Source organism: Kribbella sp. NPDC056345 (assembly GCF_042262745.1).
GTDB lineage: Bacteria > Actinomycetota > Actinomycetes > Propionibacteriales > Kribbellaceae > Kribbella.
Window position 1 is genome coordinate 1 of record NZ_JBHJQQ010000001.1, and the last position, 54,225, is coordinate 54,225.

59 protein-coding genes (1 of these 59 only partly in view) are annotated in these 54,225 nt (G+C 68.2%); 21 read left to right on the forward strand and 38 right to left on the reverse strand.

Annotation, left to right across the window (positions count from 1 at the left end):
• Positions 1–121: 121 nt before the first annotated feature.
• Entirely contained in the window at positions 122–1,900 is a 1,779-nt protein-coding gene (locus tag ACFCV3_RS00005; protein WP_376024577.1) for a glycerophosphodiester phosphodiesterase family protein, read from the forward strand.
• An 18-nt stretch (positions 1,901–1,918) separates the two neighbouring features.
• Here ACFCV3_RS00005 and ACFCV3_RS00010 read toward each other — a convergent pair whose 3' ends face one another.
• Positions 1,919–2,380: a hypothetical protein gene (locus ACFCV3_RS00010; protein ID WP_376024579.1), complete on the reverse strand. Its 462-nt coding sequence runs from the start codon at positions 2,378–2,380 to the stop codon at positions 1,919–1,921.
• Positions 2,381–2,488: 108 nt separating this feature from the next.
• Complete coding sequence (locus tag ACFCV3_RS00015) at positions 2,489–3,544, reverse strand: glutamate--cysteine ligase (protein WP_376024581.1); 1,056 nt, start codon at positions 3,542–3,544, stop codon at positions 2,489–2,491.
• Between the two features lie 43 nt (positions 3,545–3,587).
• On the opposite strand from ACFCV3_RS00015, the gene ACFCV3_RS00020 reads away from it, so the two are divergent.
• Together ACFCV3_RS00020 and ACFCV3_RS00025 are read left to right on the forward strand one after the other, a co-directional pair.
• Entirely contained in the window at positions 3,588–4,325 is a 738-nt protein-coding gene (locus tag ACFCV3_RS00020) for a HipA family kinase (protein WP_376024583.1), read from the forward strand.
• Entirely contained in the window at positions 4,322–4,705 is a 384-nt protein-coding gene (locus tag ACFCV3_RS00025; protein WP_376024584.1) for a DUF3037 domain-containing protein, read from the forward strand. The genes ACFCV3_RS00020 and ACFCV3_RS00025 overlap by 4 nt, the downstream gene beginning before the upstream one ends.
• Here the strand turns inward: ACFCV3_RS00025 and pgm are convergent.
• On the reverse strand, positions 4,702–6,324 hold the full coding sequence (gene pgm / locus ACFCV3_RS00030; protein WP_376024586.1) for a phosphoglucomutase (alpha-D-glucose-1,6-bisphosphate-dependent): 1,623 nt from the start codon (positions 6,322–6,324) through the stop codon (positions 4,702–4,704). The genes ACFCV3_RS00025 and pgm overlap by 4 nt on opposite strands.
• Positions 6,325–6,405: 81 nt before the next feature.
• Here pgm and ACFCV3_RS00035 point away from each other — a divergent pair, with 81 nt between their 5' ends.
• Complete coding sequence (locus tag ACFCV3_RS00035; RefSeq protein ID WP_376024588.1) at positions 6,406–7,074, forward strand: maleylpyruvate isomerase N-terminal domain-containing protein; 669 nt, start codon at positions 6,406–6,408, stop codon at positions 7,072–7,074.
• On the opposite strand, the gene ACFCV3_RS00040 is transcribed toward ACFCV3_RS00035, so the two are convergent.
• Genes ACFCV3_RS00040 through ACFCV3_RS00055 form a run of 4 tightly spaced genes read right to left on the reverse strand, consistent with a single transcriptional unit; the run spans position 7,071 to position 9,876 of the window.
• A complete protein-coding gene (locus ACFCV3_RS00040) occupies positions 7,071–7,430 on the reverse strand; it encodes an MmcQ/YjbR family DNA-binding protein (RefSeq protein WP_376024590.1) in 360 nt (119 codons plus the stop codon). The genes ACFCV3_RS00035 and ACFCV3_RS00040 overlap by 4 nt on opposite strands.
• Before the next feature lie 4 nt (positions 7,431–7,434).
• On the reverse strand, positions 7,435–8,091 hold the full coding sequence (locus ACFCV3_RS00045; protein WP_376024592.1) for a response regulator: 657 nt from the start codon (positions 8,089–8,091) through the stop codon (positions 7,435–7,437).
• Complete coding sequence (locus tag ACFCV3_RS00050) at positions 8,066–9,310, reverse strand: sensor histidine kinase (RefSeq protein ID WP_376024593.1); 1,245 nt, start codon at positions 9,308–9,310, stop codon at positions 8,066–8,068. Before ACFCV3_RS00050 ends, ACFCV3_RS00045 begins: the two co-directional genes overlap by 26 nt.
• A 14-nt stretch (positions 9,311–9,324) precedes the next feature.
• Entirely contained in the window at positions 9,325–9,876 is a 552-nt protein-coding gene (locus ACFCV3_RS00055) for a hypothetical protein (protein WP_376024595.1), read from the reverse strand.
• Positions 9,877–10,060: 184 nt separating this feature from the next.
• Here ACFCV3_RS00055 and ACFCV3_RS00060 point away from each other — a divergent pair, with 184 nt between their 5' ends.
• Positions 10,061–10,615, forward strand: coding sequence for a hypothetical protein (locus ACFCV3_RS00060; RefSeq protein ID WP_376024597.1), 555 nt, complete (start codon positions 10,061–10,063; stop codon positions 10,613–10,615).
• 100 nt (positions 10,616–10,715) lie between these two features.
• On the opposite strand, the gene ACFCV3_RS00065 is transcribed toward ACFCV3_RS00060, so the two are convergent.
• A complete protein-coding gene (locus ACFCV3_RS00065) occupies positions 10,716–11,210 on the reverse strand; it encodes a hypothetical protein (protein WP_376024598.1) in 495 nt (164 codons plus the stop codon).
• 185 nt (positions 11,211–11,395) lie between these two features.
• Here ACFCV3_RS00065 and ACFCV3_RS00070 point away from each other — a divergent pair, with 185 nt between their 5' ends.
• From ACFCV3_RS00070 to ACFCV3_RS00080, 3 genes are all read left to right on the forward strand, one after another.
• Positions 11,396–11,788: an SRPBCC domain-containing protein gene (locus ACFCV3_RS00070; protein WP_376024600.1), complete on the forward strand. Its 393-nt coding sequence runs from the start codon at positions 11,396–11,398 to the stop codon at positions 11,786–11,788.
• A gap of 86 nt (positions 11,789–11,874) precedes the next feature.
• Positions 11,875–12,363, forward strand: coding sequence for an FBP domain-containing protein (locus tag ACFCV3_RS00075; RefSeq protein ID WP_376024602.1), 489 nt, complete (start codon positions 11,875–11,877; stop codon positions 12,361–12,363).
• 24 nt (positions 12,364–12,387) lie between these two features.
• Entirely contained in the window at positions 12,388–12,633 is a 246-nt protein-coding gene (locus tag ACFCV3_RS00080; RefSeq protein WP_376024604.1) for a hypothetical protein, read from the forward strand.
• Between the two features lie 157 nt (positions 12,634–12,790).
• Here ACFCV3_RS00080 and pyrE read toward each other — a convergent pair whose 3' ends face one another.
• The 3 genes from pyrE to ACFCV3_RS00095 are packed head-to-tail and all read right to left on the reverse strand — an operon-like array spanning position 12,791 to position 15,163.
• Positions 12,791–13,324 (reverse strand): orotate phosphoribosyltransferase, encoded by a 534-nt coding sequence (gene pyrE, locus ACFCV3_RS00085; RefSeq protein ID WP_376024606.1) that lies wholly within the window; start codon positions 13,322–13,324, stop codon positions 12,791–12,793.
• Positions 13,325–13,333: 9 nt separating this feature from the next.
• Positions 13,334–14,569, reverse strand: coding sequence for an exonuclease domain-containing protein (locus tag ACFCV3_RS00090; RefSeq protein ID WP_376024608.1), 1,236 nt, complete (start codon positions 14,567–14,569; stop codon positions 13,334–13,336).
• Positions 14,570–14,614: 45 nt separating this feature from the next.
• The gene (locus tag ACFCV3_RS00095; RefSeq protein ID WP_376024610.1) at positions 14,615–15,163 is read right to left on the reverse strand and encodes a hypothetical protein; all 549 of its coding nucleotides are present in this window, start codon (positions 15,161–15,163) and stop codon (positions 14,615–14,617) included.
• Positions 15,164–15,283: 120 nt separating this feature from the next.
• Here ACFCV3_RS00095 and ACFCV3_RS00100 point away from each other — a divergent pair, with 120 nt between their 5' ends.
• Positions 15,284–15,439, forward strand: coding sequence for a hypothetical protein (locus tag ACFCV3_RS00100; protein WP_165952334.1), 156 nt, complete (start codon positions 15,284–15,286; stop codon positions 15,437–15,439).
• A 147-nt stretch (positions 15,440–15,586) separates the two neighbouring features.
• Here ACFCV3_RS00100 and ACFCV3_RS00105 read toward each other — a convergent pair whose 3' ends face one another.
• Complete coding sequence (locus ACFCV3_RS00105) at positions 15,587–15,790, reverse strand: hypothetical protein (protein ID WP_376024612.1); 204 nt, start codon at positions 15,788–15,790, stop codon at positions 15,587–15,589.
• Between the two features lie 61 nt (positions 15,791–15,851).
• Between ACFCV3_RS00105 and ACFCV3_RS00110 the strand changes: the two genes are divergently transcribed.
• Both ACFCV3_RS00110 and ACFCV3_RS00115 read left to right on the forward strand, forming a co-directional pair.
• Positions 15,852–17,060, forward strand: a complete 1,209-nt coding sequence (locus tag ACFCV3_RS00110) for a sensor histidine kinase (RefSeq protein ID WP_376024614.1) — start codon at positions 15,852–15,854, stop codon at positions 17,058–17,060.
• The gene (locus ACFCV3_RS00115; protein WP_376024616.1) at positions 17,057–17,695 is read left to right on the forward strand and encodes a response regulator; all 639 of its coding nucleotides are present in this window, start codon (positions 17,057–17,059) and stop codon (positions 17,693–17,695) included. Before ACFCV3_RS00110 ends, ACFCV3_RS00115 begins: the two co-directional genes overlap by 4 nt.
• Here the strand turns inward: ACFCV3_RS00115 and ACFCV3_RS00120 are convergent.
• Entirely contained in the window at positions 17,676–18,515 is an 840-nt protein-coding gene (locus ACFCV3_RS00120) for an isoprenyl transferase (protein ID WP_376024618.1), read from the reverse strand. The genes ACFCV3_RS00115 and ACFCV3_RS00120 overlap by 20 nt on opposite strands.
• 81 nt (positions 18,516–18,596) lie before the next feature.
• Between ACFCV3_RS00120 and ACFCV3_RS00125 the strand changes: the two genes are divergently transcribed.
• Entirely contained in the window at positions 18,597–19,154 is a 558-nt protein-coding gene (locus ACFCV3_RS00125; protein ID WP_376024620.1) for a hypothetical protein, read from the forward strand.
• A 52-nt stretch (positions 19,155–19,206) separates the two neighbouring features.
• On the opposite strand, the gene ACFCV3_RS00130 is transcribed toward ACFCV3_RS00125, so the two are convergent.
• A complete protein-coding gene (locus ACFCV3_RS00130) occupies positions 19,207–20,382 on the reverse strand; it encodes a hypothetical protein (protein ID WP_376024622.1) in 1,176 nt (391 codons plus the stop codon).
• Positions 20,383–20,450: 68 nt separating this feature from the next.
• On the opposite strand from ACFCV3_RS00130, the gene ACFCV3_RS00135 reads away from it, so the two are divergent.
• Both ACFCV3_RS00135 and ACFCV3_RS00140 read left to right on the forward strand, forming a co-directional pair.
• A complete protein-coding gene (locus tag ACFCV3_RS00135) occupies positions 20,451–21,050 on the forward strand; it encodes a hypothetical protein (RefSeq protein ID WP_376024624.1) in 600 nt (199 codons plus the stop codon).
• Between the two features lie 65 nt (positions 21,051–21,115).
• The gene (locus ACFCV3_RS00140) at positions 21,116–21,700 is read left to right on the forward strand and encodes a hypothetical protein (protein ID WP_376024625.1); all 585 of its coding nucleotides are present in this window, start codon (positions 21,116–21,118) and stop codon (positions 21,698–21,700) included.
• A gap of 355 nt (positions 21,701–22,055) precedes the next feature.
• Here the strand turns inward: ACFCV3_RS00140 and recO are convergent, their stop codons facing one another.
• The 3 genes from recO to ACFCV3_RS00155 are packed head-to-tail and all read right to left on the reverse strand — an operon-like array spanning position 22,056 to position 24,619.
• Positions 22,056–22,793, reverse strand: coding sequence for a DNA repair protein RecO (gene recO, locus ACFCV3_RS00145; RefSeq protein ID WP_376024627.1), 738 nt, complete (start codon positions 22,791–22,793; stop codon positions 22,056–22,058).
• Positions 22,794–22,805: 12 nt separating this feature from the next.
• Entirely contained in the window at positions 22,806–23,633 is an 828-nt protein-coding gene (locus tag ACFCV3_RS00150; RefSeq protein ID WP_376024629.1) for an NAD(P)H-binding protein, read from the reverse strand.
• The gene (locus ACFCV3_RS00155; RefSeq protein ID WP_376024630.1) at positions 23,630–24,619 is read right to left on the reverse strand and encodes an aldo/keto reductase; all 990 of its coding nucleotides are present in this window, start codon (positions 24,617–24,619) and stop codon (positions 23,630–23,632) included. The genes ACFCV3_RS00150 and ACFCV3_RS00155 overlap by 4 nt, the downstream gene beginning before the upstream one ends.
• 144 nt (positions 24,620–24,763) lie before the next feature.
• Between ACFCV3_RS00155 and ACFCV3_RS00160 the strand changes: the two genes are divergently transcribed.
• Genes ACFCV3_RS00160 through ACFCV3_RS00170 form a run of 3 tightly spaced genes read left to right on the forward strand, consistent with a single transcriptional unit; the run spans position 24,764 to position 29,339 of the window.
• A complete protein-coding gene (locus ACFCV3_RS00160; RefSeq protein WP_376024632.1) occupies positions 24,764–27,862 on the forward strand; it encodes an FtsX-like permease family protein in 3,099 nt (1,032 codons plus the stop codon).
• Positions 27,859–28,695, forward strand: a complete 837-nt coding sequence (locus ACFCV3_RS00165) for an ABC transporter ATP-binding protein (protein WP_376024633.1) — start codon at positions 27,859–27,861, stop codon at positions 28,693–28,695. The genes ACFCV3_RS00160 and ACFCV3_RS00165 overlap by 4 nt, the downstream gene beginning before the upstream one ends.
• Positions 28,692–29,339 carry an ABC transporter ATP-binding protein gene (locus ACFCV3_RS00170; protein WP_376024635.1) on the forward strand — a complete coding sequence of 216 codons (648 nt, stop codon included), beginning with the start codon at positions 28,692–28,694 and terminating at the stop codon, positions 29,337–29,339. Before ACFCV3_RS00165 ends, ACFCV3_RS00170 begins: the two co-directional genes overlap by 4 nt.
• Before the next feature lie 198 nt (positions 29,340–29,537).
• Here the strand turns inward: ACFCV3_RS00170 and ACFCV3_RS00175 are convergent, their stop codons facing one another.
• From ACFCV3_RS00175 to ACFCV3_RS00220, 10 genes are all read right to left on the reverse strand, one after another.
• Positions 29,538–29,807: an SAV_915 family protein gene (locus ACFCV3_RS00175; RefSeq protein WP_376024636.1), complete on the reverse strand. Its 270-nt coding sequence runs from the start codon at positions 29,805–29,807 to the stop codon at positions 29,538–29,540.
• 54 nt (positions 29,808–29,861) lie between these two features.
• Positions 29,862–31,319: a GNAT family N-acetyltransferase gene (locus ACFCV3_RS00180; protein WP_376024637.1), complete on the reverse strand. Its 1,458-nt coding sequence runs from the start codon at positions 31,317–31,319 to the stop codon at positions 29,862–29,864.
• A gap of 40 nt (positions 31,320–31,359) precedes the next feature.
• On the reverse strand, positions 31,360–33,198 hold the full coding sequence (locus tag ACFCV3_RS00185; RefSeq protein WP_376024638.1) for an ABC transporter substrate-binding protein: 1,839 nt from the start codon (positions 33,196–33,198) through the stop codon (positions 31,360–31,362).
• 31 nt (positions 33,199–33,229) lie between these two features.
• The gene (locus tag ACFCV3_RS00190; protein WP_376024640.1) at positions 33,230–33,436 is read right to left on the reverse strand and encodes a hypothetical protein; all 207 of its coding nucleotides are present in this window, start codon (positions 33,434–33,436) and stop codon (positions 33,230–33,232) included.
• The gene (locus ACFCV3_RS00195; RefSeq protein WP_376024642.1) at positions 33,436–34,476 is read right to left on the reverse strand and encodes an ABC transporter ATP-binding protein; all 1,041 of its coding nucleotides are present in this window, start codon (positions 34,474–34,476) and stop codon (positions 33,436–33,438) included. The genes ACFCV3_RS00190 and ACFCV3_RS00195 overlap by 1 nt, the downstream gene beginning before the upstream one ends.
• Positions 34,473–35,534, reverse strand: a complete 1,062-nt coding sequence (locus ACFCV3_RS00200; RefSeq protein WP_376024643.1) for an ABC transporter ATP-binding protein — start codon at positions 35,532–35,534, stop codon at positions 34,473–34,475. Before ACFCV3_RS00200 ends, ACFCV3_RS00195 begins: the two co-directional genes overlap by 4 nt.
• A gap of 5 nt (positions 35,535–35,539) precedes the next feature.
• Entirely contained in the window at positions 35,540–36,445 is a 906-nt protein-coding gene (locus tag ACFCV3_RS00205; RefSeq protein WP_376024645.1) for an ABC transporter permease, read from the reverse strand.
• Positions 36,446–36,449: 4 nt separating this feature from the next.
• On the reverse strand, positions 36,450–37,550 hold the full coding sequence (locus tag ACFCV3_RS00210) for an ABC transporter permease (protein WP_376024647.1): 1,101 nt from the start codon (positions 37,548–37,550) through the stop codon (positions 36,450–36,452).
• A 276-nt stretch (positions 37,551–37,826) separates the two neighbouring features.
• Positions 37,827–39,500, reverse strand: a complete 1,674-nt coding sequence (leuA, locus tag ACFCV3_RS00215) for a 2-isopropylmalate synthase (protein ID WP_376024649.1) — start codon at positions 39,498–39,500, stop codon at positions 37,827–37,829.
• A 247-nt stretch (positions 39,501–39,747) separates the two neighbouring features.
• Positions 39,748–40,998 (reverse strand): hypothetical protein, encoded by a 1,251-nt coding sequence (locus tag ACFCV3_RS00220; RefSeq protein ID WP_376024651.1) that lies wholly within the window; start codon positions 40,996–40,998, stop codon positions 39,748–39,750.
• Positions 40,999–41,094: 96 nt separating this feature from the next.
• Here ACFCV3_RS00220 and ACFCV3_RS00225 point away from each other — a divergent pair, with 96 nt between their 5' ends.
• Together ACFCV3_RS00225 and ACFCV3_RS00230 are read left to right on the forward strand one after the other, a co-directional pair.
• Positions 41,095–41,511 (forward strand): PPOX class F420-dependent oxidoreductase, encoded by a 417-nt coding sequence (locus ACFCV3_RS00225; RefSeq protein WP_376024652.1) that lies wholly within the window; start codon positions 41,095–41,097, stop codon positions 41,509–41,511.
• 52 nt (positions 41,512–41,563) lie between these two features.
• On the forward strand, positions 41,564–42,553 hold the full coding sequence (locus ACFCV3_RS00230) for a GNAT family N-acetyltransferase (RefSeq protein WP_376024654.1): 990 nt from the start codon (positions 41,564–41,566) through the stop codon (positions 42,551–42,553).
• Here the strand turns inward: ACFCV3_RS00230 and ACFCV3_RS00235 are convergent.
• The 7 genes from ACFCV3_RS00235 to ACFCV3_RS00265 all read right to left on the reverse strand — a co-directional run bounded on the left by ACFCV3_RS00235 (position 42,550) and on the right by ACFCV3_RS00265 (position 48,358).
• Positions 42,550–43,218, reverse strand: a complete 669-nt coding sequence (locus tag ACFCV3_RS00235; RefSeq protein ID WP_376024656.1) for a GNAT family N-acetyltransferase — start codon at positions 43,216–43,218, stop codon at positions 42,550–42,552. The genes ACFCV3_RS00230 and ACFCV3_RS00235 overlap by 4 nt on opposite strands.
• The gene (gene era / locus ACFCV3_RS00240) at positions 43,218–44,207 is read right to left on the reverse strand and encodes a GTPase Era (protein ID WP_376024658.1); all 990 of its coding nucleotides are present in this window, start codon (positions 44,205–44,207) and stop codon (positions 43,218–43,220) included. The genes ACFCV3_RS00235 and era overlap by 1 nt, the downstream gene beginning before the upstream one ends.
• Positions 44,191–44,523: a cytidine deaminase gene (locus ACFCV3_RS00245; protein ID WP_132169738.1), complete on the reverse strand. Its 333-nt coding sequence runs from the start codon at positions 44,521–44,523 to the stop codon at positions 44,191–44,193. Before ACFCV3_RS00245 ends, era begins: the two co-directional genes overlap by 17 nt.
• Positions 44,524–44,534: 11 nt before the next feature.
• Complete coding sequence (locus ACFCV3_RS00250; RefSeq protein WP_376024660.1) at positions 44,535–45,839, reverse strand: hemolysin family protein; 1,305 nt, start codon at positions 45,837–45,839, stop codon at positions 44,535–44,537.
• 7 nt (positions 45,840–45,846) lie between these two features.
• A complete protein-coding gene (gene ybeY, locus ACFCV3_RS00255) occupies positions 45,847–46,326 on the reverse strand; it encodes an rRNA maturation RNase YbeY (protein ID WP_132406537.1) in 480 nt (159 codons plus the stop codon).
• On the reverse strand, positions 46,323–47,255 hold the full coding sequence (locus ACFCV3_RS00260; RefSeq protein WP_376026420.1) for a PhoH family protein: 933 nt from the start codon (positions 47,253–47,255) through the stop codon (positions 46,323–46,325). The genes ybeY and ACFCV3_RS00260 overlap by 4 nt, the downstream gene beginning before the upstream one ends.
• Before the next feature lie 152 nt (positions 47,256–47,407).
• On the reverse strand, positions 47,408–48,358 hold the full coding sequence (locus ACFCV3_RS00265) for a hypothetical protein (protein WP_376024662.1): 951 nt from the start codon (positions 48,356–48,358) through the stop codon (positions 47,408–47,410).
• A 108-nt stretch (positions 48,359–48,466) separates the two neighbouring features.
• On the opposite strand from ACFCV3_RS00265, the gene ACFCV3_RS00270 reads away from it, so the two are divergent.
• Both ACFCV3_RS00270 and ACFCV3_RS00275 read left to right on the forward strand, forming a co-directional pair.
• Positions 48,467–48,976, forward strand: a complete 510-nt coding sequence (locus ACFCV3_RS00270) for a SigE family RNA polymerase sigma factor (RefSeq protein ID WP_376024664.1) — start codon at positions 48,467–48,469, stop codon at positions 48,974–48,976.
• A complete protein-coding gene (locus tag ACFCV3_RS00275; RefSeq protein WP_376024666.1) occupies positions 48,973–50,115 on the forward strand; it encodes a Gmad2 immunoglobulin-like domain-containing protein in 1,143 nt (380 codons plus the stop codon). Before ACFCV3_RS00270 ends, ACFCV3_RS00275 begins: the two co-directional genes overlap by 4 nt.
• Before the next feature lie 169 nt (positions 50,116–50,284).
• Here ACFCV3_RS00275 and ACFCV3_RS00280 read toward each other — a convergent pair whose 3' ends face one another.
• The 4 genes in view from ACFCV3_RS00280 to ACFCV3_RS00295 are tightly spaced (at most 49 nt apart) and all read right to left on the reverse strand, a layout consistent with a single transcriptional unit that may run on beyond the window.
• Positions 50,285–51,001, reverse strand: a complete 717-nt coding sequence (locus tag ACFCV3_RS00280) for a 16S rRNA (uracil(1498)-N(3))-methyltransferase (RefSeq protein ID WP_376024668.1) — start codon at positions 50,999–51,001, stop codon at positions 50,285–50,287.
• 3 nt (positions 51,002–51,004) lie between these two features.
• Positions 51,005–52,147 carry a molecular chaperone DnaJ gene (dnaJ, locus tag ACFCV3_RS00285; protein ID WP_376024669.1) on the reverse strand — a complete coding sequence of 381 codons (1,143 nt, stop codon included), beginning with the start codon at positions 52,145–52,147 and terminating at the stop codon, positions 51,005–51,007.
• Positions 52,148–52,175: 28 nt separating this feature from the next.
• Positions 52,176–53,198, reverse strand: a complete 1,023-nt coding sequence (hrcA, locus tag ACFCV3_RS00290; protein ID WP_376024670.1) for a heat-inducible transcriptional repressor HrcA — start codon at positions 53,196–53,198, stop codon at positions 52,176–52,178.
• 49 nt (positions 53,199–53,247) lie between these two features.
• Positions 53,248–54,225 carry the 3' portion of a Gfo/Idh/MocA family protein gene (locus tag ACFCV3_RS00295; protein ID WP_376024672.1) on the reverse strand. 108 nt of this gene lie beyond the right edge of the window, so 978 of the gene's 1,086 nt are visible here — the last part of the coding sequence; the start codon falls outside the window, past its right edge; its stop codon occupies positions 53,248–53,250.

Sequence of the window (54,225 nt, forward strand, 5' to 3'; positions counted from 1 at the left end):
CGGTCCGGGAGATCACCTCGATTCCGTGAATGCTTGACGGTTACCTCCTGGCCTTTTGTCGGTTACCTTCCCCAGAGACTCTCGGGGCACCCGCCCACCATCCCCCGGAAGGAACCCCCTCATGTACCGCCTTCCCCGCGTGCTGCTGCCGCTTGCCCTGCTCGGCGGCCTGCTGCTGCCGGCCGCGCCGGCCGCGGCCCAGCGCGGCAACTTCGACATCCAGGGACATCGCGGCGGCCTCGGCCTGACCGTCGAGAGCACGATCGCGTCGTTCGCCCACGGTCTCGAGGTCGGCGTCAGCACCCTCGAGCTCGATGTCCAGATCACCCAGGACGGGCACGCCGTGATCACCCACGACCGCAAGGTCGGCGGGAACAAGTGCCGCGACACCGCGCCGTACACGCCGAACGACCCGGAGTACCCGTATGTCGGCAAGTACGTCAACACGCTCAGCCTGAACCAGGTCAAGCAGCTCGACTGCGGTTCGCTGACGCAGCCGGAACACCCGGCCCAGCAGCCCGACCCCGGCGCCCGGATGCCCGAGCTGCGCGAGGTCTTCGCCCTCGTGCACCGCTACCACGCCAACGACGTGAAGCTGAACATCGAGACCAAGGTCGAGGCTGGTGCGCCGACTGAGACCGCACCGCGCGAGCAGTTCGTCCAGGTCGTCGCGCAGGAGGTCCGCAAGGCGCGGATCGCCCGCCAGGTGACGATCCAGAGCTTCGACTGGGGCGCACTGATGCGGATGCGCCAGGTCGCGCCCGAGCTGCCGCTGGTCGCGCTGACGAACTACGACTTCCTGCAGACCGGCCAGCCGGGCAAGTCGCCGTGGCTGGGCGGGATCGACATCGACGACTTCGGTGGTGACCTGGTCAAGGCGACCAAGTCGTTCGGCGCGTCGGCGATCTCGCCGGTGCACGGATTCCCGCAGAACGGCAAGATCACCGATCCCAGCTACCGGCCGTACGTGACCGCGGACATGGTGAAGTCGGCACACCAGGCCGGGATGAAGGTGGTCCCGTGGACGATCGACGACCCGGCGACCATGCAGTCGCTGATCGACAAGGGCGTCGACGGGATCATCACGGACTACCCCGACCGCCTGCGTTCCGTCGTACGGGACAACGGCTTCCGGCTGCCGCGCACGTACGACGCACCTGCCGTCCGCGCGCTGCCGGCGGCGCATGCGCACAACGACTACGAGCACCGGCGCCCGTTGCAGGATGCGCTGGACCGTGGGTTCAACAGTGTCGAGGCGGATGTCTGGCTGGTCGACGGTGAGCTGCGGGTCGCCCATGACCTGGAGGACGCCAAGCCGGGTCGCACGCTGGAGAGCCTGTACCTGAAGCCGCTGGCCGATCGGGTTCGGGCGAACCACGGTCAGGTCTATCGCCACGGTCGCGACTTCCAGTTGCTGATCGACATCAAGAGCGACGGACCGTCGACGTACGCAGCCATTGACGCGGCACTGCGCAAGTACCGCGGGATCAGCACGATCTTCGCCAACGGCCGGGTCCTGAAGGGCGCGGTCACCTCGGTGATCAGTGGTAACCGTCCGCTCGACGTCCTGAAGGCGCAGAAGATCCGGTACGCCGGGTACGACGGCCGCCTGAGCGATCTCAGCTCGGGGATGCCGGCCTCACTGATGCCGTTGGTCAGCGACAACTGGACCAAGAACTTCACCTGGACCGGTGTCGGCCCGATGCCGGCCGCCGAGCGGGCCAAGCTGCGGGAGATCGTCCAGACCGCCCACCACGCCGGCTACCGCGTCCGGTTCTGGGCCACGCCGGACACCCGCGGCGCGGCCCGCGAAGCGCTCTGGGCCGAGCTGACCTCCGCCGGTGTCGACCACCTCAACACCGACGACCTGCACGGTCTGGAAGACTTCCTCCGCAACTGATACTCAGCGAGGCGCCGGTCAGCGGTAGTAGTCGTTTGCGCGGCCGGCGCCGGAGGCGCAGCGCAGGTTACCGTGGTCTTTGGTGTAGGTGCAGACCATCACGAAAACCCTGGGCATACCCTTGCTACGGCTGATCCTGAAGTCGCCGAAGTTGGTGCCGTTCGAGCCGCAGCCGTTGTCGTCTGCCTTCCAGGTCTTCCCCATGTCCCCGTAGCCCCCGTCGGGGTAGCGCCAGTAGACCTGGGCCCGGACCGGGTGGCCGTCTCCGGGGCAGACGTCGCGGACCGTGAAATTTTTGACGACGACGTCGGTCTTGCTGCGGAAGTCGAGGGTCGCGCTGACGTACCCGCCGCTACCGGAGTCACCCTTGTAGTAGACCCGGGCGGAGTCGAACCCGTCAGCGTGCGCCGGGATCGCCGTCAGCGAGCCGACCAGTACCGCAGCGAGTCCCACCGCGGCACCCATGATGCGTTTCTTCACCAAACCTCCAGAACCTCTGTCGCATTACTGTTGCTCGAGGCTATGGACAGTCCCTGTCGTGACGCTGCCCGTACCGCACCCGTACCGGGGGCCCTGGTCCTTGGGCCGCTAGCTTTCGACCTCGGTGAGGGCGACGACATCCCCGCCGCCGCGGAACATCTGCTGCTGGCGGATCGCGCCGTTCCCGTCGGTGAGAGCCCGCGCGATTCCTTCGGTGACCAGGTCTGCCTCGCCGAGCTCCTGGAGCGCCGGAGCGACGTACTGGGTCAGCTTTGTCAGGAGGTCCGCGACAGGTAGCAGCTCGCCCGTCATCACGTCGACAGCGGCATCGGTCAGGCCGTCACGGGCCGCCAGCCAATAGCCCGCGCGCAGGATCTCCGGCTGCACGGTCGGTCCGAGACCACCATCGTCGAGCGCCGTCATCACGAGCGCGCGGCACAGGGTTGCCAGCAGTACGGTCTCGTCGACGGTCAACGGGACGTCGCTCACCCGCAGCTCGATCGTGGGCAGATGAGACGACGGGCGGACGTCCCAATAGATCATCTGCTCGTCCATGGCCGTTCCGACCGCGACATGCATCGCGACGAGCGCCTCGTAGTGCTCGACGGACTCGAGGTACGGCGGCGGTCCGGCACTCGGCCAGCGCGACCACATCAGCCACCGCCAGCTGGCGAACCCGGTGTCCTGTCCGAGGTAGATCGGTGAGTTGGCCGTCAGTGCCAGCAGTGTGGGCAACCACGGCCGCAGGTGGTTGGACACCCGGACCGCCGCCTCCTTGTCCGGCACATCCACATGCACGTGGCACCCACAGATTCCCTGCTCCCGCGCGAGCAGACCGAACCTCTCGGCCAGCTCCCGGTACCGCGGCTTCTTCGTCACCAACTGGGCTGCCTTACCGGCCGGCGGTACGGCGATCGCGAGCAGCCGAGCACCCTCGCTGTGCGCAGCACCGGCGAGCTCTTTGCGCATGCTGGTCAGATGCCGGTGCAACTCGGCCGCCGAGTTGCACACCGGACTGTTGATTTCGACCTGAGCACGGGTGAGTTCGAGCGTGACGTCGAGGTCGGGCAGGTCGTCGACGACGGCCTGGCTGCGGGGCAACGGCTTGCCGGTGGCGGAGACCAGCAGAAGTTCTTCTTCGACGCCGATAGACGGATGCTTCACCCCTTGCAAGTACCCCCTGAAGAAACCGGTTAGGCTCGGCGCCGTGAGTCTGCCGATCGTCACTGCCACCCGGTACGTGCTGCCGTTGCGTGAGGGAGGGTCACTGCCCGGAGTTGTCGAAGGCAACGACCTGGGCACGTACGTGATCAAGTTCCACGGCGCCGGGCAAGGGCCGAAAGCGCTGGTCGCCGAGGTGGTGGTCGGTGAGCTGTTCCGCCGGCTCGGGCTGCGGGTGCCGGAGCTGAAGCTGATCCAGCTGGATCCGGCGATCGGCAAGTCGGAGCCGGACTTCGAGATCCAGGAGCTGCTGATCCGCAGCGCCGGGCTGAACCTGGCGGTCGACTTCCTGCCCGGCTCCTTCGGGTACGACGGCTCGGCCGGGAACCCCGGTGACGCGGCGATGGCCAAGATCCTCTGGCTGGACGCGTTCGTCGCGAACGTGGATCGCTCCTGGCGCAACACCAACCTGCTGGTCTGGCACAAGAACCTCTGGCTGATCGATCACGGTGCGGCGCTGTACTTCCACCATTCCTGGATGTCCGCGGAGAAGTTCGCCACCCTCCCGTACGACGCCGACGACCACGTGTTCTCGATCGCAGCACCCGGCGTACCGGCGGTGGCGGATGAGCTGGCCGCGGCGATCACGCCCGAGCTGCTCACCGAGGTCATCGGTCTGGTCCCGGACGAATGGCTCGGTGAAGGCGATCGCGAGCGCTATCTCGGTCACCTGCTCGCGCGGCTGGAACAGCGGTCCGCTTGGCAGCCAGGTGGTGCAGCATGAACGATCTGGTTCCGTTCGATTACGTGATTCTGCGCGCTGCGCCGCGTATCCATCGTGGCGAGTTCGTGAACGTCGGCGCGGTGCTCTACTGCCGCGCGCTCGACTTCCTCGGTGCAGCTTGGGACGTCGAGCCGACCCGGCTCCGCGCACTCGATCCGGCCGTCGACGTGGATGTGGTGTGCGCGTCGCTGGAGCACATCCGGTCGATCTGCGCCGGTGATCCGGCGGGCGGTCCCGCGGCGGCGACCCGGATCGGTGAACGGTTCCGCTGGCTCGCGGCACCGCGCAGTACCGTCGTACACCCGAGTCCGATCCACAGCGGGCTCACCAACGCGCCCGCCGCGGATCTGGACCGGTTGCTCGAAGCCTTCGTCCGTTAACCAAGCGCCTTCGACACGACGTCGCGGGCCTCGACGAAGACCTCTTCGAGGTGCTCGGCACCCTTGAAGGACTCGCCGTAGATCTTGTACAGGTCCTCGGTCCCGGACGGCCGCGCCGCGAACCACGCGGACTCGGTCGTCACCTTCAGCCCACCGATCGCGGCGCCGTTGCCCGGTGCGCTGGTCAGCCGGTCAACGATCGGCTCACCGGCCAGCTCGGTCGCGGTGACCGCATCGGCCGACAACCCCGACAACTGCGCCTTCTGATCGCGGGTCGCCGGAGCGTCCACTCGCGAGTACGCCGATGCTCCGAACCGCTCGACGAGTTTCGCGTGGGCCTGGGAAGGCGTTTCGCCGGTGACCGCGGTGATCTCACTGGCCAGCAGGGCGAGCAGGATCCCGTCCTTGTCCGTCGTCCACACCGTGCCGTCGAACCGCAGGAAGCTCGCGCCCGCCGACTCCTCACCACCGAAGCCGACCGACCCGTCGATCAGCCCCGGCACGAACCACTTGAAGCCGACCGGAACCTCCCACAGCCGCCGGCCGAGGTCGGCGACCACGCGGTCGATCAGCGACGACGACACCAGCGTCTTGCCGACGGCGACCTCCGGACCCCACTGCCGGTTCGCGAACAGGTACGAGATCGCCACCGCGAGATAGTGGTTCGGGTTCATCAGCCCGGCGTCCGGCGTGACGATACCGTGCCGGTCCGAGTCCGCGTCGTTCCCGGTGGCGACGTCGTACCGGTCCTTCTGAGCGACCAGGGACGCCATCGCGTACGGCGAGGAGCAGTCCATCCGGATCTTGCCGTCGTGGTCCAGCGTCATGAACGACCAGGCCGGATCGATCCGCGGGTTGACCACGGTCAGGTCCAGGCGGTGCCGCTCGCCGATCGCGGCCCAGTAGTCGACGCTCGCGCCGCCCAGCGGGTCGGCGCCGATCCGGACCCCCGCCTCGCGGATGGCATCGAGGTTGAGCACCGACGGCAGGTCGTCGACGTAGTGGCCGAGGAAGTCGTAGGAACCGGCGTGCTGCCGCGCCTGCCCGAACGGCTTGCGGCGGACCTCGCGGTTGCCGCCTGCGATCAGCTCGTTCGCCCGGTTGGCGATCCAGCCGGTCGCGTCGGAGTCGGCCGGGCCGCCGTGCGGTGGGTTGTACTTGATGCCGCCGTCGCGCGGCGGGTTGTGCGACGGCGTGATCACGATGCCGTCCGCGCCGGCGCCCTCCACGCGGTTGAGCCGCAGGATCGCATGCGAGACACCCGGCGTCGGCGTCAGCCGGTCATCGCTGTCGACGAGCGTCTGTACGTCGTTCCCCGCGAGCACCTCGAGGACCGTCCGCCAGGCCGGCTCGGACAGGCCGTGGCTGTCGCGACCGACCAGCAGCGGACCGTTGGTCCCCTCACCGGCCCGGTACTCACAGATCGCCTGGGTGATGGCCAGGATGTGCGCCTCGTTGAAGGCACCGTCCAAACTCGAGCCGCGATGGCCCGACGTACCGAAGACGACCTTCTGAGCGGGATTCTCGACGTCCGGCGTGATGCTGTCGTACGCCGTGAGCAGTGCGTCGACGTCGACGAGATCGCCGGGCTGGGCGGGCTGGCCTGCGCGTGGGTGCATGACCACATGCAAGCACAACATCTGCCTGGTGTGTGTCGATCTCGCCGCCGCTCATCCGTCAGTCGAAGAAAGGAGGTCATGATGGACCCGACAACCAGCATCACCTTGTACGCCGCGGCCCGCGAACGGATCAGCGCAGCGGTCCGCGATCTCGGCCCGGCCGACCTGCAGCGGATCGTGCCGGCCTGTCCGGACTGGACGGTACACAACCTCGTCTCGCACCTCGCCGGAGTGGCGGCCGACTTCGCCACCGGCAACCTGGACGGAGCGCCGGAACCGGAGTGGACGGCCGTCCAGGTGGACGCGCGGCGCGGCCGGCCGATCGACGCTGTGCTCGACGAGTGGGCCCTGGCCGGCCACGCTGTGGAGCAGGTCGTCACGGGCGGTACGACGTCGCATCCGCTGGTCTGCAACCCATGGGTCGATGCGGGCACCCACGAGGCGGACCTGCACGGCCTGCTCGGGATCGGCCGTCCACCGGCGGACCTCGCGCTGGCGACCGTCACGTGGGTCGAGAGCTACGACCCCGGTCCGCTGACCGTGATCACCCCCGACGGCACCTTCCACCTCGCGGGTGAAGCGCCCACCGCCGAGGTGCGGACGTCGACGTACGAGCTGTTCCGTGCCCTGTTCGGTCGCCGGAATGCGGCGCAGATTGCGGCATGGTCGTGGAGCACGCCCGAGCACGCGGCGGTCTGGAGCGTGGAGCTGCCACGACTCCCCCAGACCGCGCAGGCTTTGGCAGATTAATCCTGGTCCAGCTGAGCGATCAGCGTCTTCGGGGCGATCTGCCGGAAGGCGTTCTCGACGAGGTCGGCCAGGTGGTCCCAGTCAACGTCGTCGACGTCCAGGTAGACCCCGAGCCAGCCGCGATGCCCGACGTACGGCGGGCGGTAGAAGTGCTCGGGGTCGCCGGCGACCAGCGACTCCTGCACGCCCGGTGGCGCCGCGCACCACAGACCGACGCGGTCGTCGTGATGCTGATTGGCGAACATCACGAACACCTTCTTGTCCCGCACGAACCAGGTCGGTTCGCCGTGACTCAACCGCTCGGTCGTCTCCGGCATCGCCAGACACAGCGTTCTGAGTCGCTCGAGTACGTCCATGACCTCAGTGTCGCGGACCCGGGACCACAACGCCGGATTCATAGGCATAGACAACGGCCTGCGCACGGTCCCGCAGATCGAGCTTGGTCAGCATGCTGCTCACGTGCGACTTCACTGTCTGCTCGGCGAGAACCAGCTCGGCCGCGATCTGCCGGTTGGACAGTCCGCGCGCGACCAGCCGCAGTACGTCGGTCTCCCGCGGCGTGAGCTTGTCCGGAGCGGCCGTGGCGACGGGTTGGGCGCGCGTGAAGTCCTCGACCAGCCGACGCGTCACCGACGGCGCCAGCAAGGCATCACCGGCCGCGACGACCCGAACCGCACCGGCCAGCTCATCCGGCGTCGAGTGCTTCAGCAGGAACCCACTCGCGCCGGCCCGCAGCGCGGCGTACACGTAGTCGTCGAGGTCGAACGTGGTCAGCATGATGACGCGCGGCGCATCCGAAGCCGACAGGATCTCGCGGGCCGCGGCGAGTCCGTCCATGACGGGCATCCGCACGTCCATCAGGATCACGTCCGGGCGGAGTTCGGCGGCTGCTGTGATCGCCTGCGCGCCGTCGCCGGCCTGACCGACCACCTCGATATCGGGCTGCGCGTTCAGCAGGGCACCGAACCCGGCGCGCACCATCTCCTGGTCGTCAACGACCAGCACGCGAATCGTCACCAGCCACCTCCTCTCCGAGCGGAATCTCGACGTACACCAGATAACCGCCTTCAGGGGTCGGCCCGGTCATCACGATGCCGTCGACCATTTCCACTCGCTCCCGCATCCCCCTCAGCCCGTGCCCATCGCCCGCGACAGATGTCGGGTGCGCGCCTGCGCTGTTCAGCACCCGCACGTGCAGGCGGGTGGCGACCCGCCGTACCTCAACCTGTACGGCGGCCCGGGGCGCGTGGCGGACCGCATTGCTCAGCGCCTCTTGGACGACTCGGTAGACGGTGAGCTGGACCGCCGGGTCGATCCCCTCGAGTGGTTCGGTGGCGAGCTCGACCACTGCCCCGGCCTGGCGAGCGGTGCCGACCAGGTCGATCAGCTGGTCGAGACCGGGCTGCGGCTCGAGCTCTTGCTCATGGTGCTCGTCGGACCGGAGCAGCCGCAGTACCCGCCGCATCTCGGTCAACGACGCCCGAGCCGCCTCCCCGATCTCAGCGAACTCCTTCTGCACGTCCTCCGGTACGTCGGCCAGCCGGTGCGGCGCGCTGTCGGCCCGGACGACGACCACCGACAAGTGGTGCGCGACCACGTCGTGGAGCTCACGGGCGATCCGGGCCCGCTCCTGGAGACGGGTCCGCTCACCGCGTTCGGTCTCACTGATGATCTCCTGCTCGGCCAGCCGGAGCCTGGCCTCGGTGCGAGTCCTGAGCAGGTCGCCGACCACTGCACCGACTCCCGACACCACGGCCATCACGATTCCGGAGGCGAAGTTGGTGCTGGACACATCCCATGTCGGCACGTAGGCGACAGCGCTCAGCAGCTGGGCACCGAGCCACCAGCGGATGAGCTGGCCTCTCGTCAGACCTCGTGCGCCGGCGATCGCCAGAGTGGCTGCATACCCGAAGACGGCCGTGGCTGCCCACGGCCACGGTTCGCTCGAGCTGACGGCCTCCGCCAGTGCGGCCGTGACCGCCGTGGTCGTCAGCGCGATGGCCAGCCCCAGCCGGGGCCGAGACCAGGCCAGCGCCAGGCTGATCGCCCGGGCGAGACCAAGTACCAGCGCCAACGGCCCACCGGTCAAGGCGAAACCGAACGCCGAGGTGATCAACCCGTTGCCCAGGATGTAGTGCTGGTAGAGGTCGAGCGCCGAGAGCCAGAACAGGAGCACAACGCTCACGGGAGCTACCCAGCGCCACTTGCCCTGCGGCCAGGCTCCGACGGTCTGCATCACGATTGACTCTTTCACAGCTGCTGCACCCACGACCAGAAGAACAGCATGCCGCCGCCGCAGACCACGATGGTTGCCGGAAGCACCCATCTCGCGGTGCTGACGCCGTACACCTGGCGGATCAGTGCGGCCTGCAGGGCAGCGATCCCACGAAGGACGAACGGGATCAGCACGATGATCGGGATCGATACCGCCGCATGCACCGCCCACGCGCCTGCCCTGGTCGGGCCGCCCCAGGTGCCGGGGCCGTACGGGCCGGGTTCGACCAGGCCGTAGAACGGGCCGCGGATGACGGACATCAGGAGCAGGATCAGCAGGAACCAGCTCATCAGCCCCAGCACCGCGCTCGCGAGGCCCGCGCCGAACACGGCGACTCCGCTCGCCTTGTGCTCGGGGTGCACCTGCCGCCACCGGGCGGTCGCATCGTCGGGCCGGCCGATGATCGCGTCCGCCATCGCCTGGATACCGATCGGGACGAGCCGAACGCCGTACCAAAGCTGCCGGCCTACCGTGCCGGTGTGCCTCGGCAGTGGCCGGATCCGGGGCTTCGCGAGCGCTTGTGTCATGTCGTCGAGCCTAGAAATCTGCGGCTGCCGGCGCTTCCGGCCAGAGAACCAACTCGTAACCGGTACTCCGGTAGGGGGTGCTGTGACCCAGGTCACAGTGACCACGGTCCGTGCCATCGCGTTACACGGTCAGTGCCGAACGACGTTCTGCGTCGGCGGCGCGCGGCCAGAGTGGAGGTTCGGCATGCGCATTCGGAGTCTGGCAGTTTCCGCCGTACTAGTCCCGGTGATGGTTCTCGCCGGGTGCGGTAGCGAGGGGGCGTCGTCCGACGTCGCCGCCTCGTCCCCGGGCGCCCAGAAGGCGCCGAAACAAAGTCTCACCGAGCAGGTCAGCGGGCCGGCCAGCGGCTCGACCGACCCCGTCGTCAACGCGTACTACGACTACCGCGCCGCGCTCGACGAGATGATGCGCAGCGGCGGCGTCCAGACCGCACAACTCAAACCACTGATGACGACGAAGCTCTTCCAGTCGATCAGCGTCCAGGCGAAGTACTACCGGACCAAGAAGCTGCGCAACACCGGCGTCACCACAGTCGTCTGGGCCAAGCGCACCCTCGCCTCCAACGGCGTCATCGTGACCGCCTGCTACGACACGACCGCCGCCAGCACCGTGGACGCCTCCGGCCGCCAGGTCCTCCCGGCCGGCACGCCCACGCGCTGGCTCGACCAGATGCGGGTCCAGCAGCAGAACTCCCGCTGGATCGTCGACGGCGGCCGCACCGCCGCGACCTCCTGCTAGCGGATTTCAGACCTTCGGTTCGCCGCCATTCGGCACACCTCGCGTCCCGAAGCCAGCAGCGCGGAGACGCCCCTCTCCGCGCTGCTTCACTATCCTCCGACTATTGATGGCGGACCATTTGCCGGAGGAGGGCTTCGACGGCGCCGTACAGGTCGGCATCGTGCTCTGGCCCTGACCAGACGACGACACAGCCTTTGTCGCCGAGCATGTCCGCCACGAGTTCCCGGGCGGGAGTGGGATCGCCCTGGTTGAGGACGACGACCAGCCGCCGCCCGTCGCGCTGCAGGCGATCCAGCAGCGGCGGCAGCGTCGAGCCGCGGAACACCCCGGGATCGCTCTTCACCTTGGTCTCGACCATCACCCCGCGCCCGCGCACCACGAGCAGGAAGTCGGCGCGATCCCGGGTGAACTCGCGGTCGTGGTAGATCCGCGCCTTCGGCCAGAGCCGCTGCAGAGCGGTATCCACCTCCGCGTCGTACCGATCGGCCAGCCGGCTCACCTTCGAACTCGTCCCGCGCGGCCGGAAGCGCTCCGGCACCCGTCGCCGCACCCGGCCGCGACCGAACAGCCAGCGGGTGATTTTTGTGTCGATCATCGGCGGACCCCTCGACCTCGTCGGCACTCATCGTCAGTGTCCCCAGCCGCGCCGCGGGCCGAACCCGGCCACTCCGATCGTGACCGCACCGCCACACAACGGGGTCTAACCTTGGACTAGACCACCCACTCTGACAGCCTGTCGCGAAATCGATTGCCCGCCCCGCCAGTGAAAGGTCGTCCGGCTTGCCCACCTGGAAACTCCACTTCAAGTCCGGCCCGAGTGACGTCTACCGCGCCCTGAGTACGCCGGGCGGCCGCTCGCGGTACTGGGCCGACGCGCCCGAGTCGGACGGCACGATCAGCTTCAGCTTCCCCGACGGCAGTACGACGCAGGCCCGGATCGAGGAGGCGGTCCCGGACCGCCGCTACCGCTTCACCTGGTACGACGACCGCGTTCTCACGTTCATCCTCACCCCAGACGACGCCGGCGGGACCGACCTCACCGTCGTCGGCCAGGATGGTCCGCACCTCAGCGACGACGTCTCGATCCTGCTGCGGCTGAAGGCCTGGGTCGACTTCGGCGTCGACCTCCGCAACCACGACGGCACCCGCAGCACCGGCTATCTCGACAGTTGATGCCCTGGGCAACCATTTCGGTATTTCGGTTGCTATCGGCGGACCGGCCAGGTCTGATAGATGGCCGGACCGACGGAAGGACCGAGGTGGAACCGCTCAGCATCGACGAGATCAGAGGCTCGTTCGTCAATTCGACCAGGAGCCTGGTCAAGGCGATGACCCCGCCACCGGGATTCACCGAGCTGCCGTGGGAGTCACTCGACTTCCTCGGCTGGCGTGACCCGAAGGCCCCCAACCGCGGCTACCTCGTCGTACGGCGGGACGACGGCGTCACCGGGATCGCGCTCAACACCCAGGCGACCAGCAAACCGCGCCGCGGCACCGGTCTCTGCGACCTCTGCAACACCGCCCACCAGATCACCGACGTCGCCCTCTTCGCCGCCCGCCGCGCCGGCAAACCCGGTCGCGAGGGCAACACGGTCGGCACCTACATGTGCGCCGACCTGGCCTGCTCCCTCTACCTCCGCGGCCTGCGCGACCTCGACGTACCGCAAGGCGAGACCATCTCCCCCGAGCGCCGCATCGACCGGCTGGCCGGCCGCCTCGACACCTTCGTCACGCGAGTCCTCAGCTGACCGTCCGGGCACTACGCTGATCCCATGACGGAGTTCAGGATCACCCACGAGATTCACGAGGCCCACCCGGACATCCGCGAGCGTCTCACCGCCACCACGATCGAAGCGATCAACGAGTCCAGCGCCCGCTCCGCCGAGGACGCCTCCCGCGTCCTCCTGCACAAACTCGCCGAGATCGGCGTCCACATGAGCGAAGCCGCTTGCCTCGCCGCCGTGGAACGCATCCGCTCCGGCAAACAACTCCGCTTCGAAATAGAAGAAGCCGACTGAAACGACTGATTGGCCCCGCTGTCAGGTATGACCGGAGATCTCCGGCACCGCTGCCTGTCTCAAACCCTCTGAGCCGTCGCCCGCCCGCACCATCCCGCCCAGCCACAGCTCTCGAGGAGTGGTGCAGGGATGGGGAACGGAAGCGGTGGTGGCTTGCCTAGCCGGTGTGCTCGGTGGGAACGAGGTCGGCGGGGGTAAGCAGCGGGTGGAGGGTCAAGCCGGCTTCGGTCAAGGGTTCTGGCGTGGTGGGGTTGCGGTTGATGACGCAGACGGCGTGGGCGATGGTGGCGCCCGCCGCGCGGAGGTCCTGGGTGGACAGGACGATCTGGCCGCCGGTGGTGACCACGTCTTCCACGATCGTCACTCGTCGGCCCGAAACGTCGGCTCCTTCAGCCAGTCGGCGCGTCCCGTACTCCTTCGCGCGTTTCCGCACGAACGCACACGGCAGGCCGGTGTGCCGGCTGAGGGCGGTCACGACGGGGATGCCGCCCATCTCGAGGCCGGCCAGGACCTCGGTGTCGGCGGGGACCAGCGCGACCATCGCCGCCGCGATCTCGTCGAGCAGCACCGGGTCGGCCTCGAAGCGGTACTTGTCGAAGTACTCGCCCGTCACCTGTCCCGACCGCAGCAGGAACTCGCCGGTCAAATGCGCAGTCTGATAGATCCGTCGGCCCAGCTCAGCAGTCTCCACGTGCGCACCCTAACTCGCGTGCTGCTGTATCTCCTCCGGCGGTAGCAGTCGCCGGAACGCATCCACCGAGACGATCGGTACGCCGTACTCCCGGGCTGCTCGCGCCTTCACCGACAGGCTGTCCGGGTCGGCGGCGACCACGAACGTCGTGTCCGGCCGCACTGCCTCCTGCGGCGCGAACCCAGCTGCGACCGCGCGATCCCACCACACCTCGCGTGGCTCGATCATGTCGCCGGTGAAGACCAATGTGCTCCCCGGCGGAAACCCCTTCGCACCGGGCCGCGAGGGCACGACGTACCGCCCCGAGCTTGCGCGGAGCAACGCATCGTCGACGTCGGACTCGAGATACCCCAGCATCACCGCGACCTGGTCGAGATCGCTGCGCCGCTCCGGCGTGATCCCGCCTGCTGCCCACATCCCCTCGGCAAGCCCGGAAACGTAGTCACAGTGGAGATCCTGGACCTCCAGCCTCGTCAGCCCGAGCTCCGTCGCGACCTGCACCAGCTGATCGGCGTCGGTCGCGGTGATCTCCCGATTCGCCAGGATACCGTCGAGCAGCGCCAGGTAGGAGTCGGCCTGCGGCGGCTCCGGAACCCGTGGCAACTGGTCGACGAGACGGCTCATCCACCCGTGCCGGCCGCCGGCATGCACCGGCCGCACAGTCGGCGTGAACTCATGCTGCGGCAGCTCCGGCCAGCGCCAGCCGCGAATCTCTTCGTACGCCCACTGCCAGGGCGGTGGGGACGGAAACTCTTGCAGGTACTGGCCGAACAGCTCAGCCGTCGCCCGTGTATCGGCCAGCGCCGAGTGCCAGCCCTCGAGCGAGATCCCGGCCGCCGCGCAGCACGCACCGAGGGTCCGCTTCGCCCCCGGATACAGGTGCCCGGCGAGCGCCATCGTGCACATTGAGCGCTCGGTGAACAACGGCACCATGAACCCGAGCCGCGCGAACTCCGCCCGCAGGAATCCGAGATCGAACTCGACGTTGTGCCCGACCACCATCCGCCCGGCCAGCAGCTCCCCCAACCGCCGCGCCACGGCAACGAACTCCGGCGCGTCCAGCACGTCGGCGGTGAGAATCCCGTGGATGTGCTGGGGTCCCAGGTCGCGCTGCGGATTCAGCAGCGTGACCCACTCGTCCTCGACCTGTCCACGTGCGTCCAGCAGGACAACCGCAATCTCGATCACCCGGTGCCGATGGCTCGGCAACAGGCCGGTGGTCTCAGTGTCGATCACGGCATACATGGCGGGCCTCCTCGAGCTCGGTTCTCCCGACCCACAACAAGCGTGTCAGAGGCCACCGACAGTTTCCGCGGGGACGTCGACAGCGATCTCGGCACCGAGTTTCGCACCGTGCATCAGCGCGAGTTCGTCACCGCTCCAGAACCGGCCCGGGTCGTACCAGTTCGGCCGCTTCCCCGGCATCAGCAGGCCCATCTCCTCGTACGTGACCGCGACGACCTCCGCGCAGTACGCGAACTCCAGCTCGAGCTCGCGCCGGCCACGCTTCAGCGCCGGGATCCGCCCACGCACCCAGCGCGAAGCAAGCCGAGCCGTCGACGGGAACGGCGTACCGTCCAGGCGGGCGACAGTCCGCAGTACGGCGTCCTCCATGTCGCGCGTGACCGGGTGATCCAGCTGCCGCAACCAGCCGCGCTGACCGTACTTGCGCGCCCACACCGTGACCGAGTCGCGCAGGTCGTGCAGCTGCACACCGCGGTGATGCGTACCGGTCCACACGTCCGGCAGCGACTTCCCGAGCTCCGCATGCCACATCAGCGGTGGCAGATCGTCGATCACGATCGCCATCCCGACATGGTTGACAGGGCTGTTCGTCATCGTCTGGATCGCTCGATCGGCGGCACTCGCACCGCGGAACAGCCAAATGTCACCTGTTCGTGTCAGATCCGTAGCGTCATCCAGTGAAATCCGGCTTTCCACGTCGCTAGATTAGTCGCCATGAAGGTATGGAAGGTCGTAGGACTTGCGGGGCTCGTCGGCGTGGCCGCAACGGGCGTGGTGATCGCACGGGGCGAGCGGAAGCGTCGCGCCTACACGCCCGAAGAGGTGCGGGACCGCCTCAAGGAGCGCGTGAAGCACGCTGCGCACGCCTGATCCAGCAGCTCAGCACCCGGTACGACGATCGGCCGGGCGCGAGGACGCCGTAACTCGGTGGTACGGCGACACCCCTCCGCGCCCGGCCGAAGTCATGCCCAGATCCTACGCCGGGCCAGGGCTCACGGTCTCGATCAAGCGTTTCGGCTAAAGGTTGCGCAGGGCAACTTCTTCCAGCCGGCCGGCCGTGATGGTGGCCGTCTGGAACGTGCAGTACGGCTGCCGGCGCCGATCCGTCGGCGATCCCGGATTCAGCAGGCGCATTCCACGCTCGGTCGTGGTGTCCCACGGGATGTGGCTGTGCCCGACCGGGGCGATCGTGCTCAGCATCTGGCTGGTCGTGGGGCTCATCGTCGCTCAGCGGGTATTCCGCTGGACCCGCCGGGACGCCGGTTGATGGAGGATGGTCCCTATGGAGGCGACCACGACGCGGGCGGACCAGGTGCTGGGTGCCCGCACCCTGCTCGGCTGGAACCTGGTCTTCTGGGTCCTGCTCGCGATGACCCTGGCCGTCTCGGTCACCTCGGGGATTACCACCTCCCACCGGTGGATCGTCGCCGGCGCGATTGTGCTGCTGGGGACGGCGTACCAGTTCATCGGGCGGCCGGCCATCGAGTCGCGGCAGTTCGTGCCGTCGTGCGTGTACCGGGTCGTGCTGATCGGGTGCCTGATGGTGATGGTCGGACTGAGCCCGACCTCGGTGTTCATGATGTTCATCGCCTCGGCCCAGGTCTGGCTGCTGTCGGAAACCCTGCGGGACGGGATCGGGTTCAGCGTGGCGCTCGTGGCCGGGTGCGGGACCGCACAGCTGTGGAGTGCCGGCTGGGGCTGGGACGCCTTCTGGCAGATCCTTCCGTGGATGCTGGTGAGCCTGGTCGTCAGCCTGTTGTTCGGGATCTGGATCGAACGAGTCATCACCGAGAGCCAGCAACGCGCCGTACTGATCGAGGAGCTACGCGCGACCCGTGGCGAGCTCGCCGAGGCGCACCACAGCGCCGGTGTGATGGCTGAGCGGGAGCGGATGGCGCGCGAGATCCACGACACGCTCGCACAGGGGATGACGAGCATCGTGATGCTGTCGCAGACCGGTGCGGCCGAGCTGGCCCGTGGTGGTGACGGTGTCGCCGCTCGGTTGGCGCAGATCGAAGCGACGGCCCGCGAGAACCTGGCCGAGGCACGTGCGTTGGTTGCCGCGTTCACGCCGATCCAGTTGTCAGAGGCAACCTTGACCGAGGTACTGCGGCGGCAGGGCGAGCGCTTTGCGGCCGAAACCGGCGTGGATGTCCAGGTGCTGCTGGACCTCGACGAGTCCGAGGTCGTCGCGCTTCCCCAGTCCCAGCAGGTCGTTCTGCTGCGGGTGGCGCAGGAGGCGCTGGCCAATATCCGCAAACACGCTCGGGCGACGTCGGTGCTGATCACGCTCGGACTGTCCGCGGGGCGCGTCTGCATCGAGATCCGCGACGACGGGTCCGGGTTCTCGGTGGCTGAGCCGTCGACAGGGTTCGGGCTGGCCGCGATGCGCGGGCGCGTCGAGGAGTCCGGCGGTACGGTCCAGGTCGAGAGTTCGCCAGGCCACGGCACTACAGTTCAGGTCCTCATCCCAGTTCAGGAGAGCGCGTGATTCGCGTACTGGTCGTCGACGACCACCCCGTGGTGCGATCCGGACTGATCGGCATGCTCTCCGTGACCGACGACATCACCGTGGTCGGCGAGGCCGGTGACGGGTCCGAGGCATTGGCCCTCGTCGAGTCGACCCGGCCGGACGTCGTACTGATGGATCTGCGGATGCCGCGCACGGACGGGGTGACGGCGACCGGCGCGATCGCGTCCGGGTACCCCGAGACCAAGGTGCTGGTGCTGACGACGTACGACACGGACACCGACATCCTGCACGCAGTCGAGGCGGGGGCGACCGGGTATCTGCTCAAGGACACCCCGCATGCCGAGCTCCTGGATGGCATCCGCGCTGCGGCCCGCGGCGAGACCGTCCTGGCTCCGCCTGTTGCCGCTCGGCTGATGTCGCGACTACGGACGCCATCCGCCGCGGCTCAACCGTCACCTCGCGAACTGCAGGTGCTCGCAGCCGTCGCCCGCGGCCTCAGCAACGCCGAGATCGGCCGCGAGCTCTACATCGGCGAGGCCACCGTGAAGACCCACCTGCAACGCCTCTTCACCAAACTCGACGTCGACGACCGCACCCGCGCCGTCACGGTCGCCATCGAGCTCGGGCTGCTGCCTAACCCTCGATCTGGGTGACTTCGTTCGGTACGGCGCCCCCGTACCGGCGGTCACGCTGCGCGTACATCTCGATCGCGCGCCAGAGGTCCCGCCGGTCGAAGTCCGGCCACAACACGTTCAGGAACGCCATCTCGGCGTACGCGAGTTGCCATACCAGGAAGTTCGACGTCCGCTGCTCCCCCGAGGACCGGACGAGCAGATCCACCGGCGGCACCTCCGGGTGATACAGGTGCCGCGCGATCGTCTTCTCGGTGATCCGGTCCGGACTGAGCTTGCCCGCGGCAACCTCGCGGGCGATCGACTTCATCGCATCCGCGATCTCCGCCTGACCACCGTAGTTCACGCAGAACTGCAGCGTGATCGTGTCGTTGTCCTTCGTCCGCTCCTGCGCGTACTCCAGCTCGTCGATCACGCTCTTCCACAACCGCGGCCGGCGCCCCGACCACACCACCCGCACCCCCATCGCGTCCAGCTCGTCCCGCCGCCGATGGATCACATCCCGGTTGAACCCCATCAGGAACCGGACCTCTTCCGGCGACCGCGCCCAGTTCTCCGTCGAGAACGCGTACGCCGAGATGTACTTCACCCCGATCTCGATCCCGCCCTTGATGACGTCCAGCAGACTCGCCTCGCCCGCCTTGTGCCCCTCGGTCCGCGGCAGCCCTCGCTGCTTGGCCCACCGCCCGTTCCCGTCCATCACGATCGCCACATGCTCCGGCACCAGCTCCCTCGGCAGCTCCGGCGGCAGCGCCCCGCTCGGATGCGGCTCCGGCGCCACAACCACCTTCTCCCCCACGCGCTCCGACCCACGACCCCGGCGACGACCCAATGGCGACATACTCAAATCCTCTCCTATCCCCGCCCCACCACCGCACTCCCCTACTCTCACAGCGGCCCATCCCCGAACCCCGGAGCCTCCATGCCCTCCCGGCGCCTACTCCCCGTCACCCTCCTGGCCCTCGCCCTGACCGCCTGCACCTCCACGCCCGCACCCCAACCACCGCCGTCCCCCACAGGCCGCACCCCGGAAGAACAGACCGCGATCTCGGCGGCCACCACGCAGTACAAGAAGTCCCGCGCCGCCTACGCCGCCGCCTTGCAGCACCCCGCCACCGCAACCCGGCCCGCTCTCGAAGCCGCCGGCATGTCCGGGGTCTGGCTCGACAACGCCGTCGATCACGCCGAGTACTACCGCACCCACAAGATCTACCGCACCGGCGCCGCCACCATCCTGTCCACCGAACCCATCTGGATCAGCCTCACCGACCCCATCCCCGTAGTAGTCCTCAAAACCTGCCTCGACCACTCCACCGTCACCGAACACGATCCGGCCAAGAAGACACCACCCACCCCCACCACCGAACGCGACCTCGTCGACGCCCGCCTCATCCACCTCCCAACCGGCTGGTCCCTAACCTACGAATCCCGAAACCCCGACACCGCCCAATCCCGCACCCCCGGCCACCCCATCTGCTAGGGCTGGGTTGGGTGGATCGTCCAGGCGGAACGTAAACGTGCACGGCGGCGTGTCATTCTCGGGGGCGGGCGTGCCGCCTTCGGATGAGCAGTAGCCCGGCTACCAGGAGGGCTGGTAGCCAGCAGAGCAGGAGCCAGGGCAGGCGCCACCACCAGGTGAGCGAGTCGGCCGCGGGCGTGGTTTGGCCGTTCGTCGGTACGGCGGTTGCGGACCAGGCGACGAAGGCGTCTCCGACGGGGAGTATGCCGAAGGCGTAGCGCTTCGTGGTCAGGCCGGTCAGCGGGGCTCCGAGGACATCGCCGACTCGCAGGAGGGCGTCTCCGAGCGGGTCGTCCTGGATCCGGGCCGCTCCAGCGGTCACGACGGTGGCGGACAGACTGACGCCGAGCACCAACGGCCCCGAGTCGACGTCGCCCGAACCGCTCAGCCCCTTCGGATACTCGCGGACGCCGGGTCCGTAGGTGGTCACGAACTTGTCCCGGAACAGCTGGTACTGCGAACGGGCGAACTCGCGGTCGATCTCCGGCAGGAATCGCTGGATGATGCTCAGCGACGTTGCCCGCGCACCCGTTGGTCCTGGTTCGGCCTGATGTGGCATCAGGCCGGTGGCAGGGTCCAGGCGTTGTTGCACCAGCTCGAGCCAGCGGCCGCGCGTCTGGGTGAAGCGTGGCGTCGTGATGCGATCGTGCAGTGCCAAGGAAGCGATCGCCACTGTTGAGTCGACCGGCCAGGCCTGACCCCGATAGGCCATCAGGTAGGGAGAGGCCGCTGCGTCGAAGGCCTTGGCGATCTCCGTCGAAGCCTGGGTGTATTCGTTGAGCGCACTGTCGTCGAGGGTGGCGATGGCGCCGCGCAGCCAGTTCGTCCAGCCGGCATGGAAGATCCCGTACGGCGGATCGAGGCGCTGCTCGAAGGGCGCCGTACCGTCGGTGGACTGCAGCCGGTCAAGTGACCAGCGGGCCTCCCGGACAGCCTCGGCTTCGTATTCCGGGTCGGATGTTGCCACCTGCACCCAAGTGAGTCCGTACAGCACATTCAGGAAGAAGTAACCCTCGGGGAACAACGTCTGCGACTCATGGTCGGCACCGTCGTCGATCGCCGCCCGCAAGAAGTGGAGTTGCTTGACCGCTCCGCCGACCGGATCCGGCCGCGGTCCAGCCAGCCGCCAGGTCCCGGTCAGGCCGGCCAGAACAGTCACGACGATCAGTCCCCAGCGCAGTGCTTTCACGGCGTGAGTCTGCCACCGCAAAGGGACACCGGCTCGGGCGACCTGCGCGGTGCCCTAAGGTTCTGGCCGTGGCAGAAACCGATGTGCTCGTCCTGAGGCCAGGGCCGAGCGCGCGCCGCCTGGTCTTCAAGATCGCCGCCGTCATCTCCATCGTGCTCGTGGCTGCCGGCATCAACGCCGGCATCAAGGGCGGCGGCCGGGCCGCCCTGATCACCGGTCCCGGCCTGGCCCTGCTGCTGTGTGGGATGTCCGCCGTGTATCTGCGGCGCTCCCGCATCATCGTCACCCCGACCGGGATCTCGGCGCGCGGTATGACGTTCCACCGCCGTCGCGATCGTGCGCTCGCCGCCTCGGTGCTCCGGGCCACGGTGGTCCTGCAAGGGACTGTTTCCGAGACCATCGTCATCTCCGACGCCGGCGGATACCCCCTGCTCACCATCAACGGAGCCCCCTACGAGACCGCCGATCTCGACCGGCTGGTCAGCCACCTCGGACTGCCCACCAGCAGCCCGGACGGGCCGGTCACCTTCGCGCAGCTCGGCCGCCAGCAGCCCGGCTCCGTCGGCTGGGCCGGGCGGCACCCGATCGCGTTCGCGCTCCTGTGCGCCCTCGGCTTCGCGGTCGCCGCGCTGGTTTTCGCCATCGTGTTCACCGCCCTGACGAACTGACGCCAGTTGCCGGAGTCAACGATGAGCGTGGCGATCGCCGCGTGCGGTGTCGTAGGGTTCTGGACGTGGCTGAAACCGATGTGCTCGTACTGCGGCCGGGTGCGGGCCCGCGCCGCCAGGTCCTCCTGATCGTCGCGGTCATCTCCGCGGCCTTCGTGCTCGCCGGCTTCAATACCGGCGGGGCCGCGTGGATCGTCTGCATTGGTTGCATCCTGGTCATGGTCGTGACCGTCGCCGTGTACCTGCAGGTCTCCCGCATCGTCGTCACCCCGACCGAGATCTCGGCGCGCGGCCTGACCTTCCACCGCCGTCGCGACCGCGCGCTCGCCGCCGGCGTGCTCCGGGCGACCGTGGTCCAGCCCGGCGCGGTCTCCGAGACCATCGTCATCTACGACGCCGGCGGACGCCCTCTGCTCACCATCAACGGCGCCCTCTATTCGGACGCCGATCGCGACCGCCTGATCGGTTACCTCGGCCTGCCCACCACCGTCCCAGGCAAGCCGCTCAGCTTGGTGCAGCTGAGCCGCGAGGCCCCCGGCTCCGTGAGCTGGGCCGGCCGGCACCCGTTCTGGGTCATCGTGATCTGCACCGTCGGCTTCGCGATCATCGCCCTGGGCGGCGGCACCCTCCTCTGGCTCCTAACAGACTGAACGTTCGCGCGCCCCTGTACGGCGCGATGGGGAGCGCTGCCCTACCGAAACGGGTGGTGGGGCTCCCCCGCCCTTCTGGAATGAGGTGGGGCGGTCGGCTGGCGGGCCTGCGGGTGGGCTGGGGCCGCGGTCTCTCAGCGGGTCGGCGCCGGAGCAACGCCTTCACTGCCGAGTCGGGGCGTAGTGGTCTGGAGCGGCGAGCGAAGCTTGGGGCGCGGCGGGCGATTGCGCACGCGTGGGATGGGCAGCGGTCGCGCGGGATCGGCTACGGGGTACGGCGGTCGCGCGCGATCGGCTACGGCGTACGGCGTCGGGCGGGAGCGGCGGGTGTTCGGGTGGGGCCTGGTGGGTGGGGTTAGGGCTTGGTCAGGTCCAGGTGGGGTAGGGAGCGGAGTTGGTGGTCTTGGTGGTAGGCGAAGAAGGCGGAGATCAGGCCGGTGGCTTCTCGGCGGGTTCGGGGGTCGGCGCGGAGGGCGGTGGGCCAGTCGCCGGTGAGGAGGGCGGCCAGGTGGGTGACTGTGGTGGGGGCGGGCATGGCTGAGGCTGGGGGGCGGCAGGAGGCGCAGACTACGCCGCCGGCGGCTGGGTTGAAGGCTCGGTGGGGGCCTTCTTCGCCGCAGCGGGCGCAGTCGCCGAAGGAGGGGGCGTAGCCGGAGATGGCCAGGGCTCGGAGGAGGAAGGAGTCCAGGACCAGGGCTGGTTCGCGTTCGCCGGTGGAGAGGACCCGGAGGGCGCCGGCCAGGAGGAGGTGGTGCTGGGTGGCGGGTTCTTTTTCTTCTACTACCAGGCGGTCGGTGGTTTCCAGCAGGACCGTGCCGGTGGTGTAGCGGGCGTAGTCGTTGACGATGCCTTCGCCGTAGGCGGAGATGGAGACGGCCTGGGTGACTACGTCGAGGGTGCGGCCGGTGGCCAGCTGGAGGTCGACGTGACTGAAGGGCTCGAGGCGGGCGCCGAAGCGGGACGACGTCCGGCGGACGCCCTTGACGACGGCCCGGACCTTGCCGTTGGCGCGGGTCAGGAGCGTGGCGATGCGGTCTGCTTCACCCAGTTTGTGGGTGCGCAGCACGATCGCCTCATCCCGGTAGAGCGGCACCCGAACAGTCTCTCACCCGGCACCGACAACTTCTTCGAGGCTGACGGCCGGGCGGCCGGTGAGGTCGGGGACCGCGGTGGAGACGGTGCTGAGTTCGCCGGAGGCGATGGCGGCATAGGAGGTCACCCAGCCTGCTACCTCCCACGCTGCAGCTCCGTAGGACTCACGGGAGCGGTAGGCCTCATCAAGCGTCTCTGCCTCGTAGCGGATCGGCCGGCCCCAAGCAGCAGCCAGTACGGCGGCCGCCTCGGCCAGCGTGAAGGCGGCGGGGCCGGTCAGGTCGTACGTCGCCCCCGAGTGCCCCTCACCGGTCAGCACCGCAGCGGCTACCGCAGCCACGTCGTCACGGGCGACCGCGGCCACCCGCCCGTCGCCGGCCGGGCCGCGGATGGTGCCGTCCTCGCCGACGAAGCCGGGGACGAAGTCGAGGTAGAGGTTGTCGCGGAGGAAGGTGAAGTCGACGCCGGTACTCCGGATGTGCTGCTCGGTATGCCAGTGGTCGCGAGCGAAAGTAAAGGTCGCATCCGGGGCGGCCCCGGCGAACGACGTGTACACGATCCGTTGCACACCGGCCGCGACCGCCGCATCGACAGTTGCCTTGTGCAAGGAAACCCGGTCAGCGGATTCGGTTGCACTGAGCAACATCAGCGTCTCGACCCCGTCCAGCGCATCGAGCAGGGCGGAGTGTTCGCCGTACGACGCCACCGCCACCGAAGCACCCGGCAGCGACGGCGCTCGCGAGGCATCACGGACGACCAACCGCTGCGGTACGTCGGCCTCCGCCAGCAACCGTGCGATCCGCGAACCCAGCTGCCCGGTCGACCCGGTCAGCGCGATCATTTGCCCACCAGGTCCATGCCACCGGCGGCATACCGCTCGCCGGCCACATCCAGGTCCCGCGGGAAGGCAGCCTCCAGGTCGGCAAGCTCTTCTGCGGTCAACTCCACGTCCACAGCGGCGAGGTTCTCCGCGAGATACTTGCGCCGTTTCGTGCCCGGGATCGGGACGATGTCGTTGCCCTGGGCCAGCAACCAGGCGAGCGCCAGCTGCCCCGGTGTGACACCGCGAGCCGCAGCGAGCTCCTGCACGCGAGCGACCAGATCCAGGTTGCGCTGGAAGTTCTCGCCACTGAACCGCGGCAGCCCGCGCCGCGCGTCGTCCGGCTCGAAGTCGTCCGGTGACTTCAACTGCCCCGTGAGGAACCCACGCCCCAGCGGGCTGAACGGTACGAACCCGATCCCGAGCTCCCGCAGCGTCGGCAGTACGACGGTCTCCGGGTCACGCGTCCACAACGACCACTCACTCTGTACGGCGCTGATCGGGTGCACCGCATGCGCGGCCCGAACTGTGTCCCCGTTCACCTCGGACAGCCCGAGGTACCGGACCTTCCCGGCCTCGACCTGCGAAGCCATGGCCCCGACGGTCTCCTCGATAGGAACCTCAGGATCACGCCGATGCAGGTACCAGAGGTCGACGTGATCAACCCCGAGCCGCCGCAGCGACGCATCCAGTGCCTCGACCGCGTACGACGGACTGCCGTCGACCCCCGTCGGCATCGCCGCACCGGTCTGCGGCTTGAAGCCGAACTTTGTCGCCAGCACCACCTCATCCCGGCGACCGGCCAGCGCACGGCCGAGCAGCAGCTCGTTGGCGCCGTTGCCGTAGATATCGGCGGTGTCCAGGAACGTGCAGCCCGCGTCGATCGCCGCGTGCACGGTCGCGATCGACTCGGTCTCGTCCGACGTCACGCCGTACGACTGGGACATCCCCATGCAGCCGAGGCCGAGGCGGGACACGGTCAGGTCACCGAGCTGGGATTCACTCATGACCCGAACCTATCGCGCAGCGGTGACGTCCAAGGCACCCGGTGACCAGATTCCTGCGGAGGCAACGACTCTGTGACATTTTGCCGTGATCGGCCGTCGTGAGCGTCACTTTCCGTATCTTCACACCGAGGTGAGGGGGTGGCGATGTTCCTGCGCAGAGCCTTGCGCTACCGCTGGGCCCAGGCCATGGTGCTGGCCGGGATCAGCTTGCTGATCGGGACGTGTGCGGTGTTCGCGCCGTGGTTCTCCCGTGCCGTCGAGCAAACGGTGATGACCGAAACGCTCACCGGTCAGGCGTTGCCGGCTGCCTGGAAGCTGTCGTCCAGGACCGTGGTCGACGAGGTCGGCGGACCGGACGGGGATCCGAAGCTGCTCGACCAGCTCGTCCCCGCTGAGCTCACACCGCTCTTCAGTCCCCCGGTGCACGGAATGAAGAGCAACCTGACCTGGCGAGTGCCGTCGATGCTCCCCGAGGAACCGTCCGTGGCCGGCGTACTCGTCTGGCGCGACGACTACTGTGCGCAACTCACCGTGGTCGAGGGCCGCTGTCCGCAACGGCCGAACGAGGTGATCGCCTCGATCGCCGACAAGACGACCTGGGACTTCCGGCTCGGTTCATCCGTGCAGGCCAAGCCGGATGAGAACTTCGACGGTGGCGGCCCGCTGACCGTGGTCGGCTTCTACCGGCCGCAGCAGGCGCGCGGTGAGTACTGGTTCGGCCAGTACCCGACCGGACATTCCCGGCCGCCGAGCGACGAGGACGCCGGCGGCACGGATCACTTCTTCGCCGACCGCAGCACGTTCACCGGCAAAGCCTGGACGCCTCGGTTCAGTTCGGACACCCGCGTCCTCCCCGGCGTCGCCCGGATCGACGACCTGACCCGGCTCCAGGACGCCACGAACAAGGTGAACGGGAACGCAGGCGAGCGCGGGATCAACGCCGAGAACACCTCATCCCTGGCCACGGTCGTCGAGCAGATCCAGAACCAGCGTTCGCAAGGCCGCACGATCATCCCGCTGGTGATGGTCCAGGTCGCTCTGTTCGGCGTCGTCGTACTGGCGCTGGCACTGGGTGCAGTCGTCGACCAGCGTCGCCCGGAGATCGCTCTCTCGCGACTCCGCGGCGCCTCCACCCGCCGTACGGCGCGCAGTCTGATCATCGAGCTCGGACTCCCGGTGCTGATCGGGACGCTCGCCGGTCTGGCGACCGGGTTCGGTCTGCTGCTGATCGCGCGTGCAACGTGGCTCCGGTACGGCGCTCCGCTCGAACTGCCGTGGACCGTCCCGGCGGCGCTGGCCCTGGCGGTCGTGGTCGCGCTGCTGGTCGTGGTCCTCCAGGTCCGCGGCGGCGTTCGGCAGACGATCTCCAGCCTGTTGCGCCGAGTCCCCGCGCGTGGTCGCGGCTGGACGGTCGGCGTCGTCGACCTCTGCATCATCGTGTTTGCGGTCGCCGGGCTCGCCGCTGCGGTGACCGGTGACGGTCAAGGGCCGCTCCCAGTACTCACTCCAGCGTTGCTCTCCCTCGCGGTCGGCCTGACGTTCGCGCACTTGCTGCTGCCGGCCGCCGGGCTGATCAGCCGGAAGGCCGCGCGCCGCGGTCGGCTGGGGCTGGCGCTTGGCGCGCTGCAGATCTCCCGCCGACCGGCTGTCACCCGGATTGTCGCCGCGGTCGCGGTGGCGGGCGGTCTGCTCGCCTTCGCCGGCCAGGCCGCATCGGTCGGCGGCCACAACCGGGAGACGCGTGCTGGGTACGAGGTGGGCGCGCAGGCCGTGCTGCAGCTGAACGCGCTGTCCCTCGGCGATTTCACCAAGACGATCAACGAGATCGACCCGCAGCGATCCTGGTTCACCCCGGTGGTGATGTCGCGGCCGCCGGCGCCGGATTCGCTGAAGACGATGATGATCGAACCGGAGAGCTTCCGCCGGATCGCCCACCGTGGCAATCAGCTGACCGACGCGGCCGGCTGGCAGGCGCTGACTGCGCCGAAGACCAAGCCGATCGAGTTCCGCAGCTCGAAGTTGACGATCACCGCGGCCGTCGGCACGTTCGAATTCCTGGAGAATCCGAACAAAAGTGCTCCCGACTACGCACTGGCCCGCTCTCTCGTGCTGCGCGCGAATGTCGTCAGCCTGCGCAACGGCGGCCGCTACCTGGTCTCGTTCCCACCGTTGCCGCTGACAACGAAGCAGCCGGTCGCGCTGACCGCTTCGGTCGACTGTCTGGGTGGCTGCCAGCTGCTGCAGCTCGGCTTCGGCCGCGAGGTGCTGGACCAGGGCGGGGTCGCGGCGGACGTTGCCATCAGCAAGGTTTCCACCGAGGACCAGCCGTCGATCACACTCGGAACGGCGGCGGACTGGAAGGGTGTCGAGCACCTCGGCGGCGATCAGGGCAGGATCGCGTCCAAGCCCGGCGGCCTGCTGACGTTGGCGGTGCGGAGCTACAGCGACGACCAACTGCTGCAGTACGCCACGGTGCCGACGACTGTGCCGGCAGTCGTGACACCTGAGTTCCGGTATTCCGACGGGTCGACAACCAGCCCGGCCAGCGACGGTACGCCGATGTTCGTCGGCAAGCTCGGCAACGCCACCGGCCCGGTCAACCGGTACCCCGATCGGACTGCCGTCGTCGACCTCGAGACGGTACGGCGCCTCGGCGGCGGGCTGGACGAGCTCGCGACGGACTTCGAGTTGTGGCTGAACGACGCCGGGCTCGCCCGGGTCGACGAAATCACGGCGGCGCTGGGCAAGGCCGGGTACTCCGCGGAGCTGGCGGATGTGCGGTCCGAGCGGATCGCGTCGTACGGGCGTTCGGCGAGTGCGTTGACGTTGCAGCTGACTCCGGTGGTCGGGATCGCGTCCTGGGCGTTGGCGATCGTGGTGCTGCTGCTGACCGTGGTCACGTCATGGCGGTCGCGGGCGCAGGACTACGCGAGCCTGCGGATCACCGGCGTACCGGCTCCGTTGACCGGACGGGCTGCGCGGTGGGAGCAGACCGGTCCGGTCGCGCTGGCCGTGTTGCTGGGGTCTGCGTGTGGCGTGATCGGCGCGCAGATCGCCTTGCCGCTGATACCGCTATTCGCCGACACCGGTGGGCCGTATCCGCTGGAGCTGGCGACGAACTGGCCGGTCGCGCTCGGGTTGTGGGCCGGCGGGACGATCGTGCTCGCGGTGGTGACGCTGCTACTCGGCAGCGGGGTGAACCGGCGCGCGTCGTACAGCCGGATCCGGGAGGAGCTGACATGAGTGGGCTGGCGATCAGTACGACCGGGCTGGTGCATATCTATCGCGCGCACGGTCATGACGTGGCCGCGCTCTCCGGGATCGGGATCACCGTGCGGCCGGGTGAGCTGGTGGGGTTGCTCGGCCCTTCTGGTGCTGGGAAGTCGACGCTGCTGCAGCTGTGTGGTGGGTTGCTGACACCTAGCGCTGGGCGGTTACAGATCGGTGAGCACAACCTGGCGACGATGACCGAGGCCGAGCTGGATCGGATGCGGTCCGGGGATGTCGGAATCGTGCTGCAGGGGGCGGGGAGGAATCTCATTCCTTATCTGTCGCCGCTGGACAACGTGCGGTACGCACAGCAGGCGGCACCGCGGGATCGCGAGGTGCCGGCGGCGATCGACGTACTGGAGTTGGTCGGTCTTCGGGAGCAGGCTGGGAGTGCGTTGACTGCGCTCACACCGGGGCAGGTGCAGTTGTGTGCGGTCGCGGTGGGGATCGCGACGATGCCTGGGCTACTGCTGGCGGACGAGCCGACGAGCCAGCTGGATCATCATGCGCGCGATGAAGTACTGGCGGCGATCCGGACGATCAACCAGCGGACCGGGATGACGGTCCTGCTGATCACGCATGACCCTGAAGTTGCTGCTGCGCTTCCCCGGACGATCACGATCCGGGACGGGCGGATTGCGGCTGAAGGACGGTCTGGTGAGGAGTACGCCGTGGTCGCGACCGACGGATCGTTGCCGTTGCCACCACATGTCGCGGAGCTGTTGCCGGCGGGGACGCTCGTGCAGGTGACGATCGAGGACGGTCAGGTCCGGCTCAGCCCGGTGGATCAGGAGGGGACTCGATGATCCAGGTCGAGAACGTCACTGTCGCGTACGGCGATCTGATCGCGGTCGACGACGTGTCGTTCGTGGTACCGCCGGGGTTCGTGCTCGCGGTGAGCGGGCCGTCCGGGGCCGGCAAGAGTTCGTTGCTGTGGGCAATCGCTGGAGCGGTGGAGGTGCTGACCGGGAAGGTGGAGGTCGACGGGCTGCTGATCGCTGACCGGCCGACCGCCGCCGCGCACGGGGTGGTGCTGATCCCGCAGGGCAACGGGCTCGCGCGCGTACTCACCGCCCGGGAGAACCTGACCATCCCGCTACTCGCGAACCGTCAGGATCTTGATGACACCGATCGCGTCGTGGAGAGCGCACTCGAGGCGGTCGGTCTCGCTGAGAGCGGCGATCACCTCGTCGAGGAGCTGTCGGGAGGTGAGCAGCAACGCGTCGCCGTCGCCCGCGGAATCGCCCAACGCGGTCGCGTCATCCTCGCCGACGAATCCACCAGCGAACTCGACAGCACCAACCGCGAACGCGTCCTCAACCTCCTCCGAACCCAAGCCGACCAAGGCGTCGCCGTAGTCATCGCCACCCACGACCCCACCGTCGCCGCCTCCGCCGACGGCCACGCGGTGATGGACGAAGGCCGCCTCACCTGGGTCCGCCGGTTGTAGGCAACCTGGTACGACGGTCGCCGCCGCCAGCCCGGTACGACGCCCGCCGGTATCCGCCGCCACCCATGCGGCCGGGCAGGTCCACTTCCCCTCCCACCGCTGCGGCCGACAAAAGCTGGAAGTGGCGCAAAGCCGATCCAGCCATGGCTGAGGTGGGCGGGTGGACGCGGTGGGTGGGTGGGGTGGAGTGGCCCGGGGTTAGCTGGCTATGGCGGGGGGTTCGGCTACGCGTAGTGGGTTCAGCTGGATTCGGGTGATGCCTAGGGGGTGGAGGGCTTCGCGGAGGGTGGGTTCGGTGGTGCGGAGGTATTGCTGGTGGGGGCCGCAGGCGGTGTGCAGGTGGGTGCGGGTGGTGAAGGCGATGCCTACGTGCTGGCCGTCGGGGAGGTGGCCGGTTTGGAGGGTGCAGGCGACGCCGCCGGCGGGGTGGACGGGGACGTACCAGTCATCGCTATGTCGAGTGCTCACAGCAACGACGGTAGGACGCCGACCACCACGGGCGGGAGCTTTCTTACAGGGTTCTCACAGGCCCAGGGAGAGGGGGATGGTGGGTGGGCCGGTGCGGAGGAGGTCGGCGACCAGGGTCGGGAGGTCTCTGGGGGCGAAGCGGCCTTCGTGGGCCTGGAGTTCGTCGAGGGTCCACCAGCGATGGCCGTGGACGTTCTCGGCGGCCATCTCGTCGGGGGTGAAGGTGCCGACGGGGTCGAACGCCGGGGTGCGGATCAGGAAGTAGTCGTTGATGACGCCTTCGTAGCCGTCGGCGTGGCCTTCGGCAACTACTTCCTGGTGCCAGACGTGCGGCGGGTCCTCGGTCAGGGCGAGGCCGACCTCTTCGGTCAGTTCGCGGCGCAGGCCCTCGAGCAGGGATTCGGTCGGCTCGAGCCCGCCGCCCGGCGTGGCCCACAGTGGGCCGTCGTCGAACTCGAAGCGGACCAGCAGGATGCGGTCGTCGGGGTCGAGGATGACGCCGCGGGCGGCCGGGCGGAGCTTCGGGCGGGTGAGCTCCAGCTCCTGGCTCTGCTCGACGGCCGAGAAGCCGAAGCGGGCGTTGACCTTCTGCATGGCGGTGTTGGAGAGCGCGGTCCAGGTGTGCAGGTAGGACTGCGAATCACGATGTTCGGCGAGCAGTTCGAGGTTCGCCAGCTTCAGATGCGTGCCGAGGTTGTGACCGCGGTGGTCCCGGAGAACGAGCGTGTCGTCCTGCTGAACATGATCGGGATCCGAGCGCGGAACATAGATCAACGTGTACCCGGCCGGCTGACCGGCGTCGGTGTGCGCCATCGTCACCAGCGCGAGGTAGCTGCGATCCACGCGCTCCTCGCCCTCCACCAACCGCTCGACCGTCCACGGCACCGTCTCGCGCGTCATCCCACCGGTCGGTACGTCGTTGTCCATCGCGGTGTGCAGATCGGCGTACGCCTGCTGGTGTTCCGGCGGGCAGACCCCCGCCCACGACGTCAGTGTGTAGCCTTCGAGCTTCCCCGCCGACTCCCGCAGCTCGGCAAGCCGCACCGGGTCGTACGGGAGCGGTACGACGAGGTGGTCCTCAACGTGCTCAACCGTGAAACCCAACCGCTCCGCGAACACGGACCCCGGCCACGGCGACGACGGGACACCGAGCTCGGTCTGGAAGATCGTCCGCCCGAGCTGGGCGGCACGGGTCACGGCCCACTGCCACAACGCCGTACCGACGCCACGGCGTCGAAACGACGGCGGTACGTCGATCTCGACGTCGACGCTGTCCAGGTTGTCCTGCAACCGGTACTCGAACAGCATCGCCCCGACGACCTGATCGTCGTCCAGGGCAACGATCGCGAGCCGGGCCTTCAGCGGTGACGGGTCGCGCAGGGAGACGGCGAAGGTCTCCCGCGTTCCGAGGATGGCCGCCGGACGTTCCGCGACCACCCCCGCGCGCAGGGCGTCGTACCACTGGTCGAACAGCATCGGGTCGGCCGGGTCGATCTCGCGAACGGTGATCACCCGGCCGACCCAATCAAATCCCAGGGTCAGAAGCTACCGATTAAACCGGCGCGACCTTGCCCGAGTACATGCCCATGATGACGAAGTTGTCGGCGTACGGCGCGTTCTTCAGGATCGGGTCGTCGTCGGCCGGGAACTTGGCCACCCGCTTACCCTCCAGCGCCGGGTTGTTCCCGTACCGCTCCCACAGCGGGATGATCGGCAGCAGCTCGTTGAACGCCAGCGCCGCGGCGGTGATGTTCTTCTTCTGCTCGTCGACGTTCAGGCCCTGGGCGGACTTGTCGACCACGGCCTTGAGGTCGATGTCACCGGCCGAGGTCTTCTGCTTGAGCGGGAAGTTCATCCCCTTGCCGCCCTGGTTCGCGGCCGTCACGTAGTTGAACGTGTAGAGGTCCTGGACGAACGCGAAGTACGGGTGCGGGTGCGACGACGCGCCCCAGCTCTGGATCGCCAGGTCGAACTTGCCGGCCAGTACGTCGGGGGTCAGCTGGGTGAAGGTGATCCCGCGCTTGGTGATGTTGAAGCCGAACTTCGTCAGCTGGTCGGCCGCGTTGGTGGCGGCCGGGTTCCAGTCGGCGAACTCGGTCGGGAACTTGATGTCGTACGCCGCGGGCTTACCGGCCGGCGTCTGCCACTTGTCGCCGACCTTCTTCCAGCCGGCCTCGGTGAGCAGCTGGGTGGCCTTGGCGAAGTCCTTCTCGTACGGCTGCAGCTTCTTCTGGTCGGCGTCGGAGACCCAGTCCGGAACGGTCTGGTCGGAGAAGCCGGCCATGAACTTGCAGGCCTTGCCGGACTCGCCGAGCGCGATCGTGCCGTTCTCACCGCGGTCCAGGATGTAGGCGATCGCCTGCCGGACGCGGACGTCGGCGAACTCGGGGCGGGTCGTGTAGTTGAAGACCAGCGCGGGGCCGGAGTACACCGGCGGGCGCAGGATCCGGAAACCGTTGCTCTCGAAGGTCTTCTCGCTGGCCACCGCGAAGCCGTGGGTCGCGTAGTCGACGTCCTTGTTCATCACCGTCGGGGTGATGTCGGAGGTCTCACCGTTGTAGAGCACGACCTTGGTGAAGCCGACCTTGTCGGCGAACAGGCCCTTGTCGTTCTTGACCAGTGCCATCTGGGCGTTCGTCATGGTCTTCGGGTCGTAGTTGAACGGCCCGGACACGATCGGGTTCTCCGGGTGGAACTTCTGGAAGTCGCCGTTGAGGGTCTTGCCCTCGCCCGAGTCCAGGCTGCCCTTGGCCTTGCGGAGCGTCTCGGCCTTGGTCGCCCACTCGCCGTACACGGCCGCCGGCAGGATCGGGGCGCGCATGATGTAGCGCTCGAGGACGGTGGACGGCGTCCCGATCGAGTAGACGACCGTGGTGTCGTCGGTCGCCTTGACGTCGGACAGGAAGGTCCAGTCCTGTTGACGCATCAGCCAGCGCAGGTTGGACGTCGCGACGACGTCTTTGCTGGTCACGGGCGTTCCGTCGCTCCAGGTCAGGCCGGAACGGAGCTTGAGCGTGAATGTGTTGGCCTTCTCGTCCAGCGTGCCGGACTCGGCCATCATGTATTCCCACTTCTTCTCGGCCCAGTGGTACAGGCCGGCGCTGGGATAGATCAGGTCGAGATACGGGCTCTGCTGCTGGACGCCGTCGAGGACACCGGCACCCAGGTTGAAATGGCCCTTCGGGGGCAGCTGGTACGGATACGCGCCGTGGAACTCTTTGCTGGCACCCTCGCCGCCCTGGGCGTTGGGCTTGCTGGGCGAGCACGCCACGGCCGAGCCGAGACCGGCAGCGCCGAGACCGGCGAAGCCGAACAGCTGAAGCACGTTGCGGCGGGAGACCTCGTTGGTCCGGGCCCGTGCCGCGGACTCGTTGTTGCCGGTGGGACTCATCCTCGGTCCTAACCTTTCTCAAATAAAAGTGCTACTGACCGTCTTCTCGCTTCGTACGGCGCCGGGTCCACACGACTGCGGCGACGACGATCAGGCCCAGGAACAGGCCCAAGAACAAGGTGAACAACGTGACCACGAACTCCGGCGTACCGGGGGTGAGCGTGAGCAGCAGGACGCCGGCTCCGAGCACCAGAAAGGCTGCCCAGCCGAGCGCCATCCGCCCCAGCTCCGGAGGCATCAGGCTGCCGGCTCATCGGCGCCGTCCCGGGCGACCACGTGACAGGCGGCCGACTGGCCCGGCCGGACCTGGATCAGCTGCGGTACGTCGCCGTCGCACAGCCCGTCCTCGAACCGGCCGCAACGTGGGTGGAACGCACACCCCGGTGGCAGGTGCGCCAGGCTCGGAATCTCCAGGCTGCGCAGGGATTCCGCGTTCTTGGTCCGGGTCAGATCGGGGTCCGGCTCCGGGATCGCGTCGATCAGCGCCCGGGTGTACGGGTGCGTCGGCGCGTTGATGATCCGCGGGGTCGGGCCGAACTCGACGATCCGGCCGAGGTACATCACCGCGGTCCGGCCGTGCCAGCCGAAGTACTTCGCGATCGCCAGGTCGTGGGTGATGAACAGGAACCCGACACCGAGCTCGTCGCGCAGCCGGCCGAGCATCGCCAGCACGCTGATCCGGATCGACACGTCGAGCATCGAGGTCGACTCGTCGGCGATGATGATCTTCGGGTCCAGGGTGAGCGCCCGGGCGACCGCAACTCGTTGCCTCTGGCCACCAGATAGCTGGTGCGGGTACTTCGACAGGTAGTTCTCCGGCGGCGTCAGGTCGACCTTCGTGAGCAGCTCGTGCGCACGCTCGGCAGCAGCCTGCTTACCCTTCACCACACCGTGTTTGAGCAGCGGCGCGGTGAGCGTCTGCTGGATCGTGCGGGTCGGGTTCAGCGAGGCGTACGGGTCCTGGTGGACGTACTGCACGCTGCGCCGGAAGTCCCGGAAGTCCTGCTTCTTCAACGACCAGATGTCCGTACCGTCGAACATCACCTGACCGCTGCTCGGCCGCGTGAGCCCGGCCGCCATCCGCGCCGCCGTCGTCTTCCCCGAGCCGCTCTCCCCCACCAGGCACAGCACCTCGCCGGGGTTGATCGACAGGTTGGCCTGGTCGACCGCACGGATCGGCCCGGCCTTGGTGTCGAACACCTGGCTGACCCCGTCCAGCGTCATCAACGGCTTACCGCTCGCCTCCGGTACGGCGGGTGCCGACTCAACCGCGGTCATGATGCGGTCCTCCGTTCCAGGTGGACCTGGTCGGAGTGGATGCAGGCGACGTCGTGGGCGTCACCCGGCTCGTCGGTGATCGGGATCAACGGCGGATCCACCTCCTGGCATTCGTCGGTCGCGAACTTGCACCGCGGGTGGAACGAGCAGCCCTTCGGCAACGCGGCCAGGCTCGGCGGTCCGCCGGGGATCGACTCGAGATCCGGCAGGTCGCCGACGATCGGTGGCACGGCCTTGATCAGACCGAGCGTGTACGGGTGCCGCGGCTTGTAGAACATGTCCCGGACACCACCGGTCTCGATGATGCGCCCGGCGTACATGGTGGCGACACGGTCGGCGAGCTCGGCGGCCAGCGAGAGGTCGTGCGAGATGAAGATCATCGAGAAGCCGAGCCGCTCGCGCACCTCGTGCAGTACGTCGACCACCGACCGCTGGGTGAGGATGTCGAGTGCCGTCGTCGGCTCGTCGAGGATCAGTACCTCGGGCTCCAGCAGCAGGCTCATCGCGATCAGCACCCGCTGCCGCATACCGCCGGACAGCTCGTGCGGGTACGAGTCCATCACTCGCTCGGGCTCGAGCCGGACCAACCGGAGCAGCTCGGCGGCGCGCTCCTCGATCTCCTGCTTGGTCGCCTTGGTGTGCGCACGCATCGTGTCGTGCATGTGCCCGCGGATCTTCAGCACCGGGTTGAAGGCGTTCATCGCGCCCTGGAACACCATCGCGGCATCCCGCCACCGGAACTGCCGCAGATCGCGACCATCGAGACCCAGTACGTCGATCTCGGTACCGTCACCGCGGTTGAAGGTCACCTGGCCGGACGCGTGCCCGAGTCGCGGCAGCAACCGCAGCAGACCGAGCCCGAACGTCGTCTTACCGCAGCCGCTCTCGCCCACCAGCGCCAGACTCTCGCCCGGATAGAGGTCGAGGTCGACACCGCGGACCGCCTGCACCGTCGTACCGGAGCCGGTCCGGTACTCGACCTTGAAGTCGCGGATCGAGAGCAGGGGTTTGCCGGTACCGCCGCGCACCGCGCGAGTACTTGTCGCAGGAACAGTCATGGCGATCACCGGTCCCGGAGACGGGGGTTGAGGATCTCCTCGAGCGATCTGGTCATCATCACCAGACCGAGCAGGAGCAACGTGATGGCGACGACCGGACTGAGGATGAACCCCAGGCTGGCGTCGTTGAAGATCGCGCCGGCGATCCAGGCGCGGTTGAGCATGATGCCCCAGTTCGATCCGGTCAGTGGCGCGAGGCCGAGCAGGTACAGGCCGACGAGCGAGTAGATCGCGTTCGTCACGCCGATCATGAAGTTCATCAGGATGAAGCTGGCCATGTTCGGCAGGATCTCGACGAACACGACCCGCGGCGTACCGAGGTCGAGCAGCCGGGCCGCCTCGACGAACTCACGTTCCTTCAGCGACAGCACCTGGGACCGCACAGCCCGCGTGAGCACCGGCCAGGACAATCCACCGACCAGCAACGCCAGCAGGAGTGGCGAGTCGAGCCTGAACATCGCGCCGAGGACGGCCAGCAGGACGATCTGCGGCACGGTCAGTACGACGTCGGCCGCGGTCACGACCGCGGAGTCGACCCAGCCGCCGAGGTAGGCGGCCAGCGATCCGAGCGCGATCGCCAGGGCGGTCGAGATGGCGGCCGCGACGAACCCGATGAAGATGACGGACCGGCCGCCGTCGATCATCTGGATCAGCACGTCCTTGCCCTCGTTGTCGGTCCCGAGCAGATGCCCGGGCGATCCGAAGGGCAGCAGGATCTCCTTGATGTTCGGCTCGACCGTCGGGGTGAAGATCGGCCCGATCGCGGTGATCAGGACCAGCAGCGCCACGATGATGAAGCCGATGAACCCGGCCGGGCTGCGGCGCAACGAGCGCAGGATCCCGGCGAACCGGGAGACGCCGGTGGTTCCGATCGCGGCGACGGCGCCGCTGGTCACAGTGTCGGTGGCCACGCGCTTACCCCTTGGCCTTCCCGCCGACCCGGATCCGCGGATCCAGCCGGCTGTAGAGGACGTCGGCGAGCAGGTTGGCCACCACGACCGAGATCGTGACGACCAGGAAGATGCCTTGCAGGACGGGATAGTCGCGACCCGAGACGGCGTTGTACAGGCTGAACCCGATGCCCTGGTAGCCGAAGATCTTCTCGACGAAGATCGAGCCGCCGACGACGAAGCCGAGCGATACCGCGAGCTGGCTGAACAGCGGCAGTACGGCGTTGCGTCCGACGTACCCGGCGCGGATCCGGCCGTCGGTCAGACCGCGGGCCCGGGCCACCGTCACGTAGTCCTCGCCGAGAGTCTCGACCGTCGACGACTTCATTACCAGCGCCCACGAACCGACAGTGGTCAGCAGATAAGCCAGGATCGGCAGCGTCGCGTGGTACAGGATGTCGTTCAGGAAGCTGAGACTGAACGCTGGTTCGACGCCTGGCGTGTAGGACCCGCGCGCTTCGGTGAGGTTGAAGACCTGCAGTTTCACGCCGAGGAACACCACGATCAGGATCGCGACGATGTAGTTCGGGATCGCGTGCAGCAGCGAGCCGATCGACGTGAGCAGATGGTCGATCCAGCTCTCCCGGCGGTACGCCATGATCATGCCGGCGATGATGCCGAGCACGAAGCTGAGGATCTGCGCGATCCCGACCGAGAACAGGGTCCACGGCAGGTAGGTCTGGATCACCTGGGCGACCGTGGTGCCGGGCGAGAGCAGCGACGTACCGAAGTCACCCTGGACGAGATTGCCCATGTAGGTGAGGTACTGCAGGATCAGCGGCTCGTCCGGGTCCAGCGAGAACAGGTTCTTCGCCTGTGCGGCCGCGTCGTCGTACGAGATACCGGTCTGCGCGATCTGGGTCTGGATGTAGGTGTCGACCGGGTTCCCCGGCAGCAGCCGGACCAGGAAGAAGGTCAGGGTCGACACCAGGAAGATCGTCAGGATCGCCTTGGCCAGTCTCCGGACCAGCCAGGCACTGAGAAAACGCCGCGCCGCCGAGGGCGTCGGTTCGTCCACCGGCCCTTCGATCAGCTTGGGGGCAGGTGTCTCGACCGCACCGCTCACTGCTCACCTCCATCGAGGACCGCCGACGGGCACACACAGAAAATCTGTACTGGCCTAATGCACGATCTCTTGCATTGATCTGCGCACAGTGGGGTTAGTTTGCGCAGCCGCAGGCATCAAGTCAACGGTTTCAGAGGTTCGGAAGTCACAGACACCGAATCGTGAGCAGACCATCGCACTGAGCACCGATCCTGCCACGGTGTGTGCCGGATCACTGTTGAACGCAACGCAAACGACGCCCGCCAACCCTTTCGGTGGCGGGCGTCGTTTGATAAATCAGCGCGTTGCGCGGTTGATCGCGGAGACCACAGCCTTCAGCGAGGCGGTGAGGATGTTGGCGTCGCGGCCGACACCCCAGAAGACGTCGTCGCCAACCTCGCACTCGACGTACGCCGCGGCCAGGGCGTCACCGCCGGCCGAGAGCGCGTGCTCGTGGTAGTCCAGCACCCGTACGTCGTACTTCAGCGGCTTGATCGCGTCGACGAACGCCGAGACCGGGCCGTTGCCCTCACCGGTCAGCTCGTGCGGTACGCCGCCGGAGTAGACCTGCACGCGGAGCTGGTCGCTCTGGCCCTCGCCGGACGACGAGTTGACCGTCAGCAGCGACAGCTTGCCCGGGGCAAGGTACTCGGCCGCGAAGATGTCCCACAGCTGCTGCGGGCCGACCTCGCCACCCTCGGTGTCGGTGTGCTGCTGGACCACCCGGCTGAACTCGATCTGCAGCCGGCGCGGCAGGTCGAGCCGGTGCTCGGCCTTCATCATGTACGCGATACCGCCCTTGCCGGACTGCGAGTTCACCCGGATGACGGCCTCGTACGAGCGACCGACGTCCTTCGGGTCGATCGGCAGGTACGGCGCCTCCCAGTGGATCTCGCCGACCGGACGGCCCTCGGCGGCAGCCTGCTTGTCCAGCGCCTCCAGGCCCTTCTTGATCGCGTCCTGGTGCGATCCGGAGAAGGCGGTGTAGACCAGGTCACCGGCGTACGGCTGGCGCTCCGGGACGCGCATCTGGGTGCAGTACTCGACCGTACGGCGGATCTCGTCGATGTCGGAGAAGTCGATCTGCGGGTCGATGCCCTGGCTGAACAGGTTCATCCCCAGCGTCACCAGGTCGACGTTGCCGGTCCGCTCACCGTGGCCGAACAGACAACCCTCGACCCGGTCCGCGCCGGCCATCAGCGCCAGTTCGGTGGCGGCGACCGCCGTACCGCGGTCGTTGTGCGGGTGCAGGCTGATCGTGCTGTGCGCACGCCGGGTCAGGTTGCGGCCGAACCACTCGATCTGGTCGGCGTAGACGTTCGGGGTGCTCATCTCGACGGTGGCCGGCAGGTTCAGGATGATCTCGCGCCCGGCGGCCGGCTGCCACTGGTCGCTGACCGCCTCGCACACCTCGAGCGCGAACTCCAGCTCGGTCCCGGTGAAGATCTCCGGGCTGTACTGGTAGCCGAACTCGCAGTCGCCCAGCATGTCGTCGGCGTACTTCATCACCGTCTCGGTGCCGCGGACCGCGATGTTCAGGCACTCGGCCTTGTCCACGTTGAAGACGACCCGGCGGAACAGCGGCGCGGTCGCGTTGTACAGGTGGATGGTCGCCTTCGGCGAGCCCTGCAGCGACTGCACGGTCCGCTCGATCAGCTCGTCCCGGGCCTGGGTCAGCACCGAGATCGTCACGTCGTCCGGGATCGCGTCACCCTCGATCAGGCTGCGGACGAAGTCGAAGTCGTACTGGCTCGCGCTCGGGAAACCGACCTCGATCTCCTTGTAACCCATCTTCACCAGCAGGTCGAACATCCGCCGCTTGCGGGCCGGCGACATCGGCTCGACCAGCGCCTGGTTGCCGTCGCGGAGATCGGTGGACAGCCAGCGCGGGGTCTTGTCGACCGACTTGCCCGGCCAGGTGCGGTCCGGCAGAGCGATCGGCGGGAACGCGGAGTAGCGGTGGATCGGCATGCCGGAAGGCTGCTGTACAGGCTGAGGCTGGTTCTGCGGTGCCACGGGAGGTTCTCCTCGGATGCGTACTGCTCAGGGTCGCTGGACGACCGGCGTACAACAAAACCCCGCGGCGAGGGAACCGGCCTTGTCAGGCCTCGCCGCGGCAGCGAAGGAGGAGAAGCTGGTGCTGCATAGTGACTGTGAGTCTATGCACAACCCCGCCCGCCCGTCGAACCGGGGGTCCCATCTACCGAGACACGGAGCGTCACTGCGGTAGCACCGAGCGGCCGCCGCCGTCGCGGCCCTCAATGATCCCCGGCCGGCCGAATCCGCCACCCTCCATCAGCATCATGAAACGGGTGTCGATCTCGCCCCACAGTTCCCGCTGCCAGCTGTGGATCTCCCAGTAGCGCTCGACCAGGGCCTCGTGCATCAACTGGTTCGCGGTCTTCTGCGCACTCGCCCGGATCAGCGGCTCGATCTCGGCCAGCTTCTCGTTCAGTACGACGGCCGGCACCGGGATGCCCTGGGCGTTCTGCCCGGACATCATGTCCCGGCGCCACTGCTGACCGCGGTTGTAGCCCTCACCGGTGAAGTCGTCCGCGATCGACAGCTTCTGCCCGAGTGCGCCGGCGGTGAACCCGTCGACGATCTGGGCGCGGCCCTTGACCGCGTTGTCGATCGCCTTGGCCTCATCCTCACCGTCGCCGAGGGTCGCCAGCGTGCCGACGACCGCCGCCAGCCCGCCCACGATCAGCCCACCGGCGATCAGCGCCTCGGCGGTGAGCAGCGCCGCGGCCTTCTCGGCCAGTGTGGTCGCGATCCGCCGGTAGTTCGGTTCGAGCACGGCCTTGAGACTGGTCTTCGGTGAGATCTTGAGCTGGGTCCCGTCAGCGGCGGTGAACGTGAACTCCTTGAGCTTGAGATCCAGCCCGGCCTCGAGGGTGGCGAACTTGATCTGCTCCTCCGGAGCGGCCTTGCCGTCCAGCTCCAGCAGCGTGAACCCGAACTTCAGTTCGTACGCGTCACCGTCGAGCGAGGTCTCCAGCCCGAGCTTGCCCTTGTCCGCACTCGCCTCACCGCCGAACTTCCCCTTCCAGGCGCTGCCGTCGAGCAGTCCGCTGGTGAACTTGTGCAGCTCGGTCGAGACCTCACCCTGGTACGACGCGCCCTTGAGGTCGGTCACCACACCGCCCGCACCCTTGACCGCACTGTCGCCGGCGCCGGCGCCGATGATCTCGAAATCGGCCGAGCCGCCGGCCACCAGCTGCAATTGGCCGAACCCGAGCTCCTTGGTGGCCTTCTCCTCCGGGGCATTGATGGTGAGCTTGCCCGATGGCCCGACGAAGGCACCCTGCGGCGTCCCCTCCTGGGCCACCTTCTGCGCGACGGCCGCGTTCCCGGCCTGCTGCTGCAGTTGCAGCATCGTGGCCTGGGAACTGTTCACCTCGGGCTCGGGCCGGCTGACCTGCGGCCGGCCGGAGCGTTCGTCCTCGCGCAGGTCGGTCCGCTCCATACCAACCACTCTGCCGCCGCCCATCGCAGGCTCACCAGAGCCGAACGCGCCGCGCAGTTTGCCTTCAAGGGCACTTGAATACCTAGGCTTTCAGCCATGACCTCCCTCCTCGAACGGATCGGCACCAGCGGCCTCGGTGTGCTCGTCACGCTCAAGCGCGACGGCCGGCCGCAGCTGTCGAACATCACCTATGTGTACGACGGCGAGCGCGTCCGCATTTCGCTGACCGACGACCGCGCCAAGACCAGGAACCTGCGCCGGGACCCGCGCGCCAGCATCTACATCAACGGCGAGAACGGCCGCTCGTACGTCGTCCTGGAAGGGAAGGCCGAGCTCACCCCGGTCGCCGCCGACCCGCACGACGCCACTGTCGAGGAGCTCGTCGACTACTACCGGAAGGGCTCCGGCGAGCACCCGGACTGGGACGAGTACCGGGCCGTGATGGTGCAGGACAAGCGGCTGATGTTCTCGATGACCGTCGAGCACGCGTACGGGATGCCGTCACCCAGCTGACTGTCACAATAAATAGGTCGCGCGACTGAGTCGCGGGCGTCAGTCTGGGGAGGTGGAGATCACTGGACTGTCGCCTGACGACGAAGCCGGCGTAGCCGCCGCGTCAGCTCTTGAGACCGCGGCCGCGAAGGCCGATTGCCCGGGGCTGGTGATGTCGACACCCAAGGGGCTGGCGAACGCACTGCGGTACGGCTGGGACCTGAACCCCGGCAAGAAGTACCTGGCCCACGACACCGACGGCACGCTGGTCGGCACGGTCGGCCTGCACTTCCCGAAGTACGAGAACACCGACCAGGTGTGGTTCGACGCCTGGGTCCATCCCGACCATCGCGACGGGACGGTCTTCGCGGAGCTGGTGGCGTTCGCCGAGCAGGAGGCGCGGGCCGCCGGCCGGACGATGATGGGCCTCAACACCTTCGACACCCCGTACTACATCGCGCTGGCCGCCGAGAACGGCTATGAGCAGAAGGCCGTCGAGGTGAACCGCAAGCAGGACATCGCGGGTCTCGACTGGGAGCTCGTGCAGAGCCTGTACGACGGCGCGGTCGCCAAGTCGGCCGAGTACGAACTGGTGCGGATCAAGGGTGCGCTGCCGGACGACATGATCGAGGAGATGATCGCCGTCGTCGAGTCGATCAACGACGCTCCGACCGACGACCTCGAGATCGAGGACGACGTGTACAGCACCGAGCGGATGCGCGCCTATGAAGAGGCGCAGGCGAAGTGCGACAACACGATCTACCGGCTCATCGCGCGGCAGAAGGAGACCGGTGCGCTGGCCGGTCACACGGTGATCGCGGTCGAGCGCGAGCGGCCGGAGATGGGCTGGCAGCACGACACCGCGGTCTCCCGGGACCACCGTGGTCACCGCCTCGGCGCGCTCCTCAAGGCCGGCATGCTGCTGTGGCTGCGCGAGGTGGAGCCCCAGCTCACCCGGGTCGACACCTGGAACGCCGAGTCCAACAACCACATGATCAGCATCAACGAGCAACTCAACTACGAGATCGTCGCCCGCTTCCTCGACTACCAGAAGAAGCTTTAAGCCACTTCGACGATGGTTACGTGCATGCGGTTGGTGATGGTGAAGCCCATCGCGGTGTAGAGGCGCTGGGCGGTGAGGTTGGTGCCGCCGGTGTGGAGGAACGGGGTGCGGCCGGTTGCGGTGATCTCGGCCGCGACCGCCCGGATCAGGCGGCGTGCGAGGCCCTGACCACGGTGGTCGGGGTGGGTGCAGACGGCACTGATCTCGGCGTACGACGGGAGGGTCTGCCGGACGCCGGCCATCGCGATCAGCTCGCCGGCCCGGCGGATGCCCAGGTATGGTCCGAGCTCGATCGTGCGGGTACGGAACGGGCCCGGGTCGGTGAGCGCGACCAGGGCGATCATCTCCGGTACGTCGTCGGCCGTCAGAACGACCGCCTCGTCGTCGACCGCGGCCACCCCGTCCGGTGCCACGAACTGGACGAGGTCGAACTGCTGATCCAGCTTGAACAACTCCGGCAGCGGGAAGTCCGGGCGCATCAGGGCGACCGTCGTACCGGGGCCGAGCAGGGCGGCCGCGTCGGCCCAGTCCTGCTCGGTCGGGTGGTCGGGGACCGCGAGGAACGGCGCGACCTCGGGCAGGTAGCGATGGGCGTTACCGCGGGATTCCGCGAAAGGCGCGTGCGGGCCGGTGAGGGCGTCGTACGTCGGATTCCGCAGCCCCATCAGAACCCCAGTTTCCTCAGGTGCTTGGCGTCGGTCTGCCAGTTCTTCGCGATCTTGACGTGCAGGTCGAGGTAGACCGGTGTGCCGAGCAGAGCCTCGATCTGGCGGCGGGCCTCGGCACCGACCTCGCGCAGGCGGGCACCCTTGTGCCCGATCACGATGCCCTTCTGGCTGTCGCGCTCGAGGAAGATGTTCGCGTAGATGTCGAGCAGCGGCTTGTCCTCGGGACGGTCCTCGCGCAGGCCCATCTCGTCGATGGTGACGGCGATCGAGTGCGGCAGCTCGTCGCGGACGCCCTCCAGCGCGGCCTCGCGGATCAGCTCCGCGACCAGGGTCTCCTCGGGCTCGTCGGTGATGTCGCCGTCCGGGTAGAGCGGGAAACCGTCGGGCAGCAGCTGGGTCAGCTCGCTCGCGACCAGCTCGACCTGGAAGCCGGACGTCGCCGACACCGGGATGATCGCGGCCCACTCGATCCCGGCCGCCTCCCCCAGCTCCTGGATCTCGGTCAGGTGCTCGAGCATCCGCTCGGGCTCGACCAGGTCCGCCTTGGTGGCGAGCGCGACCTTCGGCGTCTTGGCGACCTTCGCGGCCTCGGCGACCAGGAACCGGTCGCCCGGCCCGATCTTGTCGCTGGCCGGCAGGCAGATCCCGATCACGTCGACCTCGGCCCAGGTGCTCTTGACCAGATCGTTCAGCCGCTGCCCGAGCAACGTACGCGGCTTGTGCAGCCCAGGGGTGTCCACCAGGATCAGCTGCGCATCCGGCCGGTGCACGATCCCCCGTACGGCGTGCCGCGTCGTCTGCGGCTTCGACGAGGTAATCACAATCTTCTGCCCGACAAGCGCGTTGGTCAGCGTGGACTTGCCCGCGTTAGGACGCCCCACGAAACACGCGAACCCAGACTTGAACCCGGTGGGTTGCTGAGTGGGGGCAGGCGCGGGAGCGGGGCGGCCTTTGCTCTTGGTGGGCTTCTCAGGTGTTGATGACATTGCGGACCTCTCCGGTCGGATCGGCCACGACGACCGGGATGGCGGCGCCGGCGAAGTGCCGAACCACGTTGATGTCAGCAGTATCCGCCTCGGTCACGACGGCGGCGGCCTCGAGGCCCTTGACGCCGGAAGCCAGGGCCATCGCGACGGCCAGCTGGAGTGCGGTCAGGTCGACGGTGTCGAGGGCGACCGTGCACGCCGAGTAGGTGCGGCCGTCGGAGTCGCGCACGGCGGCGCCCTCGGCCGCGCGGGTGCGCGCACGGGCTGCGCGGGCGAGCGTGACGAGTTTGGCGTCCTCCGCCGAAAGGTCTGACACAAGACTCCTAGTTAGGCGTGCTGGTGGTTCTGGTCGGTGCGGCCGGCGGCTGGTTCCTCGCGGCGCACCAGCACAGTACCGACCTGGTTGCGGCGGCCCGACGGGCGCTCCGCGGTGAGTGACAGGCCGGCGATCTCGACCTCGGCACCGGGGATCGGCACCTTGCCGAGCAGCTTGGCCATCAGGCCGCCGACGGTGTCGACGTCGTCGTCGTCCAGCGGTACGCCGAACAGTTCGCCGAGCTCGTCGATCGGGTACCGGCTGGAGACCCGGAAGGCGCCGTCGGACAGCTCCTGTACCGAGTCCGGGTCCTCGTCGTACTCGTCGGTGATCTCGCCGACGATCTCCTCGAGGATGTCCTCGATCGCGACCAGGCCCGCGGTCCCGCCGTACTCGTCGACGACGATCGCGAGGTGCATCCGGGCCGCCTGCATCTCGCGCAGCAGCTCGTCGACCGGCTTGGAGTCCGGCACGTACATACACGGGCGCATCACCGACTCGACCCGCTCGGTCGACTCGGCCGAGGCGTTGTCGTAGACGCGGCGCATCACGTCCTTGAGGTAGACGACACCGACGATGTCGTCCAGCGACTCACCGATCACCGGGATCCGCGAGTAGCCCGAGCGCAGCGCCAGCGAGGTGAGCTGGCGCAGCTTCTTGTGCTTCTCGATGTAGACCATGTCGGTCCGCGGCACCATCACCTCGCGGGCGATGGTGTCGCCGAGCTCGAAGACCGAGTGGATCATCTGCCGCTCGCCGGACTCGATCACCGCGGACTTCTCCGCGTAGTCGACCAGTGCGCGCAGCTCGGCCTCGGTCGCGAACGGGCCCTCGGCGAACCCCTTGCCGGGGGTGAGCGCGTTACCGATGATGATCAGCACCTTCGGCAGCGGCCCGAGGATCCGGGTCAGCGCCATCACCGGCCCGGCCGAGACGATCGCGAACCGGTCCGAGTGCTGCCGGCCCAGGGTCCGCGGTGCGACCCCGATGATCACGTACGAGACCAGCACCATCACCACAGCAGTGATCAGCACGTGCTCCCAGGTGACCAGGATGACCTCTGAGAGTGCCTGGGTCACCAGCACGATCGCCGTGATCTCGCACATCAACCGGAGCAGCAGCAGCGAGTTCAGGTAGCGCGGCGCATCCGAGAGCAGCGCGCTCAGCCGGAGCGCCCGCAGGTTGCCCTGCTCGACCTGCTCGTTGGCCCGCACCTTCGAGTACGACGACAGTGCCGCCTCCGCACCGGCCAGCAAGCCGGCCAGCAGCACGAGCACCGCAGCAACGACCAGGAGTACTAGGTCGTGAGAGCTCACGGCAACGTCACTGTCCTTCGAGTCGATTCCCGGGAGCACGCCAGGCCTCGAGCAGCCGGCCCTGGATGTCCCACATCTCCGCCTTCTCGGCCGGTTCGGCGTGGTCGTACCCGAGCAGGTGCAGGATGCCGTGCACAGTCAGCAGCTCCAGCTCGGCCCACGTACCGTGGCCGGCCTTCGCGCCCTGGGCGGCGGCCACGGTCGGGCACAGCGCGATGTCGCCGAGATGCCCAAGCGGCAGCTCGGCGTCGTCACCGCCGTCCGAACCGGGCCGCAGCTCGTCCATCGGCCAGGACATCACGTCGGTCGGCCCCGGCAGGTCCAGGAACTCGACGTGGTACCTGGCCATCGTGTCCTCGTCGACCAGCTTGATCGACAGCTCGCATTCGGGGTGCAGCCGCAGCGACGACATCACGAACCGGCTCAGCCGCATCAGTCCGCCACCGTCGATCTCGACGCCGGACTCGTTGTTCACTTCAACGTTCATCTTTGGTGCTCAGCGCCCCGTTGTCCTTCGTAGTTCTCGTACGCCGAAACGATCCGGCCGACCAGCTTGTGCCGGACCACGTCGTGCGAGGTGAGCCGGCAGAACTCCAGGTCCTGGACACCCTCGAGGATGCCCTGGACGACCCGGAGGCCCGAATTCGTCCCGGTCGGCAGGTCGACCTGGGTGACGTCACCGGTGACGACCATCTTGGAGCCGAAACCGAGCCGGGTGAGGAACATCTTCATCTGCTCCGGCGAGGTGTTCTGCGCCTCGTCCAGGATGATGTAGGCGTCGTTCAGCGTCCGGCCGCGCATGTAGGCCAGCGGCGCGATCTCGATCGTGCCGGCGGTCAGCAGCCGCGGGATCGACTCCGGGTCGAGCATGTCGTGCAGGGCGTCGTACAGCGGGCGCAGGTACGGGTCGATCTTCTCCGACAGCGTGCCGGGCAGGAAGCCGAGCCGCTCACCGGCCTCGACGGCCGGCCGGGTCAGGATGATCCGGGAGACCTCCTTGGCCTGCAGCGCCTGGACCGCCTTGGCCACCGCCAGATAGGTCTTGCCCGTTCCGGCCGGACCGATCCCGAACACGATCGTGTTCTTGTCGATGGCGTCGACGTACCGCTTCTGGTTCAGCGTCTTCGGCCGGATGGTGCGGCCGCGGCTGGACAGGATGTTCTGGGTCAGGACGTCGGCCGGGCTCTCGCCGGTGGCCTGCTTGATCATCGCGATACTCCGCTCGACCGAGTCGGCGGTCAGGCCGTGCCCGGTCCGGATCACGATCACGAGCTCGTCCAGCAGCCGCTCGGCCAGCGCCAGTTCGGCGGGTTCGCCCTTCAGCGTGATCTCGTTGCCGCGGACCATGATGTCGGCGGCGAACTCCTTCTCGATGATGCGGAGGAACTCGTCCCGGGCTCCGAGCAGGGCCACCATGTCGATGCTGTTCGGCACGACGATCTTGTGCGCCGTCTGCGGGGTGGCGGTGGCGCCGTCTGCGCGCGCCTCCGGTTCGATACTGCGTGGCCTGGACAGGCTCTTCCTCCTGGAGACAGTGACTAGTGAAAAGGGGTGGTGATCCGTCCATGCTAGCCGTCCCGGCCGACAGCCTCACTGCGAATTTCCCGGGACACGCCTGTGGCCGGTCGTTCCGGCGGCAGGTGGACGCCTCCGGGTGACACCCGGCCGGGCGCGGCGGTGCCGGTCAGGACGCCTCGCAACTGGCCGAGTTCGCCGGACCGCTGGGCTCCCGGACCGGCCTGCTCGAGCGCCAGCCGGCGGTCGCGCTCAGCGGCCCACTGCGGCGTCGGGTGCAGGTTCACAGTGACGTTGTCCGCCGGCCGGACCAGTTCGTCGAGCGCGGCCCGGCGCGCAAGCTCGGCTTCCTGCGGCGGTAGGCCGCGGGTCGTCTCGTAGACCCGCAACATCCGGTACGTCGCCTCGATCGCGGCCAGCGTCGACCCCGACCGGGCCGGTGGCGAGTCGAACTCGTCGGCGTGGGTGTTGCGGTTCTTGTCCAGCCCGATCACATGCCCCGGCGTGAACACGTGCAACGACTGGACCCGCGCTGTGGGATCGCCGTCGTACACGGAGAGCTCTCGCCAGGCATGCGCGCCGGAGTAGCTGTCCTGTAGTGCGTGCGCGGCCGCACCGAGGTGCATCATCTCGTCCCGCGGCGACGCGGCCGCGTGGGCCGCGGTCAGCTCCGCGAAGAGGTACTCGGTGTTCGACTCCAGGTTGTCGGCACCGCGTCGATAGGGGTCGGCCATGAAGTGTGCTCGCTGCGCGTCCGGGTTCGCGTACGCCGAGTGACCGGTCGGCCCGAGTCCGACGTACACGAAGGGTTTGCCGGTACCGGCGAAGTTCTTGATCACACCGGCACCCAGCGGGCGGTCCTGGTAGGCCTGGGCCTTGTCGAGCTGTTCGGAGTACTCCTGGCGGCTCAGACCGTCCCGGGACAACCGGTCGTACAGACGCGCGACGGCGGCGTACGTGATGTCCCGGTGCCCGCACCAGTGACCGTCTCCGTGTTGCTTCATGCACAGAGAGTGCCACTCTGACGGTTCATCGAATCCTGTTGTCAACCTGGGACGAGGCCTTCGCGTCTCTGTTGTGTGGCACAACCTGCGGTGGTGTACGAAGAGTGCGTGACACATGAGTCCTCGTGGAATGCCGACGAGGCGCTGACGGCTGTCTACACGGCGCACTACACGTCGCTGGTCCGCCTCGCCGCCTTGCTGCTGCGTGACACCGGAACGGCGGAGGAGATCGTGCAGGACGCGTTCGTCGCGATGCACGGCCGCTGGCACCGGCTGCGCGACCCCCACAAGGCACTCGCCTACCTGCGCACCGCCGTGGTGAACCGCACCCGCTCCCGCCAGCGCCACCTGGTGGTGGTCGACAAACACCTGCCGCGCAGCCTGCCGGACGAGCCCAGCGCGGAGCAGGCCGCGCTGCGGACGGCCGAGACCGACCGCGTGATCGAAGCAATGCGCAACCTGCCGGAGAAGCAACGCACCGTGATGGTGCTGCGGTACTACGGTGACCTGTCGGAGGCGGAGATCGCCGACACGATGGGCATCAGCCGGGGATCGGTGAAGAGCCACGCCGCGCGGGCGACCAAGTCGCTGCGCCAGCTCCTGGAGCGGACCGCATGAACAACCAACCAAACGATCCGTTCGACGAGCTGATGCGGCGATCTCTGGCCGAGGAGGCCGACCGGATCGAGCCGACCGACGCGCTGCCCGAGATCCTGGACCGAGCCCACGCCGTACGACGCCCGGTCGCGCGCCGCCCGTGGGTCGTGACAGCCGGCCTGGCCGCGGTCGGGACGGCCGCTGCCGTCGGAGCGTTCACCGTCTTCAACGGCAACTTCAACACCGCCGACGAGGGTGACGCAGTCGCCGGGCAAGGCACTGTCACCTCGGCCGGCGGTGCGCCGACCACCACGCCGGACACTCCCCGGAGCGAGCCGACCAAGGCACCGACCGTGCGTCCGTCAGAGGCCACGTCGGCCTCTCCCCAGGTCGGTCGCGGGATGCCCGAGCAGGTGGTGTCGAACAAGGCCGTCCCGGTCTACTGGCTCGGAAGCGCGACCGCCGGCAAGCCCACGCAGAAGGCGGCTCCGCAGACGAGATCGTCGACCCGGCTCTACCGGACCTGGTCCAGGGTGAACGGACGACCGGCATACCAGGCGGTCCGGATCATGACCTCGAAGCAGCCCAGCGATGCGGACTACTACTCGTTGTGGAAGGGCGCCGAGGTGGGCTCGGTGACTCTGGACGGCGCAGTGGTCACCGTCGACTTCAAGCGGTTCCCGGAGGGGAGGGTCGACGAGGAGACTGCGCACCTGGCCGCCCAGCAGCTCGTCTACACCGTGCAGGGTGCGCTGGAGGACAGCACCCGGCCGATCCAGGTCACCCAGCGCGGCCGGACCGGCGTCCGGCTGTTCGGCCAGGTCGACACCAGCTTGCCGCTCGGCCGCGCGCAGGCGCTCGACGTCCAGGCACTGGTCTCGATCGAGTCGCCGACCGAAGGGGCGCTGGTGTCGGGTGGCGTCGTCACCGTGCAGGGCACGGCGGCGGCCTACGAGGCGACTGTCAACTACCGCGCCACGAACCTCAAGACCGGCAAGCAGTACAGCAGCGTCGTGAACACAAGCGAGGGCCAGAAGTTCTCGCCGTTCACCATCGAGCTCAAGCTCGAACCCGGGGCCTGGCAGATCGAGGCGTACCTACTGTCCGGCGAGGACAGCTCCGTCAGCGACCTGGACACCAAGACGATCGAGGTCCGCTAGCCCGGGAGCCTGCAGTGTGGGGTGCATGTTGGGCCGTTCACGGCGGCCATCCTCCCCAGCCGTTGTGAGGTGGGCTGGGGAGTCCTGACGGTTGTTTTCGGGTGGTTATGGTCCCCAGCTCGGTCGCCGAACCACCCAAGCGCTGGCCTCAGCGGGCCGCACAGCCTTATCAGCTCCAGCGGGACCGGGCGAGGAGCGCTGAGGCGGCGGCTACGCCGGCGGTTGACGTGCGGAGGACGGTGTTGCCGAGGCGGACTGGTTCGGCGGGGAAGGCGGCTAGTTCGGATGGGGCGATTCCGCCTTCGGGGCCGATGACGATGACGACGTCGCCGGTGGCCGGTACTTCGAGGTCGGCGAGTGGCACGGTTGCTTCTTCGTGCAGGATCACGGGGAGGGCCGCATTCTGCACGAGCTTGGCGATCTCCGGGGTGGTGGCGATCGGGGTGACTTCGGCGAACCATGAGCGACGGGATTGCTTGCTGGCCTCGAAGGCCCAGGCCTGCCACTTGGCGAGGGTCTTCGCGGATCGCTCCGGGTTGCTGCGGAACTGGCTGCGCTCCGCGTTCCACGGCACGATCACGTCGGCGCCGATCTCGGTCAGCATCTCCACGGCCAGCTCGGCCCGCTCGCCCTTCGGCAGCGCCTGGACGACGACGAGCCGCGGCGTACCGGCCGGGTCGCTGCCGCGCTGGTCGACGGTGACAGTCAGCCCGGTCTTCGAGGCGGTCGCGACCGGCCCTTCGGCCCAGGAGCCGCGCCCGTCGGTCAGGCGGATCCGCTCGCCGGGGCCGATCCGCCGGACGACGGCGGCGTGCCGGCCTTCCGCGCCGTCCAGTGTCAGCTCTTCGCCGTCGAGCTCGGCGGCGAAGAAGACCGCGACGCCCATGGTTTAGTGCTGGCCGAAGGCGTCGCGGAGGCGGCCGAAGACGCCCTTGTGGGCGGCCTGGATCTGGCCGTGCGGACGCTCCTCGTCACGCGCCACAGCGAGCTGCCGGAGCAACTCCGCCTGGCTGTCGTCGAGCTTGGTCGGGGTCTCGACGATGACCTGGACGATCAGGTCGCCGCGACCCGCATGCCGCAGCCGCGGCACACCACGCGCAGTCAGGGTCATCGCCGTACCGGACTGGGTGCCGGGGCGGATCTCCAGCGGGGTGGTCTCGCCCTCCAGCGTCGGCAGGTCGATCGTGGTCCCGAGCGCGGCCGCCGTCATCGGCAGCGTGACCGTGCAGTGCAGGTCGTCGCCGTTGCGGGTGAAGACCTCGTGCTGCTCGACCTCGATCTCGACGTACAGGTCACCGGCCGGACCGCCGCCGGGACCGACCTCACCCTGACCGGACAGCTGCACGCGGGTGCCGGTGTCGACGCCGCCGGGGATCTTCACGGTGACGGTACGGCGGGAGCGGACCCGGCCGTCGCCCGCACACTCGACGCACGGGTTCGGGATCGTGGTCCCGAAGCCGCGGCAGTTCGGGCAGGGGCGCATGGTGCGCACCTCGCCGAGGAACGAGCGCTGGGTGTGGGTGACCTCGCCACGGCCGTGGCAGATCTCGCAGGTGACCGGCTCGGAGCCGGCCGCCGCACCGGAGCCCGAACAGGTCGGACACAGTACGGCGGTGTCGACCTTCAGCTCGCGGGTCGTCCCGAACGCGGCCTCGGCCAGGTCGATCCGCAGCGGGATCAACGCGTCCTGGCCACGTCGCGTCCGCGGCCGCGGCCCGCGGGTGGCCCCGCCGGTCTGGCCGAAGAACGCGTCCATGATGTCGGTGAACGTGAACGCCTGACCGCCGCCGAACCCACCGGGCCCGCCACCGGCCGACGCGAACGGGTCGCCGCCGAGATCGTGCATCTGCCGCTTCTGCGGATCGCTCAGCACCTGGAACGCGCGGCCGATCTCCTGGAACTTGTGGTGCGCGTCCTCGGAGTCGTTGACGTCGGGGTGGTACTGGCGCGCCAGCTTGCGGTACGCCTTCTTGATCTCGTCCGCTGAAGCGTCACGGCTGACGCCCAGGACGGCGTAGTAATCGGTGCTCATACTCCAGACCAGGGGTTAAGTGAATGCGTCATGACTCAGCCAATATCTGGCTGACGTAGCGCGCGACGGCCCGTACGGCGCCCATCGTGCTGGGGTAGTCCATGTGGGTCGGGCCGACGATGCCGAGGGTGGCCAGCGCCTCCGACTTGGACCCGTAGCCGGTCGCGACCACCGAGGTGGTGGCCAGCTCCTCGTACGGGTTCTCGTGACCGATGCGGACCGTCAGGGTCTGCGGGTGGGTCGCCTCACCGAGCAGCTTGAGCAGGATGACGTGCTCCTCCAGCGCCTCCAGCACCGGCTTCACGTTCCGCTCGAAGTCGTCGCCGTACCGGGTCAGGTTGGCCGCGCCACCGACCGCGATCCGCTGCTCACCCATCTCGTCGGTGAACGCCTCGAGCAGGGTTGTGACGATCGCCGCGACCAGCGGGCGGTCGTCCGGCGCGAAGTTGTCGGCGACCGTGGCGAGCGAGGTGGCCGCCTCGGTCAGTCGCTGGCCGACCATGGCCGTGTTCAGCCGTGACCGGAGGTCGGCGACCAGTTGCTCGTCGATGTCCTTCGGCAGCTCGACGATCCGCTGCTCGACCCGGCCGTTGCTGGTGATCAGGACCAGCAGCAGCCGGCGCGGTGACATCGTGACCACCTCGATGTGCCGGACGCTCGACCGGTTCAGCGACGGGTACTGCACGATCGCGACCTGGCGGGTGATCTGGGCGAGCAGCCGGACCGTCCGCCGTACGACGTCGTCGAGGTCGACCGCGCCGCCGAGGAAGGACGTGATGGCCTTCTTCTCGGCCGCGGACAGCGTCTTGACCGTGCTCAGCTTGTCGACGAACAGCCGGTAGCCGGCGTCGGTCGGGATGCGGCCGGCGCTGGTGTGCGGCTGGGTGATGTACCCCTCCTCCTCCAGCGCGGCCATGTCGTTACGCACCGTAGCCGGGGAGACACCGAGGTTGTGCCGGTCGACCAGTGTCTTCGAGCCGACCGGCTCGTGGGTCGCGACGTAGTCCTCGACGATGGCGCGGAGTACATCCAGCTTGCGCTCATCCAGCACGCGACCACCCTCTCCAGCCTCTTGGCACTCAAAAGCTCAGAGTGCCAGTCTAGGCGGTGTCGGGCGACGCTCCCAACGGAACTGCTGCGGGGCGCGTCACTGTACTGGCCACATCAAGCGGCTGATCCTGGACCGCAGAGTCGATAAAAGACTCCAGTACGTCGAGCACGTGGTACGCCAGCTCGCCGTTCGCCCGGTGCGGTTCGCCGTTGCGCAGCGCCCGGGCCATGTCCGCCACACCGACGCCCCGACCGGCCCCGGCGTACCCGCCGGCTGTTGCCACTTCCGTCCACTCCCGCTGGGTCGGAGTGACGATCTCAACCGCCCCGTCGAAGCCATTGGGGTCCGGAACCGACAGACTGCCCTCAGTCCCGTGCACCTCGATCCGCGGCAACCGACCGGCCCACACGTCGAACGACATCAGCACGGTGGTCAGTGCGCCGGACTCATGCTCCAGCACGCCGGTCAGGTGCGTCGGAACCTCCACCGGGAAGACAGTCCCGGCCCGGGGACCGGTGTGGATCATCCGCTCCTGTTTCGACTGCCCGGCGCGCGCGGTGACCCGCCGTACCGGACCGAGGAGGGTGACCAGGCTGGTCACGTAGTACGGGCCCATGTCGAGGACCGGGCCGCCACCGGGCTGGTAGTAGAACTCAGGCGCCGGGTGCCACAGCTCGTGGCCGGGCGTCACCATGAAGGCGGTCGCGGCGTGCGGTACGCCGATGTCACCACGGTCGATCACGGCGCGAGCTGTCTGGGTGCCGGTGCCGAGGACGGTGTCCGGTGCGCAGCCGATGCGGAGGTCGTGCGCGGCGGCGTACTTGAGCAGCGGGTCGGCCTCGGCGCGATCCATGGCCAGCGGCTTCTCGCCGTACACGTGCTTGCCGGCGTTGAGAGCAGCCTGGTGTACGGCGGCGTGGGCGGCCGGAATCGTCAGGTTGATGACGATGTCGACGTCGTCGGCGGTGTACAGCTCATCGGGTGTGAGCGCGCGGATGCTGTCCGTGGCGACCGCCTGGGCGCGCGC

What these genes read in the sequence shown, in the direction of transcription:
- ACFCV3_RS00005 (WP_376024577.1), top strand. Translation starts at nt 122, where the DNA reads ATGTACCGCCTTCCCCGCGTGCTGCTGCCGCTTGCCCTGCTCGGCGGC.
- ACFCV3_RS00025 (WP_376024584.1), top strand. Translation starts at nt 4,322, where the DNA reads ATGAACGATCTGGTTCCGTTCGATTACGTGATTCTGCGCGCTGCGCCG.
- pgm (WP_376024586.1), bottom strand. Translation starts at nt 6,324, where the DNA reads ATGCACCCACGCGCAGGCCAGCCCGCCCAGCCCGGCGATCTCGTCGAC.
- ACFCV3_RS00035 (WP_376024588.1), top strand. Translation starts at nt 6,406, where the DNA reads ATGGACCCGACAACCAGCATCACCTTGTACGCCGCGGCCCGCGAACGG.
- ACFCV3_RS00040 (WP_376024590.1), bottom strand. Translation starts at nt 7,430, where the DNA reads ATGGACGTACTCGAGCGACTCAGAACGCTGTGTCTGGCGATGCCGGAG.
- ACFCV3_RS00050 (WP_376024593.1), bottom strand. Translation starts at nt 9,310, where the DNA reads ATGCAGACCGTCGGAGCCTGGCCGCAGGGCAAGTGGCGCTGGGTAGCT.
- ACFCV3_RS00055 (WP_376024595.1), bottom strand. Translation starts at nt 9,876, where the DNA reads ATGACACAAGCGCTCGCGAAGCCCCGGATCCGGCCACTGCCGAGGCAC.
- ACFCV3_RS00060 (WP_376024597.1), top strand. Translation starts at nt 10,061, where the DNA reads ATGCGCATTCGGAGTCTGGCAGTTTCCGCCGTACTAGTCCCGGTGATG.
- ACFCV3_RS00065 (WP_376024598.1), bottom strand. Translation starts at nt 11,210, where the DNA reads ATGATCGACACAAAAATCACCCGCTGGCTGTTCGGTCGCGGCCGGGTG.
- ACFCV3_RS00080 (WP_376024604.1), top strand. Translation starts at nt 12,388, where the DNA reads ATGACGGAGTTCAGGATCACCCACGAGATTCACGAGGCCCACCCGGAC.
- ACFCV3_RS00090 (WP_376024608.1), bottom strand. Translation starts at nt 14,569, where the DNA reads ATGTATGCCGTGATCGACACTGAGACCACCGGCCTGTTGCCGAGCCAT.
- ACFCV3_RS00095 (WP_376024610.1), bottom strand. Translation starts at nt 15,163, where the DNA reads ATGACGAACAGCCCTGTCAACCATGTCGGGATGGCGATCGTGATCGAC.
- ACFCV3_RS00100 (WP_165952334.1), top strand. Translation starts at nt 15,284, where the DNA reads ATGAAGGTATGGAAGGTCGTAGGACTTGCGGGGCTCGTCGGCGTGGCC.
- ACFCV3_RS00105 (WP_376024612.1), bottom strand. Translation starts at nt 15,790, where the DNA reads ATGAGCCCCACGACCAGCCAGATGCTGAGCACGATCGCCCCGGTCGGG.
- ACFCV3_RS00110 (WP_376024614.1), top strand. Translation starts at nt 15,852, where the DNA reads ATGGAGGCGACCACGACGCGGGCGGACCAGGTGCTGGGTGCCCGCACC.
- ACFCV3_RS00120 (WP_376024618.1), bottom strand. Translation starts at nt 18,515, where the DNA reads ATGTCGCCATTGGGTCGTCGCCGGGGTCGTGGGTCGGAGCGCGTGGGG.
- ACFCV3_RS00125 (WP_376024620.1), top strand. Translation starts at nt 18,597, where the DNA reads ATGCCCTCCCGGCGCCTACTCCCCGTCACCCTCCTGGCCCTCGCCCTG.
- ACFCV3_RS00150 (WP_376024629.1), bottom strand. Translation starts at nt 23,633, where the DNA reads ATGATCGCGCTGACCGGGTCGACCGGGCAGCTGGGTTCGCGGATCGCA.
- ACFCV3_RS00155 (WP_376024630.1), bottom strand. Translation starts at nt 24,619, where the DNA reads ATGAGTGAATCCCAGCTCGGTGACCTGACCGTGTCCCGCCTCGGCCTC.
- ACFCV3_RS00160 (WP_376024632.1), top strand. Translation starts at nt 24,764, where the DNA reads ATGTTCCTGCGCAGAGCCTTGCGCTACCGCTGGGCCCAGGCCATGGTG.
- ACFCV3_RS00165 (WP_376024633.1), top strand. Translation starts at nt 27,859, where the DNA reads ATGAGTGGGCTGGCGATCAGTACGACCGGGCTGGTGCATATCTATCGC.
- ACFCV3_RS00170 (WP_376024635.1), top strand. Translation starts at nt 28,692, where the DNA reads ATGATCCAGGTCGAGAACGTCACTGTCGCGTACGGCGATCTGATCGCG.
- ACFCV3_RS00185 (WP_376024638.1), bottom strand. Translation starts at nt 33,198, where the DNA reads ATGAGTCCCACCGGCAACAACGAGTCCGCGGCACGGGCCCGGACCAAC.
- ACFCV3_RS00190 (WP_376024640.1), bottom strand. Translation starts at nt 33,436, where the DNA reads ATGCCTCCGGAGCTGGGGCGGATGGCGCTCGGCTGGGCAGCCTTTCTG.
- ACFCV3_RS00195 (WP_376024642.1), bottom strand. Translation starts at nt 34,476, where the DNA reads ATGACCGCGGTTGAGTCGGCACCCGCCGTACCGGAGGCGAGCGGTAAG.
- ACFCV3_RS00200 (WP_376024643.1), bottom strand. Translation starts at nt 35,534, where the DNA reads ATGACTGTTCCTGCGACAAGTACTCGCGCGGTGCGCGGCGGTACCGGC.
- leuA (WP_376024649.1), bottom strand. Translation starts at nt 39,500, where the DNA reads ATGCCGATCCACCGCTACTCCGCGTTCCCGCCGATCGCTCTGCCGGAC.
- ACFCV3_RS00220 (WP_376024651.1), bottom strand. Translation starts at nt 40,998, where the DNA reads ATGGAGCGGACCGACCTGCGCGAGGACGAACGCTCCGGCCGGCCGCAG.
- ACFCV3_RS00225 (WP_376024652.1), top strand. Translation starts at nt 41,095, where the DNA reads ATGACCTCCCTCCTCGAACGGATCGGCACCAGCGGCCTCGGTGTGCTC.
- ACFCV3_RS00235 (WP_376024656.1), bottom strand. Translation starts at nt 43,218, where the DNA reads ATGGGGCTGCGGAATCCGACGTACGACGCCCTCACCGGCCCGCACGCG.
- era (WP_376024658.1), bottom strand. Translation starts at nt 44,207, where the DNA reads ATGTCATCAACACCTGAGAAGCCCACCAAGAGCAAAGGCCGCCCCGCT.
- ybeY (WP_132406537.1), bottom strand. Translation starts at nt 46,326, where the DNA reads ATGAACGTTGAAGTGAACAACGAGTCCGGCGTCGAGATCGACGGTGGC.
- ACFCV3_RS00260 (WP_376026420.1), bottom strand. Translation starts at nt 47,255, where the DNA reads ATGGTGGCCCTGCTCGGAGCCCGGGACGAGTTCCTCCGCATCATCGAG.
- ACFCV3_RS00265 (WP_376024662.1), bottom strand. Translation starts at nt 48,358, where the DNA reads ATGAAGCAACACGGAGACGGTCACTGGTGCGGGCACCGGGACATCACG.
- ACFCV3_RS00275 (WP_376024666.1), top strand. Translation starts at nt 48,973, where the DNA reads ATGAACAACCAACCAAACGATCCGTTCGACGAGCTGATGCGGCGATCT.
- ACFCV3_RS00280 (WP_376024668.1), bottom strand. Translation starts at nt 51,001, where the DNA reads ATGGGCGTCGCGGTCTTCTTCGCCGCCGAGCTCGACGGCGAAGAGCTG.
- dnaJ (WP_376024669.1), bottom strand. Translation starts at nt 52,147, where the DNA reads ATGAGCACCGATTACTACGCCGTCCTGGGCGTCAGCCGTGACGCTTCA.